Source organism: Exiguobacterium sp. s133 (assembly GCF_018618595.1).
Classification (GTDB): Bacteria; Bacillota; Bacilli; order Exiguobacteriales; family Exiguobacteriaceae; genus Exiguobacterium_A; species Exiguobacterium_A oxidotolerans.
This window is the reverse complement of the sequence record NZ_JACSMK010000001.1, coordinates 57,672-115,342: the sequence shown is the minus strand read 5'-3', so window position 1 is coordinate 115,342 and position 57,671 is coordinate 57,672. Positions and strand designations below refer to the sequence as shown.

At 46.8% G+C, this 57,671-nt stretch carries 61 protein-coding genes (1 of these 61 only partly in view); 56 read left to right on the top strand and 5 right to left on the bottom strand.

Going from position 1 to position 57,671, the window contains the following annotated elements; genetic code table 11:
- Positions 1 to 55: 55 nt before the first annotated feature.
- The 3 genes from KNP96_RS00570 to KNP96_RS00560 are packed head-to-tail and all read left to right on the top strand — an operon-like array spanning position 56 to position 3,614.
- Positions 56 to 1,585, top strand: coding sequence for an ABC transporter ATP-binding protein (locus tag KNP96_RS00570; RefSeq protein ID WP_088837336.1), 1,530 nt, complete (start codon positions 56 to 58; stop codon positions 1,583 to 1,585).
- Positions 1,582 to 2,655, top strand: a complete 1,074-nt coding sequence (locus KNP96_RS00565; protein ID WP_088837335.1) for an ABC transporter permease — start codon at positions 1,582 to 1,584, stop codon at positions 2,653 to 2,655. The genes KNP96_RS00570 and KNP96_RS00565 overlap by 4 nt, the downstream gene beginning before the upstream one ends.
- Positions 2,655 to 3,614, top strand: a complete 960-nt coding sequence (locus KNP96_RS00560; RefSeq protein ID WP_029330703.1) for an ABC transporter permease — start codon at positions 2,655 to 2,657, stop codon at positions 3,612 to 3,614. The genes KNP96_RS00565 and KNP96_RS00560 overlap by 1 nt, the downstream gene beginning before the upstream one ends.
- Positions 3,615 to 3,741: 127 nt before the next feature.
- Here the strand turns inward: KNP96_RS00560 and KNP96_RS00555 are convergent, their stop codons facing one another.
- A complete protein-coding gene (locus tag KNP96_RS00555; RefSeq protein ID WP_012370689.1) occupies positions 3,742 to 3,990 on the bottom strand; it encodes a ferredoxin in 249 nt (82 codons plus the stop codon).
- A 276-nt stretch (positions 3,991 to 4,266) separates the two neighbouring features.
- On the opposite strand from KNP96_RS00555, the gene KNP96_RS00550 reads away from it, so the two are divergent.
- The 8 genes from KNP96_RS00550 to KNP96_RS00515 all read left to right on the top strand — a co-directional run bounded on the left by KNP96_RS00550 (position 4,267) and on the right by KNP96_RS00515 (position 12,180).
- Positions 4,267 to 5,283 (top strand): YpbB family protein, encoded by a 1,017-nt coding sequence (locus KNP96_RS00550; RefSeq protein ID WP_214768572.1) that lies wholly within the window; start codon positions 4,267 to 4,269, stop codon positions 5,281 to 5,283.
- On the top strand, positions 5,283 to 6,713 hold the full coding sequence (locus KNP96_RS00545) for a RecQ family ATP-dependent DNA helicase (protein ID WP_251131905.1): 1,431 nt from the start codon (positions 5,283 to 5,285) through the stop codon (positions 6,711 to 6,713). The genes KNP96_RS00550 and KNP96_RS00545 overlap by 1 nt, the downstream gene beginning before the upstream one ends.
- A gap of 37 nt (positions 6,714 to 6,750) precedes the next feature.
- Complete coding sequence (locus tag KNP96_RS00540) at positions 6,751 to 6,945, top strand: hypothetical protein (RefSeq protein WP_029330697.1); 195 nt, start codon at positions 6,751 to 6,753, stop codon at positions 6,943 to 6,945.
- Positions 6,946 to 7,016: 71 nt separating this feature from the next.
- Positions 7,017 to 7,901, top strand: a complete 885-nt coding sequence (locus KNP96_RS00535; protein WP_088837332.1) for a MerR family transcriptional regulator — start codon at positions 7,017 to 7,019, stop codon at positions 7,899 to 7,901.
- Between the two features lie 59 nt (positions 7,902 to 7,960).
- The gene (locus KNP96_RS00530; RefSeq protein ID WP_088837331.1) at positions 7,961 to 8,551 is read left to right on the top strand and encodes an adaptor protein MecA; all 591 of its coding nucleotides are present in this window, start codon (positions 7,961 to 7,963) and stop codon (positions 8,549 to 8,551) included.
- A 175-nt stretch (positions 8,552 to 8,726) separates the two neighbouring features.
- Positions 8,727 to 9,671 carry a D-alanine--D-alanine ligase gene (locus tag KNP96_RS00525; RefSeq protein WP_214768570.1) on the top strand — a complete coding sequence of 315 codons (945 nt, stop codon included), beginning with the start codon at positions 8,727 to 8,729 and terminating at the stop codon, positions 9,669 to 9,671.
- Between the two features lie 134 nt (positions 9,672 to 9,805).
- Positions 9,806 to 11,071, top strand: coding sequence for a Glu/Leu/Phe/Val family dehydrogenase (locus KNP96_RS00520; protein WP_029330690.1), 1,266 nt, complete (start codon positions 9,806 to 9,808; stop codon positions 11,069 to 11,071).
- 116 nt (positions 11,072 to 11,187) lie between these two features.
- Complete coding sequence (locus KNP96_RS00515) at positions 11,188 to 12,180, top strand: YpdA family putative bacillithiol disulfide reductase (RefSeq protein ID WP_088837330.1); 993 nt, start codon at positions 11,188 to 11,190, stop codon at positions 12,178 to 12,180.
- Between the two features lie 68 nt (positions 12,181 to 12,248).
- On the opposite strand, the gene KNP96_RS00510 is transcribed toward KNP96_RS00515, so the two are convergent.
- Entirely contained in the window at positions 12,249 to 13,214 is a 966-nt protein-coding gene (locus KNP96_RS00510) for an asparaginase (RefSeq protein WP_088837329.1), read from the bottom strand.
- Between the two features lie 157 nt (positions 13,215 to 13,371).
- Between KNP96_RS00510 and prsW the strand changes: the two genes are divergently transcribed.
- From prsW to KNP96_RS00380, 26 genes are all read left to right on the top strand, one after another.
- Positions 13,372 to 14,031 (top strand): glutamic-type intramembrane protease PrsW, encoded by a 660-nt coding sequence (prsW, locus tag KNP96_RS00505; protein ID WP_088837328.1) that lies wholly within the window; start codon positions 13,372 to 13,374, stop codon positions 14,029 to 14,031.
- Positions 14,032 to 14,056: 25 nt separating this feature from the next.
- Entirely contained in the window at positions 14,057 to 14,713 is a 657-nt protein-coding gene (locus KNP96_RS00500; protein WP_088837327.1) for a flagellar brake protein, read from the top strand.
- 75 nt (positions 14,714 to 14,788) lie between these two features.
- Positions 14,789 to 15,460 (top strand): (d)CMP kinase, encoded by a 672-nt coding sequence (gene cmk / locus KNP96_RS00495; protein ID WP_214765110.1) that lies wholly within the window; start codon positions 14,789 to 14,791, stop codon positions 15,458 to 15,460.
- Positions 15,457 to 16,056 (top strand): lysophospholipid acyltransferase family protein, encoded by a 600-nt coding sequence (locus KNP96_RS00490; RefSeq protein WP_088837326.1) that lies wholly within the window; start codon positions 15,457 to 15,459, stop codon positions 16,054 to 16,056. Before cmk ends, KNP96_RS00490 begins: the two co-directional genes overlap by 4 nt.
- Before the next feature lie 95 nt (positions 16,057 to 16,151).
- Complete coding sequence (gene rpsA, locus KNP96_RS00485; protein ID WP_029330677.1) at positions 16,152 to 17,285, top strand: 30S ribosomal protein S1; 1,134 nt, start codon at positions 16,152 to 16,154, stop codon at positions 17,283 to 17,285.
- A 127-nt stretch (positions 17,286 to 17,412) separates the two neighbouring features.
- Positions 17,413 to 18,723: a ribosome biogenesis GTPase Der gene (gene der / locus KNP96_RS00480; RefSeq protein WP_029330675.1), complete on the top strand. Its 1,311-nt coding sequence runs from the start codon at positions 17,413 to 17,415 to the stop codon at positions 18,721 to 18,723.
- A gap of 18 nt (positions 18,724 to 18,741) precedes the next feature.
- Entirely contained in the window at positions 18,742 to 19,767 is a 1,026-nt protein-coding gene (locus KNP96_RS00475) for an NAD(P)H-dependent glycerol-3-phosphate dehydrogenase (protein WP_201302334.1), read from the top strand.
- A gap of 18 nt (positions 19,768 to 19,785) precedes the next feature.
- The gene (locus tag KNP96_RS00470) at positions 19,786 to 19,983 is read left to right on the top strand and encodes a DUF2768 domain-containing protein (RefSeq protein ID WP_029330666.1); all 198 of its coding nucleotides are present in this window, start codon (positions 19,786 to 19,788) and stop codon (positions 19,981 to 19,983) included.
- Positions 19,980 to 20,714, top strand: a complete 735-nt coding sequence (locus tag KNP96_RS00465; protein ID WP_029330664.1) for a hypothetical protein — start codon at positions 19,980 to 19,982, stop codon at positions 20,712 to 20,714. The genes KNP96_RS00470 and KNP96_RS00465 overlap by 4 nt, the downstream gene beginning before the upstream one ends.
- Before the next feature lie 85 nt (positions 20,715 to 20,799).
- Entirely contained in the window at positions 20,800 to 21,072 is a 273-nt protein-coding gene (locus tag KNP96_RS00460) for an HU family DNA-binding protein (RefSeq protein ID WP_012370671.1), read from the top strand.
- Positions 21,073 to 21,214: 142 nt separating this feature from the next.
- The gene (locus KNP96_RS00455) at positions 21,215 to 21,793 is read left to right on the top strand and encodes a heptaprenyl diphosphate synthase component 1 (RefSeq protein ID WP_029330662.1); all 579 of its coding nucleotides are present in this window, start codon (positions 21,215 to 21,217) and stop codon (positions 21,791 to 21,793) included.
- Positions 21,794 to 21,815: 22 nt separating this feature from the next.
- The gene (locus KNP96_RS00450) at positions 21,816 to 22,523 is read left to right on the top strand and encodes a demethylmenaquinone methyltransferase (RefSeq protein ID WP_029330660.1); all 708 of its coding nucleotides are present in this window, start codon (positions 21,816 to 21,818) and stop codon (positions 22,521 to 22,523) included.
- 1 nt (position 22,524) lies between these two features.
- Positions 22,525 to 23,487 carry a polyprenyl synthetase family protein gene (locus KNP96_RS00445; RefSeq protein ID WP_088837324.1) on the top strand — a complete coding sequence of 321 codons (963 nt, stop codon included), beginning with the start codon at positions 22,525 to 22,527 and terminating at the stop codon, positions 23,485 to 23,487.
- A 94-nt stretch (positions 23,488 to 23,581) separates the two neighbouring features.
- Positions 23,582 to 23,998, top strand: coding sequence for a nucleoside-diphosphate kinase (ndk, locus tag KNP96_RS00440; protein WP_088837323.1), 417 nt, complete (start codon positions 23,582 to 23,584; stop codon positions 23,996 to 23,998).
- Positions 23,999 to 24,147: 149 nt separating this feature from the next.
- The gene (locus KNP96_RS00435) at positions 24,148 to 24,921 is read left to right on the top strand and encodes a CheR family methyltransferase (RefSeq protein ID WP_214768568.1); all 774 of its coding nucleotides are present in this window, start codon (positions 24,148 to 24,150) and stop codon (positions 24,919 to 24,921) included.
- Between the two features lie 21 nt (positions 24,922 to 24,942).
- Positions 24,943 to 26,097 (top strand): chorismate synthase, encoded by a 1,155-nt coding sequence (gene aroC, locus KNP96_RS00430; RefSeq protein WP_088837321.1) that lies wholly within the window; start codon positions 24,943 to 24,945, stop codon positions 26,095 to 26,097.
- On the top strand, positions 26,094 to 27,152 hold the full coding sequence (gene aroB, locus KNP96_RS00425; RefSeq protein WP_214768566.1) for a 3-dehydroquinate synthase: 1,059 nt from the start codon (positions 26,094 to 26,096) through the stop codon (positions 27,150 to 27,152). Before aroC ends, aroB begins: the two co-directional genes overlap by 4 nt.
- Complete coding sequence (gene aroA / locus KNP96_RS00420) at positions 27,143 to 28,399, top strand: 3-phosphoshikimate 1-carboxyvinyltransferase (protein ID WP_088837319.1); 1,257 nt, start codon at positions 27,143 to 27,145, stop codon at positions 28,397 to 28,399. The genes aroB and aroA overlap by 10 nt, the downstream gene beginning before the upstream one ends.
- A gap of 35 nt (positions 28,400 to 28,434) precedes the next feature.
- A complete protein-coding gene (locus KNP96_RS00415) occupies positions 28,435 to 29,697 on the top strand; it encodes a tetratricopeptide repeat protein (RefSeq protein ID WP_029330640.1) in 1,263 nt (420 codons plus the stop codon).
- Between the two features lie 28 nt (positions 29,698 to 29,725).
- Positions 29,726 to 30,256 carry a ReoY family proteolytic degradation factor gene (locus KNP96_RS00410; RefSeq protein WP_029330637.1) on the top strand — a complete coding sequence of 177 codons (531 nt, stop codon included), beginning with the start codon at positions 29,726 to 29,728 and terminating at the stop codon, positions 30,254 to 30,256.
- Positions 30,257 to 30,472: 216 nt separating this feature from the next.
- Positions 30,473 to 30,913, top strand: a complete 441-nt coding sequence (locus KNP96_RS00405) for a DUF2487 family protein (RefSeq protein ID WP_029330635.1) — start codon at positions 30,473 to 30,475, stop codon at positions 30,911 to 30,913.
- 104 nt (positions 30,914 to 31,017) lie between these two features.
- Entirely contained in the window at positions 31,018 to 31,524 is a 507-nt protein-coding gene (locus tag KNP96_RS00400; RefSeq protein WP_029330633.1) for a ubiquinol-cytochrome c reductase iron-sulfur subunit, read from the top strand.
- A 3-nt stretch (positions 31,525 to 31,527) separates the two neighbouring features.
- Entirely contained in the window at positions 31,528 to 32,199 is a 672-nt protein-coding gene (qcrB, locus tag KNP96_RS00395) for a menaquinol-cytochrome c reductase cytochrome b subunit (RefSeq protein WP_012370658.1), read from the top strand.
- A gap of 41 nt (positions 32,200 to 32,240) precedes the next feature.
- Positions 32,241 to 33,032 (top strand): menaquinol-cytochrome c reductase cytochrome b/c subunit, encoded by a 792-nt coding sequence (locus KNP96_RS00390; protein ID WP_029330628.1) that lies wholly within the window; start codon positions 32,241 to 32,243, stop codon positions 33,030 to 33,032.
- Between the two features lie 50 nt (positions 33,033 to 33,082).
- The gene (locus KNP96_RS00385) at positions 33,083 to 33,688 is read left to right on the top strand and encodes a DUF1405 domain-containing protein (protein ID WP_239456729.1); all 606 of its coding nucleotides are present in this window, start codon (positions 33,083 to 33,085) and stop codon (positions 33,686 to 33,688) included.
- A gap of 44 nt (positions 33,689 to 33,732) precedes the next feature.
- Positions 33,733 to 34,410, top strand: a complete 678-nt coding sequence (locus KNP96_RS00380) for a zinc metallopeptidase (RefSeq protein ID WP_088837317.1) — start codon at positions 33,733 to 33,735, stop codon at positions 34,408 to 34,410.
- A gap of 94 nt (positions 34,411 to 34,504) precedes the next feature.
- Here the strand turns inward: KNP96_RS00380 and KNP96_RS00375 are convergent, their stop codons facing one another.
- Entirely contained in the window at positions 34,505 to 35,392 is an 888-nt protein-coding gene (locus KNP96_RS00375; protein WP_029330623.1) for a YitT family protein, read from the bottom strand.
- A gap of 178 nt (positions 35,393 to 35,570) precedes the next feature.
- Between KNP96_RS00375 and bshA the strand changes: the two genes are divergently transcribed.
- The 13 genes from bshA to nth all read left to right on the top strand — a co-directional run bounded on the left by bshA (position 35,571) and on the right by nth (position 48,512).
- Positions 35,571 to 36,713, top strand: coding sequence for an N-acetyl-alpha-D-glucosaminyl L-malate synthase BshA (gene bshA / locus KNP96_RS00370; RefSeq protein ID WP_088837316.1), 1,143 nt, complete (start codon positions 35,571 to 35,573; stop codon positions 36,711 to 36,713).
- Positions 36,700 to 37,830: a CCA tRNA nucleotidyltransferase gene (locus KNP96_RS00365; protein WP_239456728.1), complete on the top strand. Its 1,131-nt coding sequence runs from the start codon at positions 36,700 to 36,702 to the stop codon at positions 37,828 to 37,830. Before bshA ends, KNP96_RS00365 begins: the two co-directional genes overlap by 14 nt.
- The gene (locus KNP96_RS00360; protein ID WP_088837315.1) at positions 37,806 to 38,777 is read left to right on the top strand and encodes a biotin--[acetyl-CoA-carboxylase] ligase; all 972 of its coding nucleotides are present in this window, start codon (positions 37,806 to 37,808) and stop codon (positions 38,775 to 38,777) included. The genes KNP96_RS00365 and KNP96_RS00360 overlap by 25 nt, the downstream gene beginning before the upstream one ends.
- Positions 38,778 to 39,016: 239 nt before the next feature.
- Entirely contained in the window at positions 39,017 to 39,856 is an 840-nt protein-coding gene (gene panB / locus KNP96_RS00355) for a 3-methyl-2-oxobutanoate hydroxymethyltransferase (RefSeq protein ID WP_029330615.1), read from the top strand.
- Entirely contained in the window at positions 39,853 to 40,683 is an 831-nt protein-coding gene (panC, locus tag KNP96_RS00350; protein ID WP_214768564.1) for a pantoate--beta-alanine ligase, read from the top strand. Before panB ends, panC begins: the two co-directional genes overlap by 4 nt.
- A gap of 3 nt (positions 40,684 to 40,686) precedes the next feature.
- On the top strand, positions 40,687 to 41,070 hold the full coding sequence (gene panD, locus KNP96_RS00345; protein WP_029330611.1) for an aspartate 1-decarboxylase: 384 nt from the start codon (positions 40,687 to 40,689) through the stop codon (positions 41,068 to 41,070).
- 101 nt (positions 41,071 to 41,171) lie between these two features.
- The gene (dinG, locus tag KNP96_RS00340; RefSeq protein WP_214768562.1) at positions 41,172 to 43,985 is read left to right on the top strand and encodes an ATP-dependent DNA helicase DinG; all 2,814 of its coding nucleotides are present in this window, start codon (positions 41,172 to 41,174) and stop codon (positions 43,983 to 43,985) included.
- A 61-nt stretch (positions 43,986 to 44,046) separates the two neighbouring features.
- Positions 44,047 to 44,217 carry a YpmA family protein gene (locus KNP96_RS00335; protein ID WP_012370646.1) on the top strand — a complete coding sequence of 57 codons (171 nt, stop codon included), beginning with the start codon at positions 44,047 to 44,049 and terminating at the stop codon, positions 44,215 to 44,217.
- A complete protein-coding gene (locus KNP96_RS00330; RefSeq protein ID WP_214765099.1) occupies positions 44,214 to 44,681 on the top strand; it encodes a hypothetical protein in 468 nt (155 codons plus the stop codon). Before KNP96_RS00335 ends, KNP96_RS00330 begins: the two co-directional genes overlap by 4 nt.
- A 14-nt stretch (positions 44,682 to 44,695) precedes the next feature.
- Positions 44,696 to 45,877 carry a pyridoxal phosphate-dependent aminotransferase gene (locus KNP96_RS00325; RefSeq protein ID WP_029330605.1) on the top strand — a complete coding sequence of 394 codons (1,182 nt, stop codon included), beginning with the start codon at positions 44,696 to 44,698 and terminating at the stop codon, positions 45,875 to 45,877.
- A gap of 29 nt (positions 45,878 to 45,906) precedes the next feature.
- Positions 45,907 to 47,196 carry an asparagine--tRNA ligase gene (asnS, locus tag KNP96_RS00320; protein ID WP_152638933.1) on the top strand — a complete coding sequence of 430 codons (1,290 nt, stop codon included), beginning with the start codon at positions 45,907 to 45,909 and terminating at the stop codon, positions 47,194 to 47,196.
- 71 nt (positions 47,197 to 47,267) lie between these two features.
- Positions 47,268 to 47,846, top strand: coding sequence for a DnaD domain-containing protein (locus KNP96_RS00315; RefSeq protein ID WP_029330601.1), 579 nt, complete (start codon positions 47,268 to 47,270; stop codon positions 47,844 to 47,846).
- 3 nt (positions 47,847 to 47,849) lie between these two features.
- Complete coding sequence (gene nth / locus KNP96_RS00310; protein ID WP_088837310.1) at positions 47,850 to 48,512, top strand: endonuclease III; 663 nt, start codon at positions 47,850 to 47,852, stop codon at positions 48,510 to 48,512.
- 128 nt (positions 48,513 to 48,640) lie between these two features.
- Here the strand turns inward: nth and KNP96_RS00305 are convergent, their stop codons facing one another.
- Together KNP96_RS00305 and KNP96_RS00300 are read right to left on the bottom strand one after the other, a co-directional pair.
- A complete protein-coding gene (locus KNP96_RS00305; RefSeq protein WP_239456727.1) occupies positions 48,641 to 49,549 on the bottom strand; it encodes a DUF3800 domain-containing protein in 909 nt (302 codons plus the stop codon).
- Positions 49,550 to 49,668: 119 nt separating this feature from the next.
- On the bottom strand, positions 49,669 to 49,962 hold the full coding sequence (locus KNP96_RS00300) for a DUF1798 family protein (RefSeq protein ID WP_088837309.1): 294 nt from the start codon (positions 49,960 to 49,962) through the stop codon (positions 49,669 to 49,671).
- A gap of 74 nt (positions 49,963 to 50,036) precedes the next feature.
- Here KNP96_RS00300 and recU point away from each other — a divergent pair, with 74 nt between their 5' ends.
- The 6 genes from recU to gpsB form a co-directional block, all read left to right on the top strand.
- Positions 50,037 to 50,651, top strand: a complete 615-nt coding sequence (recU, locus tag KNP96_RS00295) for a Holliday junction resolvase RecU (RefSeq protein ID WP_204251435.1) — start codon at positions 50,037 to 50,039, stop codon at positions 50,649 to 50,651.
- A 32-nt stretch (positions 50,652 to 50,683) separates the two neighbouring features.
- Positions 50,684 to 53,323 (top strand): transglycosylase domain-containing protein, encoded by a 2,640-nt coding sequence (locus KNP96_RS00290; RefSeq protein ID WP_214768561.1) that lies wholly within the window; start codon positions 50,684 to 50,686, stop codon positions 53,321 to 53,323.
- 106 nt (positions 53,324 to 53,429) lie between these two features.
- Entirely contained in the window at positions 53,430 to 55,694 is a 2,265-nt protein-coding gene (locus tag KNP96_RS00285) for a DEAD/DEAH box helicase (protein WP_214768560.1), read from the top strand.
- Positions 55,691 to 56,890, top strand: coding sequence for a ribonuclease H-like domain-containing protein (locus KNP96_RS00280; RefSeq protein WP_088837305.1), 1,200 nt, complete (start codon positions 55,691 to 55,693; stop codon positions 56,888 to 56,890). Before KNP96_RS00285 ends, KNP96_RS00280 begins: the two co-directional genes overlap by 4 nt.
- Positions 56,887 to 57,447: an SLOG family protein gene (locus tag KNP96_RS00275; RefSeq protein ID WP_088837304.1), complete on the top strand. Its 561-nt coding sequence runs from the start codon at positions 56,887 to 56,889 to the stop codon at positions 57,445 to 57,447. The genes KNP96_RS00280 and KNP96_RS00275 overlap by 4 nt, the downstream gene beginning before the upstream one ends.
- Before the next feature lie 5 nt (positions 57,448 to 57,452).
- Positions 57,453 to 57,671 carry the 5' portion of a cell division regulator GpsB gene (gene gpsB, locus KNP96_RS00270; protein WP_088837303.1) on the top strand. The gene runs 90 nt beyond the window's last position, so only the first 219 of its 309 coding nucleotides appear in the window; its start codon is at positions 57,453 to 57,455; its stop codon lies beyond the right edge, outside the window.

Genomic DNA, 57,671 nt, shown 5'->3' with positions numbered 1-57,671 from the left:
GGGGTCGCTAGCATTGCGGCCTCCCCTTTTAAACTAAACATGGGAGTGGATTTTCTTGGAATACGTCATTGAGATGCTAAACATACGAAAAGAGTTTGGCAGTTTCGTCGCAAATGATAATATCACGCTCCAGCTTCGGAAAGGTGAGATTCACGCTTTACTTGGTGAAAACGGTGCCGGAAAATCGACGCTGATGAACGTCTTATTTGGTTTGTATCAGCCTGAGGCTGGAGAAATTCGTGTACGCGGTGAAAAAGTTAATATTACAAGTCCGAACGTCGCGAATGATCTTGGAATCGGCATGGTGCATCAACACTTCATGCTCGTTCAAAATTTCACCGTCACGGAAAACATCATTTTAGGTGCAGAACCGAAATCTGGTCTCAAAATCGACCGCGCAACTGCCCGGGAGAAAGTACGCCAAATTTCGGAGCAGTATGGTCTTGCGGTAGATCCAGATGCAAAAATTGAAGATATTTCAGTCGGGATGCAACAACGTGTCGAGATTTTAAAGACACTGTATCGTGGAGCTGACATTCTCATCTTCGATGAACCATCGGCTGTATTGACGCCTCAGGAAATCAAAGAATTGATTCAAATCATGAATCGGTTGATTGCTGAAGGTAAGTCGATCATCTTGATCACACATAAATTGAAGGAAATCATGGAAGTGGCAGATCGCTGTACGACGATTCGTCGTGGTAAGTACATTGGTACAGTTGATATCGATGAAACGATGACACAGTCGAGACTCGCTGAAATGATGGTTGGCCGTGAAGTAAACTTTGATGCGGAGTATTCCAAGGCAAATCCACAAGAACTCGTTCTCGATGTAAAAAACCTCGTCGTTAAAGACGGTCGTGGGATTAAAGCAGTCGACGGACTGAACTTAGATGTTCGAGCCGGCGAAATCGTCGGGATTGCAGGGATTGATGGGAATGGTCAAACTGAATTGATTGAAGCAATCACAGGATTAAGAAGAGCCGAAAGCGGAGAAGTATTCTTAAACAACAAATCAATCAAAAACCTGAAGCCGCGGAAAGTGACGGAAGCGGGCATCGGTCATATTCCTCAAGACCGTCATAAACATGGACTCGTTCTTGATTATTCAATCGGTCATAACATGGTCTTACAAACGTACTATCAAAAACCGTATTCAAAAGCAGGCATCATGAACTACAAGCAGGTCATGGAAAAAGCTCAAACGTTAATTGAGAAGTTCGACGTCCGAACTCCAAGTCCTGAAACATTTGCTCGCGCCTTATCAGGCGGGAACCAGCAAAAAGCCATCATCGCGCGTGAAGTCGATCGTTCACCTGACTTATTAATTGCTGCGCAACCAACACGTGGACTCGATGTCGGTGCAATTGAATTCATTCATGAGCAGTTAGTACTTGAACGGGAAAAAGGACGCGCTGTCCTCTTGATTTCGTTTGAACTCGAAGAAATTTTACAAGTCTCAGACCGCATTGCTGTTCTGTATGAAGGACGGACAGTAGCCTTTCTCGATCCTAAGGAAACGAATGAAATTGAACTCGGCTTCCTGATGGCTGGCGGTAAGAAAGAGGAGGTAGGTCGTTCATGAAACTCGAACGTTTTTATGGGATTTTGATTCCAATCTTGTCAATTATCCTCGGGATGGTAGTTGGTGCCATCGTCATGTTGATTGGTGGTTATGACCCAATCGCTGGATTTGATCAACTGTTTTACGGAATCTTTGGTGAACCGTATAGTATCGGAGAAACGTTGCGTGCAGCAGCACCATTGATTTTTGCGGGTCTCGCCGTCGCCTTTGCCTTTCGAACGGGATTATTTAACATCGGGGTTGAAGGTCAAGTTTTAGTCGGTTGGATGGTCGCGGTCTGGATCGGGATTTCTTTCGATCTCCCGACAGCAATCCACTTGCCACTCGCGTTAATCGGAGCGGGTTTAGCGGGGGCACTTTGGGCTGCGGTTCCAGGTATTTTAAAAGCGCGTTTCCATGTCCATGAAGTCATCACGTCAATCATGATGAACTACATCGCGTTGTATGTGACGAATGATATTTTACGTCACGTCATCGGAATCAAAAACGAGCGGACAGATTCAGTCAAAGAAACGGCTTCGTTGGCTTCACCATTCTTGCAAGAGTTAACGGATTTTTCGCGTTTGCACAATGGGATTTTCATTGCCATCGTCGCCGCACTCGTCTTCTGGTTCATTCTTTGGAAGACGACGCTCGGTTACGAGTTACGTGCAGTTGGATTTAATAAAAGTGCTGCAGAGTATGCCGGTATGGGTGTCAATAAGAACATCATTCTCTCATTCGTCATCTCTGGTGTATTCGCTGGATTTGCTGGTGCGATGGAAGGGTTAGGGACATTCCAAAACATGACGCTAAACGCATCCTTTACGGGTGTTGGATTTGACGGAATCGCCGTCGCCTTACTTGGTGCGAACAACCCGATCGGAGTCGTTCTGGCCGCGTTATTATTTGCCGGACTCAACATTGGCGGATTGTCGATGCAACAAATCGGGATTCCACCAGAACTGATTAAAATCATCATCGCCTTCATCATCATCTTCGTCGCTTCCGGTTACGCGATCCGTCTCGTCATCGAAAAGCTGACGGTTAAAAGAGCAGAAGGCAAAAAAGTGAAAGGAGCCGATAAATAATGGGCTTTCTAGATGTACTTTATATTATCGTACCGATCGCGCTTGCCTATTCGGCTCCATTGATCATTGCAGCGCTCGGTGGTATTTTCAGTGAACGTTCTGGTGTCGTCAACATCGCGCTTGAAGGCTTGATGGTCATGGGTGCATTCACGGGTGTTGTTTCAGCCCTGACATTATCGAAGATGGGATTCGGCGCTGCTAGTCCATGGATTGCGATGTTAATCGCTATCGTCATCGGAGCAATCTTCGCTTTATTCCTTGCAGTGCCTGCGATTTTGTTCCGTGCCGACCAAACGGTACTTGGTGTCGCAATCAATATCTTAGCAGTTGGCCTTGCGATTTTCTTAGTCCGTGCCTTCTATGGAAAAGGACAAACAGACTCGATTCCGAACCGGATTTCGAAAGAGAATGTGCCGTTCCTATCTGATATTCCTGTTTTAAAAATGTTTTTTGCAAACGTCTACTATACTTCGTACATTGCGATCATCTTAGCAGTTGTGGCATGGTTCGTCGTCTTTAAGACACCATTCGGTCTTCGTCTCCGTTCTGTCGGAGAACATCCGATGGCAGCAGATACGATGGGGATTAACGTCACGAAGATGCGCTTTATCGGAGTCATGATTTCAGGCGGATTCGGTGGTCTTGCGGGTGCAGTTTATGCAACTTCGATTTCATTGAACTTCAGCGTGACGACGATTCTCGGGCAAGGTTTCCTTGCGATCGCCGCGATGATTTTCGGAAAATGGAATCCGCTCGGTGCAATGGCAGCTGCCTTGTTCTTCGGTTTCGCTCAAGCGATTTCGATTATCGGACAACAGTTACCATTACTCGATCAAATTCCTCAAGTCTATCTTTTGATTGCGCCTTACGTCTTAACGATCCTTGCACTTGCTGGTGTCGTCGGTCGCGCCGATGCACCAAAAGCTGTTGGTGTACCGTACATCAAAGGGAAACGATAACGATCATTCAGGTATTCTTGTTAAAAAAAGCTGTACGGATCGACCGATTGGGTCGAGACGTACAGCTTTTTTGATGTATGGTCATAAAAAAAACAGCATGGCGTGAAGCTACCATACTGTCAAATACTTATTCGTATTTTAATGCGTCGCCTTCGAATGATTCGTCTGCCACTTTAATTGAATCAGTTGGGCAACCTTCGAATGCGTCAATCATGTCATCGAACAATGCTTCCGGGATTTCTGCTGTCCCTTTGTTATCGTCTAGAATGACGTATGCTAAGCCCTCGTCATCATAGTCATAGATATCAGGTGCTGCGGCACCACAAGCGCCACAAGCGATACACGTGTCTTTATCGACAATCGTAAATTTAGCCATTTTGTATTTCTCCTCTCTATTCGAAAACATGATTGATCTAGTATTGTTCTCATCTATATGTCATTGTATCGGACTCATGCGTTCTTTTCAATGAGGAAGCGGTAGAAGTATTCAAACAAAGTAACAGGATGCGATGGAAATAGTCGGGTAAGGCGCAGTAGGTGCGTTAATCTAAGAAAGAGGTTTGGAAAGGCCAAGCTAATTATGCTATACATATAAACGAATGAAGACGATACTTTAAATATAATCAAACCGATCGAAGGTGAGGGGGAGTGGATGAAATTGACTGTCATCAATCAAGTTTTGTTAGAAACCATTAGTCGTCTCCGGGGTGAACGGACAGATCGTAGCCTCTTTCATATCCTTCAAGGAAAGCGTTCGGCAACATCACTCCAGGATGCACATTTCTATGAATTAGAAACTGTCTTTGGGGTGCTGCCCTTTCGACGAGAAACATTCGATCGGCTACTGCTTGAGCTGGAACAGCAGGGTTTCATTGAACGAGCGGAAACGTTGCGCATCACGGAGCTTGGTGAATCCTCGATCAAAGTACCGTTTTTAATCGATGACATGGGCGGTGAATTGCGTGGATTTCCAATCATTTTATGGAAACGCTTAAGCCTTTTGATTCAAACCGTCGTTTGTCTCGAACAAAAACGATTTTTCGTACCGGTTCAGCAAGACGTCGCGATAAAGGACTGGGTCCGGCGATACGTCAAAGGGATGCCGCAGCGTACGCAGTGGATTGATCAGGTGTACCATGAATTACGAGAGGCGTTGCGTCAGCTGTCGGTAAAAGAAGCGACGCTCATCAGTTACCGCTTGTCGGGGTTGAAAACAGGTTTGTCTTACCCGCAACTTGAAGAGAAACTTGACAGTGACGTCTTGTCGCTCCGCTTGGAATTTATGATGGCTTGGCGAAAATGTCTGCGTCACTTGGATGAAGCAGGACTGATTTTACGTCTTGGTGAAGATATTGATCAATCGAAGATGACACAATCAGCACAGAAAACGTGGGATATGTTACGTAACGGATTTGCTTTGAATGAAATCTCCGAGCGGCGCCGCCTGAAGAAGAGCACGATGGAAGATCACCTCGTCGAAATTGCGATGTACAGTGACGTATTCCCGCGGAGCCAATTCTTATCGGATGCACAATTTAAAGAAGTGATTGAAGTAGCAAATCGAAACGAGACATTTTCGTTGAAACGAATTAAAGGTGAATTGAAGCTTGAGACCGATTATTTTCAAATTCGTATCGCGTTAGCGCGAAAAAGATGGGAGGAGAGATGATGGAGACTGTCTTAAAACGTTATTTTAAGCATGACCGCTTTCGAGCCGGTCAAAAAGACATCATTGCATCCGTTTTAGCAGGCCGCGATACGGTCGCCATCTTGCCGACCGGGGGAGGGAAGTCGATCTGTTATCAACTTCCGTCCTATTTGTTGCCAGAAGGGTTGACCGTCATCCTTTCGCCGCTCTTATCGTTGATTGAAGACCAAGTCATGCAAATCAAAAGTCGCGGTGAACGTTCCGTCGCTAAATTGACGTCGCACGAAACAAGAGACCAAAAAGAGCAGATTTTACGTCATCTGAGTCAACTTCGGTATTTGTATTTGTCACCGGAACAATTGGCGATGCCGAACGTCAAACAACGGCTTCAGCAAACAAACATTAATTTATTCGTCGTGGATGAAGCGCATTGTATTTCACAATGGGGTCATGAGTTTCGCCCCGAGTACGCGAAGCTTGGAATCGTAAAGAAACAACTCGGAAACCCGACTTGTTTAGCTTTGACGGCAACAGCAACGAAACAAGTGGAACAGGATATGTTAAGAGGCTTAGAGCTGTCGGACCCGACGATTATCCGGCATTCCGTCAATCGACCGGAAATTCAATTTATCGTCGAAGACGTTGAGCCTGATCAAAAAGATCATGTGCTGGTAAACTGGTTAACGAAGGTAGAACGTCCGTGTGTCATCTATACGACGACAAGAAACGAAGCAGAGCGTGTCGCACGTCTAATCACGAAGGCGACATACTACCATGCAGGACTCGAAGCAGAGGATCGTCAATTGATTCAACAACAATTCTTACACGATGAGATTGAGTGTCTCGTCTGTACAAGCGCATTTGGTATGGGGGTCAATAAAGGGAATGTCCGGACCGTCATCCATTACTCGATGCCGGCGACGATTGAAGCCTATATGCAGGAAGTCGGTCGGGCAGGGCGAGACGGAGAGCCGTCGACAGCGCTACTGCTCTATGCAAAGGGGGATCACCGTCTACAGCAGTTTTTAGTCGAAAAGCAGTATGCCCCTGTGCTTTGGATTGATCAATTGTTAGCGGGCATGGCACGTCAGGAACCGCTTGAAACGATGGAACGGCGTTTAGGGTTAGATGTCGAAGATCCGGCGTATCGGTTATTAAAATCGCAACTAAGTGATCGCTGGTCGCGTGAGAACATCATCGCTTGGCAAGAAGAGCGAAAAAAGATACGTTTACGTGAACTTATGCAAATGATAAATTATATTCAAAGTATAACGTGTCGACGAACGTTCATCTTGAATCATTTTGATGAGCAACCGATCGTCCAGGACCGGTGCTGTGATATTTGCGGTAATACGACAACGCAATCACCGCAAAAAAGGCATACGATTGAAATTTTGGATTGGGAACAACGATTAGAAGAGGTCTTTTTTTCATCAGCCGATTCAGTGTAAACTAGTACTATCCTTATTTTTAGAAAAGGTGATGAAATTGAGTAAATACGATCAACGAAAGAACCGACAAGAAGAACCAAAATCAAGCTTACCACCACGTTCTTCACGAATTGAACATGTGCGGAATGAACGGTTAAAGCAACCCTTTGTCAAAAATCCGTTAGCCATTACGCTGACGATTCTTATGATTACAATCATTATCGCCTTCGTTTCCCTCGGTTTCATGATGTAAGGGCACATTGTGAACAGAGATTATTTTCCTTTACGGGTATACTGAAAAGGAGAAGGAAGGAGGCACGGTGCATGGATCGTGGGAAATATAATATCAAAGCAGTCGCTGCATTAGTAGGGCTCAACCCAACGACCATTCGTGCTTGGGAAAGGCGATATCAAGTGCTTGATCCGGATCGGAGTGAATCTGGGCATCGCATCTATAGTGATAGCGATGTCGCGAAGCTCCGCTGGATTGTAGACAAACAAAAAGAAGGACTATCTGTTTCGAAAGCGATTCAACTGTACGAAATGCCTGTCAGTCGCACGGAGCTTCCACTTGATTATGGTGTTGAACTACGTGAACAGCTGTTTGAGGCATTAACGACATTTGAGGAACGACATGCCCATGACATCATGAATAAGGCATTCTCAATGTTTAGTTTCGATAAGGTGATTCAAGATATCGTTGGACCGTTGCTGCACGAAATCGGCTCAAAGTGGGAAAATGGTGAAATTACGATTGCGCATGAACATTTTGCGACAGCCTTTTTACGGGCCCGCCTTTCAACATTGTCGTTGCAAATGCCGATCAATCCTTTTTTACCGCGCATTTTATGTGTATGTGCGCCAGAAGAAGAACATGAATTGGGATTGTTATTTTTTACGCTATACTTACGCCAATCCGGCTTCGATGTGATTTTTCTTGGGGCAGGAATTCCCGTGTCAGATCTTGTGACGGTGACGAAACAATTAGTACCACGTGCTGTCGTCCTTTCGTGTACGATTTCTGACCACCTCAGTCTTTTAGATGAAGCGCTTGCCGAACTACGACAGGCTGTACCGAACGTCGAGATTGGTCTAGGTGGTTATGCCGTCGAACAGCTCCCTGAAAAATACGCGGATCACCTCCTCGGGACGGACGATTCCTCCTGGAAAAGTTGGTTAAGTCGACTCACTCCGACAACTGGTGTATAGTGTGATTCATATTGAACGGAGAAGTTGTTTTTCTCCGGCATTGACTGGAGGAGTCTTAGATGAGATTTGAGACATTTAAACAAGGGCATTTACGTGTGTTTATTACGAAGCAGGAACTTTCCGTTCACGACGTTCGACCAGAAACACTGGCAGTTGGAAAAGGACAGGACCTATTACGTAACCTGTTAGAAGAAGCAGAATCAAATTTTGGATTTCATGCGGTCGGGACACTTGAATTTTTTGTGACATTCTTTCCGAATGACGGGATGTTGGTCGATGTACGACGAGAAGGTGAATTACCAGAAGAAACGTTTGATGAATTTGATCAAGTAGAAATTCGGATGACCGTCGATATCGTACACCATGTCCTGTATCAACTCGAAGAATTCGAGGACGTCATTCAAGCGAGCCACGGATTGCTTCGCCACGTTCTGATGACGGAAACGGGTGGTAGGCTGTACTACTTCGAAGGGCGGTATTACTTGTATTTCGAGGAACGGATGGCAGAGGCGCTTGAACGGACGATTACGACCGTACTGTCTGAATATGGCGTACCAAGTGCGAAAAGTCCGCTCGCGATGGCGGAATACGGAAAAACACTTCAGCGTTCAGATGCAATCAAAATGATTGCCGGAACATTTTCTGTGTAAATGATGATTTTTAACGAATCGGCACATACGACGATTCTTTTTAAGACCACTGACCGGTTTCTGACGGAAAGTGGTCTTTTTCATGAGGAATCATCAGTTAACACCATTTTGTATTTTTTCGTTGAAAGAGTGATGGTATGATAAACAGTGAACGTAAGATGAAGGAGTGAAGAGTATGAGAGTGGCAGTATTATATGGTGGGATTTCTGGAGAACGTGAGGTTTCGTTAAGTAGCGGGAAGTCCGTGATTCAAGCATTGGAGGGAAAAGGGCACGAAGTCGTTGCCATCGATTTCCATCCGGAACGTGCTGAAGAAATTTTCAATCTGGATGTTGAAGTCGCCGTCATTGCTCTTCATGGAAAATATGGAGAAGATGGTCGTGTTCAAGCATTACTAGAATTAGCGGATATTCCGTATACTGGATCAGGTGTGTTGGCTTCCGCTTTAGCGATGGACAAAGCACGGTCGAAGTTGCACTTTGAGAAGGCTGGCATTCGGATTGCGCGTGATGTCTTGATTGAACGCGGTGACGACATCGCAGATAAGGTCCGGCAGTGGGGCGGTGAATTCCCTTGTGTCGTCAAACCGGCTCAAGAAGGATCGTCAAATGGATTGACGATTGCGATGGACGACGCGATGTTACGAAGCGGAATCGAACTCGCTTTTCAGGCAGACGATGCGGTCTTGATTGAACAATTCATTAAAGGGCGAGAAGTAACCGTACCGGTGCTCGGCCAAAAAGGTGCTGAAAAAGCGTTGCCCATCATCGAAATCATTCCTAAAAATGAATTTTATGATTATGAATCAAAATATGCAGTCGGTGGATCAGAGCATATCTGTCCTGCTGATTTTGATGAGGTGACGACACAAAAATTACAAGAGTGGGCAGTCCTCGCCCATCAAGTCCTCGGATGTTCGGGCTATTCCCGTTCTGATTTCCTGGTGCCTGAAATCGGTCATCCCGTTATTTTAGAAACCAATACGCTACCTGGTATGACAGCGACAAGTCTATTCCCGGACGGGGCACGGGCAATCGGGATTGATTATCCAGAGCTAGTCGAATCGTTTATCAATCTAGCGATTACACGTCATCAAGCGACTTCGAACAACATAAAGTAAACAAAAAAGAGTAGATGATAGAAAGCGCTTACAAATATAGTAGGAATCCCTTTCATTACACGTCGGAACAAGGTATACTTTATCCGAACAAGGAAACGGCATAGGGGATGCCACTTATGGGGAGGAACGTTGGAATGATCACTGACCAACAACATGCGAATCATCGGAAAAACGTACTTGAAGCAACACAGGAAATCGTAAAAGAGGCACTTGAGAAGTTGGGTTACCCGGACGAAATGTATGAATTGTTAAAAGAACCGTTGCGGATGTTGACGGTTCGGATTCCAGTTCGGATGGACGATGGGTCAACAAAAATCTTTACCGGCTACCGGGCGCAACACAATGATGCTGTCGGTCCGACGAAAGGTGGAATCCGTTTCCACCCGAACGTAACGGAAGTCGAAGTCAAAGCGTTATCAGTCTGGATGAGCTTGAAGGCAGGAATCGTCGATTTACCATACGGTGGTGGTAAAGGTGGAATCATTTGCGATCCACGAGAGATGAGTTTCCGGGAAATCGAGCGTCTGAGTCGTGGCTATGTCCGTGCAATCAGTCAAATCGTTGGTCCGACAAAAGATATTCCAGCACCTGATGTCTTCACGAACTCACAAATCATGGCCTGGATGATGGATGAGTACAGCCGGATTGATGAATTCAATTCACCGGGCTTCATTACAGGAAAGCCGTTAGTACTCGGTGGTTCCCACGGGCGTGAGACTGCGACAGCTAAAGGGGTCGCCATCATGATTCGGGAAGCTGCTGCGAAGAAAGGGATTACATTAGAAGGAGCCCGCGTCGTCGTTCAAGGGTTTGGTAATGCAGGGAGCTTCTTATCGAAGTTCATGCATGATTTAGGGGCGAAAGTCATTGCGATCAGTGATGCATATGGCGCTCTCCATGATCCGAACGGACTGGATATCCCATATTTACTTGATCGTCGCGATTCGTTCGGGACGGTGACGACGCTTTTCAAAAATACAATTTCAAATAAAGAACTGCTCGAATTAGAGTGTGATATTCTTGTTCCGGCAGCGATTGAAAATCAAATCACGGAAGATAATGCGCATGACATTAAAGCGCGAATCGTCGTCGAAGCAGCCAACGGTCCGACGACGAATGAAGCGACGAAAATTCTCGCAGATCGTGAAATCTTGATTGTTCCCGATGTCTTGGCTTCGAGTGGTGGCGTAACGGTGTCCTACTTTGAATGGGTTCAAAACAACCAGGGGTATTACTGGACGGAAGAAGAAGTGCATGAAAAGCTTGAAAAAGTACTCGTGAACTCGTTTAATCAAGTGTATCAAACATCGCATACACGAAATGTTGATATGCGCCTCGCTGCCTACATGGTAGGCGTTCGTAAAATGGCGGAAGCCTCACGCTTCCGTGGATGGGTTTAATTTGAAAAAGTTCACTTCTTACAGGAGTGAACTTTTTTCATGTAACTTAAATTCTTTCTTCGTTTGCTCATGTTTGCTAAGATAAAAAAAAAGCACGTGGAAGAGGAGAAAAGATTATGCTGGATTGTCTCATCATTGGTGCAGGACCGTGTGGGTTATCGGCAGCGATCGAGATGCAAGATCGTGGATTAGCTGTCGAAGTCATCGAAAAAGGAAACATCGTCGAAGCGATTTATCAATATCCGACGCATCAAACATTTTTTTCGAGTAGCGAAAAATTAGAAATCGGTGGTGTTCCGTTTATCAACAAGGAACTTAAGCCGAAACGCCAAGATGCACTCGTCTATTACCGTGAAGTCGTTAAACGGAAAGAAATCACGATTCGTCCGTTTGAGACGGTGGAACGAATCAGTAAACGTGCGGATGGTGAAGGGTTCGAAGTCGTATCGTCGCGAATGGAGGAGACGGTGACGCGTCAGGCACGGGCACTCGTCTTAGCGACAGGCTATTACGGATTGCCAAATAAAATGGACGTACCAGGTGAGGAATTACCGCACGTTTCTCATTATTTTAAAGAAGGTCATCCTTTCTTCGGACAAGACGTTGTCGTCATTGGTGGAAAAAATTCGAGTGTCGATGCCGCAATTGAACTTGAGAAGGCAGGTGCACATGTCACGCTGTTATACCGTGGTGAAGCGTACAGTCCGTCAATCAAGCCATGGGTCCTCCCGAACTTCGAAGCGCTCGTACGGGCCGAGAAGGTCAAGATGGTGTTTAACGCAACGATCGATTCCATCACACCGACGCACGTCCATTATAAAGAACAAGGAGAAGCGACCTCAATTAAAGCAGATTTTGTTTTTGCGATGACAGGTTACACACCGGACGTTGGTTTGTTCGCGGATGCCGGTATCATGATTGATGGAGAAACGGGAATTCCGGATTTCAATGAGGAAACGATGGAGTCAAACGTTCCCGGCATTTATATTGCGGGTGTCGTCGCTGCAGGATATGACGCCAACAAAATATTTATCGAAAACGGTCGTTTTCATGGAGAATTGATTGCAACGAGTCTTGCAGATCGACTTGTTCGTGAAACGACGCGATAAGCGCTCTTTTCGATCGCTAAAAAAATAACCGTTTCCCTCCCCGGGAAGCGGTTATTTTTAGTGACAGATCATTCGACTTGAAATGAAGTCTCAAGTTCAGGGTGTGTAGCCTCAATTTCGAGCTCAATCATCAATTTCAAGCGAGCTTTTTGTGAGTTCAGACCATTCGAGAAAATCAGACCAAGTTCTTTTAATTGTTGTCCTCCGCCTGCATATCCGTAGACATCTTGGACGATGCCGTTAAAGCAACGACTGACGATGACGATTGGCATTTGTTCAGTCAGCTGACGAATCGCATCCATCAGACTTGGTGGCACATTTCCTTGCCCGAGTACTTCGAGGACTAGACCATCATAACCAAGTTCACCGACAGCAACTAAAAGGTCGGGGTCCATCCCGGCGTAAACTTTTAGGACGGAGACACGCTTTGTTAGTTTCGTCACCATGTGCGTTGGTTTTAAGACAGGTGTATTGAATAAATAGACATGATCTTTCGTGACCATCCCTAAGTTACCGAAATGAACAGATTTAAAAGTATCGACAGAAGAAGTATGCGTTTTCGTGACGTTAAAAGCAGAGTGGATTTCTCCGTTAAAGACAACGAGAACCCCTTTTCCTCTAGCTGCATCACTGACGGCTACACGCAATGCCGTAATCAAATTAAACTCACCGTCTGAACCGACTTCATTTGATGAACGCATCGCACCTGTCAAGACGATTGGAATTGGAGCACCAATCGTCAACTGTAAGAAATAAGCCGTTTCTTCTAACGTATCCGTTCCGTGCGTGATGACGACGCCATCATACCCTGCCTGCAGTTCTTCTTTGATGAAGTGTGCGAGACGGAGCATGATGTCCGGTGTGATGTGTGGTGAAGGAAGGTTCGCGAAGTGGCGTGTCGTGATGTCCGCGATGTCGGTCGCACGTGGCAATGAAGCATCAAGTGGGTTGATGTCATTCGGCAGAACGTGACCGGAATGATTTTGTGCCATCGCGATCGTGCCTCCGGTATGGACTAATAGTAATTTTTTCATAAAGAGCCTCCTGTCTATTCGTTCGATAGTCAGACACTAAAAGCTGACTATTCATTTTCATCCATAATTGTACCTTTTTTTTTCGGATATACAATGGACTCGGTTTTCTTTTCCAGGAGAAACCTTTATCCTTAAGGAATAGGAAGGGGGCAAAAACGTGTTATCGATCGTTTTCTCAGGAATTGCCCCGGGAATTGCACTACTTACTTATTTTTATCTCCGCCATGAACATGAAGCTGAACCCGTCGGTTATATTTTACGGAGTTTCATTTTTGGCATTTTACTTGTGTTTCCATTGATGTTCATCGACTACGTCGTTCAGACTGAATTTGGGGGAGATGAATCGATTCGTCTGTTTCGAACGGCAATTACGGAAGAATTTGCGAAATGGTTTATCGTTTTTTATACCGTATATATCCATCAACGTTTCAATGATTATTATGATGGTATCATTTACGCAGTCGCCTGTTCGCTCGGCTTTGCGACGCTTGAGAATATTTTATATTTAATGGTCAATGGGACGGTTGAACACATGATATTCAGAGCGTTGCTTCCTGTATCGGGTCATGCACTCTTTGCTGTTCTAATGGGCTTCTTTATGGGGCGTGCAAAATTTTCAATTTACCCGAATCGTTGGCTAAGTCTGTCCTTAATCGTTCCGATGATTGCGCACAGTATGTTTAATTTGTTAATATTGGAAAATGGTGGTATTTCCTTGCTGCCCATTATTTTTATGGTGATTTTATGGGGAGTCGGCCTTTACCAAGTTAAGAGTGCGAATCGCTTGAATCATCGATACAAAAAAAATAGTAATTGAATAGAATGGATTGGGAGAGAGTGACATGATGCAAACAGGTGATTTGATAATGGTACGCAACAGTGAAGATCGACAAGGTCGGACGAAGGTCACGGCTGTGACGAACCGTTTAATCTGGATGGAAGCGCCGAGTGAGGCGGACACGCTAAAAACATTTATTTTATCGGAAGATGAATCGATTCACGTTTACTTTTTTAAAGAAAAGGGACGGTTGTATGGCTTTGAATCGGAAATCGTCGAACGACAAAATGATCCGCTTCGTGGACAACGATATGCAATCAGACGCCCGACCGACCAACAGATTGAGCGTGTTCAACGTCGTCAGTTCGTACGTGTGCCGTTACTTTTGGACGTCGCACTTCATCCACATAAAACTAAATTCGAACCGTTCACGACGGTCTCGCTTGATTTATCAGCAGGTGGAATATTGATCTTAGCGAATCATTTACCGATTGAACTAAAAGACGAGGTTGAATTGACGTTTTTACTACCGGCCGAACATGGAGGAACCCATACACTTGATGTTTTAGGTGAGTTAGTTCGCGTCGATCGACGCGAAGAACGTTACGAACTCGCCTTTCAATTTACACAAATTCATGATCGAAGTCGTGAGCTCGTCTTACGGCACTGTTATCAGGCGCAAATGAAAAATTCGCGGAGTGGCACGAATTCATTCACCTAAGTCTATTTTTTTGCTATGATAACGGTCGATACTATGAACCGCTTAAAAATGGTTCAAACGGAAGGAACGAAAAACATGACTAAAATTCAAATCGCACTTGACGGACCAGCTGGTGCCGGAAAAAGTACAATTGCTAAACAATTAGCAGCACATCTTGACTACGTCTACATCGACACAGGGGCGATGTATCGGGCCGTAACGCTCGCAGCACTTGAGCAAGGAATCGATCTCGAGGATGGGCAACGGTTAGGTGAGTTAATGACATCACTTGATATTCGTTTAACACCAGGTGAAAACGGGCAACGTGTCTTTATTGGCGAGCGCGAAGTAACAGAGTCGATTCGGTCGAGCGAAGTGACGAACAATGTCTCATTCGTCGCAAAACATGCTCAAGTACGTTCGGCACTCGTCGAGATGCAGCGCCGCTTAGCAGAATCGGGCGGTATTGTTATGGATGGGCGTGACATCGGTACAGTCGTCTTACCAGATGCTGAACTGAAAGTCTTCATGACAGCAACAGTCGAAGAACGTGCGAGTCGCCGGCATCGTGAAAACGTGTCTCGGGGGATGGACAGTGACTTAGAAGCACTTCAAGCAGAAATCGCGTTGCGTGATAAACGTGATAGTGAACGGGAAGTGTCTCCGCTCAGACAAGCAGACGATGCCATTTATCTCGATACAACCGTCATGTCGATCGATCAAGTCGTCCTCCGTCTGACAGAGCTTGCGGAAGGGGTATTAAAATGAGTCGAACGGACTCCGTTTATCGACTAGCGCGATTCGTCGTGCTCGTCATCGCCAAAACTGTATTTCGTCTTCGCGTGACAGGGAGAGAAAATCTTCCGAAGGATGGATCCGTTCTTTTATGTGCGAATCATAGCTCGAACTGGGATCCCGTCTTTCTAGTTAGCGCGATTCCGACGAGTCGCTCGGTTCGTTATATGGCAAAAGAGGAACTGTTTAAAGTCCCTGGATTAAAACAATTGATGACGGCAGCGGGGACGTATCCCGTCGGACGCGGACAGGGCGATCGTCAAGCTTTAAAACGAACGATTGAATTATTGAAAACGGACGAAACCGTCGGAATTTTTCCAGAAGGAACACGGTCTGCTCCAGGTGAGTTCACGGCAGCGCAACCAGGTGTCGGTTTTTTTGCACTCCGATCTCCGGCGCAAATCGTTCCTGTCGCGATCATCGGCAACTATCGCCCGTTTAAGCCGATGCGGGTCGTAATCGGAAAACCAGTCGATATTGAAGATTTACGCGATCAACGCGGTGCCGCGAAAGCGATTTCAGAACGAATTCTCGAAGAAATCAAATCGGTCTACTACAATCATGTGTAAAACCTTGACAAATAGTCAGAATTGTAAGAAGTTAAAAGAAGGATAAACGTATTTTATTACGTTTCTTGTACTCATCGTGAGGAGGTTGTGTTGGAATGGTCGAAGAAATGAAAGATATGCCTGATTTTGAAATTCATCGGGACCAGGTAGTTACTGGGATGGTCGTGAAGATTGAAGACAAGCAAGCACTCATTGATATCGGATATAAGACAGAAGCAATCCTGCCGATTAGCGAAGTCTCAAGTCTCCATTTGGATGACATACGAGGTGTGCTAAAAGTCGGTGATGAATTACAAGTAAAGGTGAAGAAGATTACAGACGAAGAAGTCGTCGTCTCAAAACGTGAGATTGATGCCTTAAAAGCATGGGAAGAAGTCGAAGCGAAATATGAATCGGCTGAAATTTTTGAAGTTGTCGTCAAAGACATCGTCAAAGGGGGTCTCGTCGTCGACATCGGCGTACGTGGATTCATTCCAGCTTCACTTGTCGAACGTCACTATGTAGAAGATTTTTCTGACTACATCGGCCGGTCGATCGAAGTCAAGGTCGTTGAGCTCGACCAAGAAAAAAATCGTGTCATTCTTTCACATAAAGCGGTCGTCGAAGGCGAGCTTAATGCGAAGAAAAAAGAGACGCTTGAAAACTTGGAAGTGGGTCAAGTCCTTGAAGGAACTGTCCAACGCTTAACGGATTTTGGTGCATTTGTCGATATCGGTGGTGTTGACGGACTCGTCCACATTTCTGAAATGGCGCATCATCGTGTCGAACGACCGTCTGATATCGTAACGGAAGGGCAACAAGTCGAAGTGAAAGTACTTGGTGTCGACCGCGATACAGAAAAGGTCAAGCTATCAATTAAAGAGACGCAACCAGGTCCATGGCAACAGATGGAAGGGAAAATCGAAGCGGGTGACATCGTCAAAGGACGTGTCCGTCGTCTCGTTCAATTCGGAGCATTCGTCGAACTTGCACCGCAAGTCGAAGGTCTCCTCCATATCTCTCAAATCGCTAATCGCCATATTAGTTCGCCGTCGGAAGTGCTTGAAGAGGGACAAGAAATCGAAGCGAAAGTTCTTGAGGTTCACTTAGATGAACACAAGATTTCCCTTTCGACGCGTGTCTTAGAACAAGAAGAGACGGATGAAGATGACTATTCTCAATATACGGATCAAAATGAAGGGTTTTCGGTAGCGGACCTCGCTGATAAAGACTCGGACGCAAAAGAATAAATTTTGACAAAAAGTGGACACGATTCGTGTCTGCTTTTTTTATGTTTCGGTTAGATGTGGTATAAGCGCGCTTGATTTGATACAATAGAACGGCTATGAAGCGAGAGAAGAGAAAGAAGGTGTTGGGATGGCAATTCCAGTAGTGGCGATCGTAGGTCGCCCAAATATCGGAAAGTCGACGATTTTTAACCGGGTGATTGGAGATCGGGTTTCGATCGTAGAAGACAAGCCAGGTGTTACCCGCGACCGTATATACGGAACTGGAGAATGGCTCAATCGTCATTTTCATTTGATTGATACAGGTGGAATCGAAGTCGGGGATGAGCCCTTACTTCAAATGATGCGTCATCAGGCGGAGCTTGCAATCGATGAAGCGGACGTCATTATTTTCATGGTCAATGGACGCGAAGGGATTACGGCTGCCGATGAAGAAGTCGCCGGCATGTTGTTCCGTTCAAATAAACCAGTTGTTATCGCGGTCAATAAAGTCGATAACTTTGAAATGCGTGATTTAATGTATGAATTTTACTCATTAGGATTCGGCGATTTATATCCGATTTCCGGAACGCATGGTCTAGGACTCGGAGACATGCTTGATCGTGTCCTCGAACTAGCTCCAAACAAAGAAGACATCGAATACGACGAAAATACAATTAAGTTTGCCTTAGTTGGTCGTCCAAACGTCGGGAAGTCGAGTATGACGAACTCGATTCTCGGTGAAGAACGTGTCATCGTCTCAAGTGTCGCTGGTACAACCCGTGATGCAATCGATACACCGTTTACACGTGACGATCAAGAATACGTCATCATCGACACAGCAGGTATGCGTAAACGTGGGAAAGTCTACGAATCGACAGAACGCTTTAGTGTCATGCGTGCCCAAAAAGCCATTGAGCGAGCTGACGTCGTTTGTGTCGTCCTCGACGGTGAAGAAGGTATCATCGAACAAGATAAAAAAGTCGCCGGATATGCCCACGAAGCCGGACGTGCGATTGTCATCGTCGTCAATAAATGGGACGCGGTCGAAAAAGATGATAAAACGATGAAGAAAATGGAAGAAGAAATTCGTGAAGAATTCCGCTTCCTCGACTATGCGCCAATCGTTTTCGTCTCTGCGAAGACGAAACGTCGTCTTCAAACATTGCTCCCTGTCATCAATCAAGCGGCGAAAAGTCATGCCCAACGCATTCAGACAAGCGTCTTGAACGATGTTATCGTCGACGCAGTCGCGATGAATCCAGCGCCGACGGATAAGGGTGTTCGTCTACGGATTAACTATGCGACACAAGTGGCATCGCGTCCGCCTACATTCGTCTTGTTCGTCAACGATCCAGAGCTCTTGCATTTCTCATACAAACGGTATCTCGATAACCGAATCCGGGAAGCATTTGATTTTACTGGAACACCGATTCGGATTTTGGCACGTCAAAAACAATAAGGCAGGGTGAAAATCATGATGAAAAAAATTGCAGTCATTGGAGCTGGAAGCTGGGGAACTGCGCTTTCACTCGTTTTAGCAGATAATGGTCATGACGTCATTCTTTATGGCCGTGATCAAAAAAATGTTGATGCCATTAATGAAAATCATGAGAATACACAATTTCTGCCTGGTGTGGCATTGCCTTCTTCTTTACGGGCGACGACGAATTTAGATGATGCTGTAGCAGGTGCTTCGCATATTTTGATTGTGACGCCTTCGTCAGCGATTCGTGGCGTCGCACGCCAGTTAAATGAACGATTAACAGAACCCGTCGTCCTCATTCATGCGTCGAAAGGGATTGAACCGAAGACGCACTTACGATTGTCTCAGTTGATTGAAGAAGAAATCGATCCCGCAAAACGTTCGGCGGTCTGTGTTTTGACAGGACCGTCACACGCAGAAGAGGTTGCATTACGTAAACCGACGACGGTGACGATTGCTTCTGAAGATTTAGAAGAGGCCGGTCGTGTCCAAGAACTCTTCATGAATGAAAACTTCCGGGTGTACTTGAACGCGGATATCATCGGAGCGGAACTTGGTGGCGCCTTGAAGAACATCATTGCCTTAGCTGCAGGAATGACGGACGGTTTAGGGTATGGAGATAATGCGAAAGCAGCATTGATTACGCGTGGAATGGTAGAAATCGCGCGTCTCGGTACATTGCTTGGTGCTAAGCCGATGACGTTCACCGGTTTGACGGGGATGGGTGATTTGATCGTGACCTGTACATCAGTCCATAGTCGGAACTGGCGAGCCGGGAATGCCATCGGGCGTGGTGAAAAACTCGAAACCGTATTAGAAAACATGGGGATGGTCGTTGAGGGAGTTCGCGCGACTCAAGCTGCTTACGATTTGGCAGAAACGAAACAGTGCGAGCTTCCAATCACGACGGCACTCTACCATGTCCTTTTCGATGGTCACACACCGGAAGAAGAAGTACGGAAGTTGATGCAACGCCCGCAAAAAAATGAAATTGAACATCTGTTTACGACGAAAGATTAACGGAGTGGGGTGGAAACCTTGAGTCCTGGATTATTAAAAATGTGGATTTCGTTTGGCGGGATCGGGTTATTTGCGATTAGCGTCCTATTCGTCACGATCAGTCGAACGAAATTGACAGGGGTTTGGCAGTTCCTGCTCTCGACCCTTGCCTTCCTATGTTTTATTGTAGCTTCCATTATTATGGTGTTCATCGTCATGGCAGGTCCGAGCGCATGAAGAAGCTAGTCGTTCTTTTCATGTTGGTGCCTGTCATGTTGTTATCGGGATGTCTCTTCCCGGATAGTCAAAAACCTTCGAACCGGATACCCTATCCGCAACAAATCGCAACGGTTCAAGATGCTGTCGACGCGTATCAAAAAGATACCGGTGTCTTACCAATCAAAACAAGAGACGCAGATACGCCTTTGATGGAGCGGTATCAAATTGAACTCGGACGCTTAATTCCTCGTTATATGAGTGATCCTCCACCGAATAGTTTCGAAGGTGGTGGAACGTTCATTTACTTGTTAGTCGATGTGGAAGAGAAACCGACTGTAAAGCTGATGGATTTACTCGTTGCAGAAGAACTCCAAAAGCTACAGGTGCGCATCGATACGTACCGAAAGAAAAATGAAAAATATCCATTTAAAGGTTCGATTGGTAAAAATCAATTCACACTCGACTATAAAAAGTTGTTCATTAAGGAAGAACCGAAGATTCCGAGTCCTTATTCCGATACGGAACTGGACATCTATGTCGACGGTCAAGGGCAGTTGTATGTCAACTATCTTCCTGAATTGAAGAAAGCCGTTGAAACTGCGAAGAAAAAACCAAAAGTCGGTCAAGATATTCGTCATTTACTGTATGATGATCAACCTTTTGTCCCGGCATACTCTCAAAGCTATACAATTAACGAAAAAGGCGAACCTACGTTTTCTGAGGAATCGATCGAAGAATCAGAAAATTGAGAGGGATTATGACGAAAATGTTGTAATAGCAACGTTTATAAGGTATGATTAGCCTCGAAGAAGCGATTGGGAGGGGGTGAAAGTAATGAACAAAACTGAACTCATTCAAGCGGTTGTCGAAAAATCAGGTCTTACAAAAAAAGACGTGACTAAAGTTGTTGAATCAACATTCGAATCAATCACTGAGACACTCCAATCTGGAGAAAAAGTCCAATTGATTGGTTTTGGTAACTTCGAAGTCCGTGAACGTGCCGCTCGTAAAGGTCGCAACCCACGTACGAAAGAAGATATCGAAATCCCAGCAAGCAAAGTGCCTGCCTTCAAACCGGGTAAAGCATTGAAAGATGCAGTCAAGTAATTTGGCTACATAGTCGTTCGAGGAATTCCTCGAACGGCTTTTTTTGTGGGTATTCAAAGGCGTGAAAAAGCGATGATTATGGTATATTAAAAAAGAAGAACATCCATCAACGAGATGGCACTGGAGATCGGGGGGTAAAAGCATGGACCAACGAGAGCTATTCATGACAGAAATCATTACTGCGCTCAACAACAAACAGACGACTCAACTAGCTCGACATGTGGATTTCCCTTCCATCGATCGTGAACAGATCAGTTGGTTGATTGATGTCGCTCAAAACGAGACATTGGATTGGCAGGCGCTCGTAAAGGGCGTACATTTTGCGAAGGTTGCACTTGTCTTACATGAACGAGTAGGTGAAACGAAACGAGGATCAAAAGAAAGACAATTGCTCGTATTGGCGGGAGATCTTTTTTCGACTTACTTTTTTGAAGAGTTAGCGTCGCTTCCCCAAACGGCACTCGTGACGTTAGGACGGACCGTACAGCGTGTGAATGAAGCAAAATGTTCGATCCATGAGCGAAATTATACGTCGACAGAAGATTACGTCTTACTCTGGCTGACGGCGGAATTTGGACTCGTTCAAGGTTTGGCGGCAATCAGCGGTCAAGATTGGTTAACACGAGAAGGGCAACGCATCATTCGGAAACAGGCCGAGTTGCTCGATCATGAAGCGCAACAACTACTATTATCACATTTAGAACAAATGGCAGTAGCGTAATATTCTTGAAAGGGTGAACTGCGTGCAGACACAAGAAAAAGAAAAGAAAGTTTATGAAGTGTTTCAATCAATTTCGACAAATTATGATCAGATGAATTCCATCATCAGTTTCCGCTTGCACAAATTATGGCGAAAAGAAACAATGCGCCGGATGGATGTATTTCCGGGGGCAAAATGTCTTGATTTATGTTGCGGAACGGCTGACTGGACAATTCAACTCGCGAAAGCGGCTGGTCCGACCGGTGTCATCAAAGGACTCGATTTCTCTGAAAACATGCTTAAAGTCGGAGTCGATAAAGTCGAGGCGTTAGGGATGAAAAACGTCGAATTGATTCATGGCAATGCGATGGATTTACCTTTTGGTGATCATTCCTTTGACTACGTGACAATTGGGTTTGGACTACGGAATGTTCCGGACTATCTCCAAGTCATCAAAGAGATGCATCGTGTCTTAAAACCAGGTGGAACAGTCGTATGTCTTGAGACGAGTCAACCGACGGCACCAATTTTCCGTGAGGCCTACTCGTTATACTTTGGTAAAATCATGCCACAAGTCGGTCGTTTGTTTGCAAAATCGTTTGATCAATATAACTGGCTTCAAGAATCGACGGAAGTGTTCCTCGATCGTGTTGAATTAAAGCAATTATTTGAGCAGGCTGGCTTCATGCAGGTCGAAGTAAAGGCGTTTGCAGGTGGGGCGGCTGCAATGCACCTCGGGAAGAAGTGGTGAGATGTCACTGCATTCAATTTATCGAGATGTAACGAAAGAAGTGAATTTAGTCGACCGATTCTTAACAAATCATATTGCGTCCGAAGAACCGACGATTGATGCTGCGGGACAACAACTCTTGAAAGCGGGGGGGAAGCGGATTCGTCCGGCTTTTGTTTTGCTCGCTTCGAAGTTTGGTCAAGCAGACCGGGATGAACTGGTCCGTGTCGCGGCAAGTCTTGAACTGGTCCACATGGCATCACTCGTGCATGATGATGTCATCGATGATGCCGAACTGAGACGTGGAAAGCCGACCGTCATGCAACGTTTTGATGAAGAAGTTGCATTATACTCGGGTAACTATTTGTTTGGTGAGGCAGTCAAATTGATTGGAGAAATCGGGAAACCGGAACTCGTCCAAGTCATGGTCCATGCGATGCGCGAAATTTGTGAGGGTGAAATCGAACAAATTTATGATCAATACGATTGGAATCAATCGATTAAACGATATATTAAACGAATCGAGCGGAAAACGGCGATCTTGATTGAGGCAAGTTGTCATCTAGGAGCCATCGTCGCGAACTGCTCGGAAGCGGATACGAAAGCATTGCGGCAATTTGGGCGTGACATCGGTCTTGCTTTTCAAATTGCGGATGACTTACTGGATTTCACAGCGAACCGGGTCGAGCTTGGTAAACCGGTCGCAGAAGATTTACGACATGGGCATAAGACGTTGCCAGTTTTCTACGCCTCAGAAAATCCAGCTTTTTTCAAGGAACTCGTCAAAATTCAGGAGATGCCCTCCCACGAAGAAGTCGCGCCACTTCTTGACCGTCTGCAAGCGTCTGACGCACTTGAACGGACACAACAGACCGTCGATCTTTACATTAAGCGAGCGATTCGTCGTTTAGAGCATTTACCGAAGTCTTCTGCAAAGCGTTCACTTGAAGAAGTCGCACGTTACGTTGGAAAGCGAAAAGGATAAAAAACTGTCAAAAATTTCTTGCCGCTCGATCCGTTTACGAGTAAACTTACTATGTAAGCGCTTTTCTAAAAGCATTTCATAGGGGGACTCAAAAATGGAACAAACATTTTTAATGGTAAAACCTGATGGTGTCGAACGCGGATTGATTGGGGAAATCATCGGCCGGATCGAACGAAAAGGATTTGTTGTACGTGAAATGAAAATGATGCAAGCGTCTGAAGAATTGGCGAAAGCACATTATGCAGAGCACGCAGAGAAGCCATTCTTTGGAGAGTTGGTCACTTTCTTAACGTCTGGTCCTGTCGTCGCACTTCGTGTCGAAGGAACGGATGTCGTATCTGTTTCACGTTTGATGATTGGAAAAACAAAACCGACAGAAGCACTACCTGGGACGATTCGGGGAGATTTCGCGAACACGATGAGCGAGAACGTCATCCATGGTTCAGACAGCGTCGAGAGTGCGGAGCGTGAACTTGGACTTTGGTTTCAAGGGCAACCGGTAAACGCATAATGAAACGAACGGCAAACAGACGATTGAGCAATTGCTCAATCGTCTGTTTTTGTATTTTGGAAAGGAAATGGCTTTATGCTACTATAGAGAATAAGATAGGGTCATAAAACGTGTATGACCGATGATAGAGAGGACCAGTGAGGTGTACTATGGACGATTACGAGCTTTTCATCCAACGTTTCTTAAAAAAGTCAAGAATTGATTTAGGACAATATAAAGAAGCACAAATGAAACGACGTTTGACGGCTTTGCGCGATAAAAAAGGACATGATACCTTCGCCTCGTATATGCAGGCAATGGAAAAAAGCGAGACCTTATATGAAGAGTTCTTGGACCGGATGACGATCAATGTTAGTGAATTCTTCAGAAATCCGATTCGCTGGCAACAGCTCGAACAAGATATTCTTCCGGTGCTGCAAGCACGTGCGCATGGTCGGATTCGGACATGGAGCGCGGCTTGTTCAACGGGGGAAGAGCCCTATTCGCTCGCGATGATTCTTAATGAGATGATGGACCCTGCCCAATTCACGATTCAAGCGACCGATTTAGATGAGATCGTTCTTGAAAAGGCGAAGCAAGGTCGATACGGCATTTCAGCCTTAAACGAAGTCGTCGAATCAAGGAAAAAACGATATTTCATCGAACAGGATCAACAATATGAGGTCGCTCCAGAAATTAAACGGCTCGTCCGTTTCAGTAAACATAATTTGTTAGGAGATCGCTATGACAGTGGATTTGATTTAATCATCTGTCGTAACGTACTTATTTACTTTACAGAAGAAGCAAAAGCGCACGTCTATCGCTCTTTTGTGGATGCGTTAAAACCGGGCGGCATTTTATTCGTCGGCGGAACGGAACAAATCTTTCAACCGGAACGATTTGGTCTAAAAATGAAGCAAAGCTTCTTTTATGAAAAAATTTAACGACGTGAAGGGATGAAGCGTATGCGCTACATGACAGCTGGAGAATCACACGGAAAAGGACTTTCCGTCATCATCGATGGTGTTCCTTCCGGACTAACAATCGATTTCGAAAAAATTCAATCTGAAATGACACGACGTCAAGGTGGTTATGGACGTGGACGGCGGATGCAAATCGAACAGGATGCGATTGATGTTCGGGGGGGAATTCGTCACGGTTACACGACGGGGGCGCCAATCAGTCTGTTTATTGAAAACAAAGACCATACGCACTGGAAACAAGTCATGCAGGCGGAACCGCTCGAGGAAGCGCTTGAACGTCCGCGGACATTGACACGCCCACGCCCAGGACATGCGGATCTTGTAGGTGGCTTGAAGTACGGTCATCGTGATCTCCGTGATGTCCTCGAACGTTCCTCTGCTCGAGAAACGGCGGCCCGAGTTGCAGTTGGGGCAATCGCGAAACAATTGTTGGCACAGCTCGATGTCGATTTGTTTTCCCATGTACGATCAATCGGTGGCGTTGATGCTGAAGCCGTTGATCCGACGACGCGGCGTGAGTTGATTGAAGCTTCTCCAGTCCGTTGTGCAGATGAAGCAGCGACTGAACAGATGATGCGTGCGATCGATCAAGCTAAAAAAGACGGCGACACACTTGGTGGTGAAGTCGAAGTCGTCGTCACGGGACTTGTTCCGGGGATTGGATCATTTACGCAAAATGACATGAAGTTAGACAGTCGGATCGCCCAAGCTGTCATCAGTGTCAATGCGATGAAAGCGGTTGGATTTGGTGATGGTTTTGATTTGGCGCGTCGTCCCGGTAGTACGGTCCAAGATGAAATCATTCATAGTGAAGCAGGTTACTCCCGCAGAACCAATCACCTAGGCGGAATTGAAGGTGGGATGTCGACAGGAATGCCGATTCGGGTTCAAGTTGCGATGAAGCCGATTCCGACATTGTATCAACCCCTGCAATCGGTCGATATTGAGACGAAAGAGCCGTTCACGGCCCAAATTGAACGCAGTGATGCTTGTGCTGTGCCCGCAGCAGCTGTCGTTCTCGAAGCTGTCGTCGCATTCGAAGTCGCAGCCGCGATTCTCGAAATGTTCGGGAGTTCAACGATGGATCGATTAAAACAAACGATAGCTGATTACAAGGAGGAGGTGCGTCTGTTTTGACGCATCTTTGCATCAAAGCGAGTCGCCCGTATCCGGTTCACATCGAGCCGGGTGCGTTGCGACACCTGGCGGAAGTCGAAGAAGCACAGGTAGCAGATCGCTTTTGGATTATCACCGATCAAACGGTCAGTTCCCTTCATTTAGAGACATTGATCAAACACGTCACGACTCTTTTTCCGAAAACAAACTGGATGACGAGTACTGTCGTACCAGGTGAGAGCAGTAAATCGCTCGAAACGTATGCAGACTTGCTTCAAGAAGGCATTGAACGAGGGGTGACCCGTCGTACGGTCATCCTGGCATTTGGTGGTGGAATGATTGGAGATCTCGCCGGTTTCGTTGCAGCAACGATTCTACGGGGCATTCCGTTCATCCAAATTCCGACGACGTTACTCGCGCATGACTCGAGCGTCGGCGGGAAAGTCGGGCTAAATCTATCGTTCGGTAAAAACCTCGTCGGGGCGTTCTATCAACCGAGTGCCGTTCTCTACGATGTATCTTTTCTGAAAACATTACCGGACCGCGAGTGGAGAAGCGGTTTTTTTGAATTGTTGAAACATGGTCTATTGGCAGCGGAACCGTTTGCTGATCAACTGATGGATTTAAAACTGTCCGATATGAAAGAGTTGCCACTCGAATCCTGGATTGCGAAAGGGATTTCCGTCAAACAACGAATCGTCGAACAAGATGAACAAGAACAAGGCATCCGTGCCTTTTTAAATTATGGGCATACATTTGGTCATGCCGTCGAGTATGCGAGTGAGCGTCTCGCGCATGGTGAGGCAGTCGGAATCGGTTTAGTCTTTGCCAAAATGTTAGAGGGACAAGTCGAAGAAGGAAATCAACTGGCTCAATTGTTGACGCGTTTAGGTGTCGAACTACCAAAAAGGCAATCGTTCGAGGTCTATTTCGACTATATGAAACGGGATAAAAAAAATAATCTGTCGATTCGATTCGTCTTAGCAGAAAACGGGAAATTTAACTTAGAGGAAATTCCGGTGGGACGATTGCTGTCCGCCTATGACATGACTGTGAGGTGCTTGAAATGGGATTAAAGGGAAAGGTAAGAGTACCCGGCGATAAATCAATGACACACCGTGCTTTTTTATTTGGTGGGATTGCAAACGGGACGACGACGATTTCGAATGCACTCGAAGGAGCGGATTGTCTCGCTTCACTGAAGGCGGTTGAGGCACTTGGTGCGAAAATCGAGCGTTCTGAAAAAACGATTCAGATTACAGGGACGACTGCATTAAACGAAGCAAAAATCGATTGTGGGAATTCCGGAACGACGATTCGACTACTAAGCGGTATTTTAGCTGGTAGCGAGGCGGCGTATGAATTGACAGGCGATGATTCGTTAAAAAAACGGCCGATGGATCGGGTGACGATTCCACTCAGTCAGCTTGGTGCGAAAATCGAAGGGAACTACGCTCCGTTACGGATTCAGGGGCAACCGCTCGTCGGAACGACGTATACCTTACCGGTCGCAAGTGCTCAGGTGAAAAGTGCGGTCTTACTAGCGGGGTTATTTGCGACAGGTGAGACAACGGTGATTGAGCCGATTTTATCACGCGATCATACGGAACGGATGTTGCCGCAATTCGGCGTCGATGTGACGATCGATGACTTTGAAGACGGACGGCATATTCGTGTCGAAGGTCCTGTTCAACTTACGGCGACGACGGTCGATATACCGGGCGATCCGTCCTCGGCTGCATTTTGGTGGACGGCGGCGGCGATTGGCGAGGACAGTGTCATCACGACGGAACGCGTACTCATGAACCCGACCCGGATCGGATTTTTACAAGTATTACGACAAATGGGTGCGAGCGTCAAAATTTCGAACCGGCAGGAAGTGGCAGGGGAGGAAGTCGCGGATGTGACGGTAGAATCGACTACCCTGCAGGCGATGACGATTGAAGGAGAACAAATCCCTTCATTGATCGACGAGATTCCGCTCCTCGCTTTACTCGCGACGCAAGCGGAAGGAAAGACGATTATCCGGGATGCAGCGGAGTTACGCGTCAAAGAAACGGACCGGATCGAGACGGTCGTCGCGTCACTACGACGACTCGGAGCGTCGATTGAAGCGACGGCAGACGGGATGACAATTGAAGGCCCGACGTCATTAAAAGGGGCGGAGGTCGACAGTGCCGGTGATCACCGTTTGGCGATGATGTTGACGATTGCTAAGACATTGAACGAAGAAATTCAAGTGAACGGGAATGAAGTAGTTGAAGTCAGCTACCCAACGTTCTATGATGATTTAAAGAAATTGCAAGATAACGGGAACGGATAAGTTCCGAATTGAATTTAGAAAGTGAGGCGTTTGCCTTGAACGAACAGGTATTAAAAGAAATCGTCGAAGGGCTAGAACACGGCCATACGTCGGAAGCGTTAGCTTCACTCGAACAACTTGAAAAGACAGGGACCGATGAGGATCGCTTAGCTGTCGCAGATCTTTACATCGAACTCGGACTCTCGGACCGGGCAGTCGATATCTTATCGCCTCTTTACGTCGATTATGCGGGGAATGCTGGCGTCGCTTTATTGCTTGCCGAATGTTATATCGATCTTGATAGAGAAGAAGAAGCAATCACCGTCCTTGAACAAGTCGATAAGACGGATAGCGAAAATGGACCTCGGACATTAGTGTTGTTAGCGGACCTTTATCAATCACAAGGACTCGACGAAGTAGCGCTCGCGAAATTAAAAGAGGCACGGTCACTTGCGCCGGATGAACCGTTGCTCGCTTACGGACTGGCTGAACTCTATATGACACTTGGAGCATTTGATCAAGCGGTCCCATTGTTCGCTGAAATTGCAGCTGTTCCGGCATTAAGAGAAGAATTGCCACTGGATGCCCTGTACGCCGAGTCGCTCGCAATGATCGGTGAATTCGAAGAAGCGATTCCCTTATATGAACGTGCAGTCGCGGAACGGTCTGACTTGCATACGCTGTTTGGACTTGCGATGACCGCCCACCGCGTCGGACTACACCAAAAAGCGGTCGAAACGTTCCAACAACTGATTGCCCAAGATCCAGATTATACGTCGGCTTACGTGCCTTACGCCGAGAGTCAAGCAGAACTCGGCTTGACGAAGGAAGCGTTGAATGTCATTAAGCAAGGGATGGAGCGAGACGATTATAATGATGAGCTCCGGACGATGGAAGCTTTATTCCTCTTGAAGTTAGGAGACCGCCAAGGGAGTGTCAACGCCTTACGTGAAGCCCTTGCCCTTAACCCGGAATCCTTGCTCGCTGCGGAACGTTTACTTGCGCTCCTCGCTGAAGATGAGGACCATGAGGCGACGATTGAAACGATTTCAGCAATCGAAGAACACGTCACGGCACCAATCTTGACGTGGTACCGTGCTCGATCACTCTATGCGCTGGAAGATTATACGAATGCAATGAAGCAGTATGCTCAAGTTGAATCTGCATTCGCGGATGATGCCCTCTTCTTGAAAGAATATGGTTTCGCATTGGTTGAAGAAGGACGACGTGAAGAGGGACAAGCATTGTTGCGTCGGGCAGCGATGTTCGCTCCAGAAGATGCTGATCTCGTCGATTATGTCGAACGGATGGATAGTTGATTCGATTGGAGAAGGGAGTAGGATTGAGATGACAGAGAGAAAACAGCGTTTCTTGCGCCGCATCTTGACCTATTACACGTTGAAGCGTCGGGAATCCAAATGGATCCTTGATTATTGGCTTCGTAATGATGCGAAACTGGATCAAGTTCATTTTGTTCAAAATGCGATGTTCGCGCCAAAAGCAATCATCATGACGACATACGGGTTTGACGCTGAACCGTTTCTCTTTAAAAAAGGTGAGGTTAAAACGACTGACCCGGAAAAGGCATATCACGACATCCGATTGACGGACGAACCGATTTATATCGAGTTAAATTTTCAAGGGATGATGATGGATGATGAATACTTGTCCCTACTTGAAGAGAACCCGTTTCGTCCGGAGGTCACTGTTGAACCACGATTAGCGGACGAAGCGATGAATTTCATCGCGGCGACGGTCAATCGGCAAGAGGAAGAGCGATTGATTCGTTTGATTGATGAAGCACTTGATGCACGCGATCGGAGTCGTTTTCAATCACTCTCGGAAGAATTACGGACGATTCGGAGCCAACTCCAATAACTAAAATACACTTTTCAATCTTCATACGCGTTCGTCTGCAGTCATCCTCTTCGGATAAAGAAGAGGATGATTTTATTTGAGTTTGAAAAAAACCTAAATATGAAGAAAAATAGAATGGAATTTCATAAAACGTTCACATTAAGCGAGCAGTAATAAAAGCGGATATGATACATTAAATGTGACGAAATGTAAGTGAACAGGAAAGGGGGAAATGATTTGCGTTTCAAACCATCCGATGTTCAAAGGACGAGAAACGAACAAGCGTATATCGATACGTTGGTCGTCCCATTGATACCGATCGGATTTGATGAATCGATGCATGCTTTTGCGGAATGTGCTGACATGACATTGACGGTTGCGTCAGAAGTCGAACGGCAACTGTCCGGTCGGGCGATGCTCCTTCCAGCAATGACGTATGTCGGTATACCGTCACTCGATCAATTGAACGGTTGGCGGGAAGCGGCATCTGCCGAGCAATTCCGTTTTGTCACGTTCATTACGGCAGATTTACGCTGGAAAGACACAGCGGTCGACGACATCGTCTATGTTCCACGATTATCGCTCGAGACGATGAGTCGCGACCAGCAAGGTCAGATGGTCGGGAATTTTGTAGGACAAGTTCTCGAACAGTTAGGAAACCGTTGGACCGCGCTATGAAGCGGTTGACGCGATGATTTTATTAAGATACTATTACCATGTGAGAAATTTGTGTGAAGTACAGTGGTCTTGGGGCACGGCGTACATCACAAGGGGGGATCGATATGGCTCAAAACGGGTCTAACGTAACACGTCGTCAATTCTTGACGTATACACTGACTGGAGTCGGTGGCTTTATGGCAGCGACGATGGTCATGCCGATGGTCAACTTCGCAGTTGATCCGGTCCTGAAGAAATCAGGATCAGGCGATAAAGTAAAAGTAATGAAGTTGTCGGACATCACAACAGAACCAAAACGGGTCGACTTCAAGAAGCAAACACAGGATGCTTGGTATGATTTCGAAGAAACATTATCAGCATGGGTCTTCAAAAATGATAAGGGCGAAATTCTCGCACTATCACCGATCTGTAAGCATTTAGGATGCCAAGTCAGTTTCGGAGCAGATCCGACGCACCCAGAGCAATTCTATTGCCCATGTCATTTCGGACGGTACACGAAAGATGGCGTCAACGTACCAGGAACGCCTCCGACGAAGCCGCTTGATGAATATGAAATGCAAGAGAAAGATGGTTTCCTCTACTTAGGTAAACCAGTCGAAAGAGGTGCGTAAGCGATGATGCAAAAAATCTATGATTGGATTGATGAGCGGGTTGATATCACTCCGCTTTGGCGAGATATCGCCGATCATGAAGTTCCAGAACACGTAAACCCTGCCCATAACTTTTCAGCATTCGTTTATTGTTTTGGCGGGTTGACGTTCTTTACAATCGTCATCCAGATTCTTTCAGGGATGTTCTTGACGATGTATTACGTACCAGATATCATCAATGCCCATGCGTCAGTGTACTATCTTCAAAACGAAGTCGCACACGGTCAAATCGTTCGTGGTATGCACCACTGGGGCGCATCAGTCGTCATCGTAATGTTGTTCTTACATACATTACGCGTCTTCTTCACAGGATCATACAAAAAGCCACGTGAATTGAACTGGGTCGTCGGTGTCCTCTTGTTCTTCGTTGTCTTAGCACTTGGTCTAACCGGATACTTGTTGCCTTGGGACATGAAAGCATTGTTCGCGACGAAAGTTACGATTCAAATCGCGGAAAGCATACCGGTCATCGGTGGCATCGCGAAGACGCTCCTCGCGGGTGGAGAAATCGTCGGTGCAAGTACGATTGCTCGATTCTTTGCGATTCACGTCTTCTTCCTTCCTGCGGCATTGTTCGTCTTGCTCGGGGCCCACTTCATGATGATCCGTAAACAAGGGATCTCTGGACCACTTTAAACCGACAATCAACTTAGGCAACCTAAAAGGGGGAGAACACGATGCATCGTGGTAAAGGAATGAAATTCGTCACCGATTCACGGGTGTCGATCAATAACCGGATGCCGAATAAGTCGAAAGACTATTCTGAGTATCCAGGTCGGACGGAAGCGTTCTGGCCAAACTTCTTACTTCGCGAATGGATGGTAGGAGCGGTCTTCTTGATCGGCTTCATGACGCTGACAATCGTTGAAGCAGCACCACTACAAAACATAGCTGACCCGACGAATACGTCGTACATTCCACTTCCGGACTGGTACTTCCTATTCCTCTATCAGCTCTTGAAATATCAATTTGCTGCCGGTCCGTACATTTTGATGGGAACTGTCATTCTTCCAGGTCTTGCTTTTACGGCGTTACTCGTAGCACCGTGGCTCGACCAAGGGATTGAACGTCGCCCGGCAAAACGTCCAGTCGCAGTCAGCATGATGTTACTCGGAATCGTCTCAATCATTTTCTTGACTTGGGAATCTGTTCAAACAACACACTGGGATACAATCCATAAACAAGGTGAGTTGACGATGAACGAAGGTCCTGAAATCGATACAGCGGCGAAAGGGTATGAAATTTACTCGAACCAGTCATGTGTCAACTGTCATGGTAAGAACCTCGAAGGTGGAGCAGCCGCTCCTGCCCTCGTCGGGACACAAAAGACAGAAGATGAAATTTATGAAATCGCAGATAAAGGTGTCGGTGCGATGCCTGCTGGACAGTACAAAGGTTCAGATGCAGATCGTAAAGAACTCGCTAAATTCATCGCTTCTTACGGTGAAGGCGGAGAGAACAATAAATAAGAGAAGAGCCGGGGGAATGATTCCTCCGGCTTTTGTCTATCATGAGGTGAATGAATGTGCCGTTTTTGCAGATTTTAAAACATAAAGCCCTCCTTTGGCCGCTCGGATTAATCAATCTAGCGGGAACGTTATACGGCTATTATTGGTATCAACCGCAACTCGAGACGGCGAAATGGTACTATTATCCGTTCATCCCGGACAGTCCGACGGCGTCGCTATTTTTTACGATTATCGTGTTTTTATGGATCTTCAATCGTCGTTCCCGACTGTTTGAAGCGCTCGCGTTCGTCACGTTGATTAAATATGGTGTTTGGGCCGTCGTCATGAATGCCTTGATGCTTCAAGAACTCGGGACAGGTAACAGTTATTTGACGGCAATGGCACTGATGTTGATGGTCTCGCACGGCGCGATGGCATTCCAGGCACTGCTTTATGTTCCATTCATGACGTTTCGCGTCAAGGAACTTGTCCTTGTCTCGATTTGGGTCATCCATAACGATGTCGTCGACTACGTGCTCGGTCAGTGGCCACGCTATCCGGCGCTCGCGGAGTACATCCAGTGGATTGGCTATGGTTCGTTCTGGTTGACGGGATTATGTATTTTGATGGGATATTTCTTTGTCGCACGCGATTCGATTGACAATAAGGTCGCTTGAACGTAAAATAAGGATATAATCTTTTAGGAAAGGACAGATGTTACATGGCTAACTATCTGATTTACCTCGCCATCATCATCATTGTTCCCATCTGGGCACAAATGCGAGTCCGAAAAACGTATAAAAAATACCAAGAAGTTCCGATTCATAGTGGGGTGACAGGCGCTCAAGTCGCTGACTTCATCATGAAACAGAATGGGATTACGGATGTCCGTCTCGAAGCAATCGGCGGAACGATGTCCGATCATTACGATCCGACGAATAAAGTCGTTCGTCTTTCGGAAGATGTGTATCATGGTTCAACGGTTTCTGCCGTTTCGATTGCAGCGCACGAAATCGGGCACGTCATCCAAGATGCGACGGACTATAACATGATGCGTGTCCGTCACCGGATTGCACCGGTTGCGTCAATTACGTCGAATCTGTCATTCCCGTTATTACTCGTTGGTTTCTTCGCTGGGATGACTGGTCTTGCGATGCTTGGTGTCATCTTGATGCTCGGTGCCGTCGTCTTCCAGCTCGTGACGTTGCCGGTTGAGTTCGATGCGTCGAAACGGGCGATGGCTCAGTTAACGGAACACGGGATCATCGATGCGGAAGAAGAGCGTGGCTCACGCCGTGTCTTGAACGCCGCCGCCTGGACTTACGTCGCTGCGACACTCGTCGCTGTCGCCGAATTCCTCCGCCTCGCTTTGATGGTCTTTGCACCGTCTGACGAGTAATTCAAGAGTAACGCGTACAAATTAATAAAAAATAAACACCCGGCTGGTTCGATCTTCTTCTTCAGAATCGAATCAACCGGGTGTTTTTTTGTTTTTACGTTTCCTTGATCGGAACACGATTTTCATCGAACGTAAATCCTTCGCCGGTTACTTCATACACATCATGGAGTGTGATGAAAGCATGTTGGTCAACTGTTTTGACGAGCGTCTTCAACCGGGTGATTTCATTGCGGGCGACGACGACATACAAGACTTCAAGGTCGCGACCGGAGAATCCACCTTTCGCGAGTAACCGCGTCGTTCCGCGGTTCATCGTCGCGTGAATCCCGTCGGCGATCTCCGTCCGGTGATCACTGATGATCATCGCGGCTTTACCAGCATACGTTCCTTCCTGCATCCAGTCGATGACACGGGCCCCGACGTAGACGGCAAGCAACGTATACATCGCCTGTTTGTAGTCGAGATATGTCAATGAAGCGACGATGACGAAAAAATCAAAAATCATGAACGTCCGACCGATCGACCATCCGAAATACCGCTTCGTCAGTCGGGCGATGATATCGACCCCGCCCGTCGTCCCGCCGTTGTTGAAGATGATGCCGAGGCCGACACCGATGAAGACACCGGCGAACAACGAAGCGAGCACCATATCGTCTTTCAACATGATTTCAAGCGGTGAATATTTGGCGATTAGGCCGTACCAAAGAGAAAAGCTGAACGTGCCGATCAAGGTATAGATGAACGTCGTCCGCCCGAGCATTTTATAGCTGACGAAAAATAACGGGACGTTTAAGACGAGGTTCGTAATCGACGGGGATAAACCGAACAAGCCCTTTAAAATAAGGGTGATTCCCGTGAATCCACCCTCAGCTAACTCATTTTGAACATTAAAATGATAAATGCCGAACGCAAAGATAAATGATCCGATTAAAATCCAAAAAATATTTCGGAAGCGAATCGGAAATTGAAATGGGGGTGCCATAACAGGTTGCTCCTCTCTAACAAGACTCTTTCTCTAGGGTAACGGTAGACGTTGAAAAAGACTAGCTTTTCTACGGAAATCTCCTTGGAAAGTGGTCGATGTAGTTTTTAAGAGGCGTTTTGTTTACAATTGAATCGAGAAGACAAGGTTAACCTAATTAAAGAGAGAGTGATCTTATATGAAAAAATCGATTGGAATCCTTTGTTACCCGTCCGTAGGCGGAAGTGGTGTCGTCGCGACGGAACTCGGGATGAAACTTGCAGACCGTGGGCATGATGTCCACTTCATTACATCAAGCATGCCGTTTCGCTTGACGGAATATCGTCCGAATATCACGGTTCACCTCGTAGAAGTCAACCAATATTCTGTATTTAAATATCCGCCTTATGATATTACATTGGCTTCGAAAGTCGCAGAAGTCATCGATGTGTTCGATCTCGACATCATCCATGCCCACTACGCCGTCCCGCATGCCGTCTGTGCAGAGCTCGGACGCAATATGGCGAAGAAGAAAGGCGTCGCTGTCGTGACGACTTTACATGGAACGGACATCACGGTCATCGGTCAAGACTTAGAGATGCAGCCAGCCATCCGTTACGGAATCGAAAGTTCGGATGCTGTGACGGCCGTCTCGGAAAGTCTTGCTCTTGAGACGAACATGACGTTGCATGCCGAGTACGATATTGACGTCATTGCGAACTCGATTGATGAGAGTGTGTATTATCCGATGCGCGACGAACGTCTAAAACGACATTATGGGATTGAGCCGGGAGAAGTCGTCGTCATACATATTTCGAACTTCCGCCCCGTCAAACGCATCGATGATACGCTCGTCGCATTTGCAATTGCTGCAAATAATCGTGACATGCGGCTATTACTCGTCGGAGATGGTCCGGAGATGGGGCAGACGCGCCGCCGGGCAAAAGAACTCGGGGTCTATGAAAAAATCATCTTTGCCGGAAAACAAGAACATGTCGCCCAGTTGCTCGCAATCAGTGACATCCATTTATTGTTGTCGGAAAAAGAAGCGTTCGGACTCGTCGTCCTTGAAGCGATGGCGGTCGGAGTCCCAAGTGTCGTCTCGAATGCCGGTGGCTTACCAGAAGTGATCCAAGACGGACAAACCGGATTCATCGTTCCGACGTATGACGTCAAGGCAGCGGCGGAACGAATCGGCCAGTTAGCCGATACACCCGAGTTACGCGAACAGATGGCGGATGCCGGAATTCGCGATACACGGCAACGGTTCGATTCAAATGAAATCGTCCGGAAGTATGAACAGGTCTATGAACGGGTGTGTGCACGATATGAAAATGTCTGAGCTGGCGAATACGATCATTGAAACAATCGAACGTGCAGGTGGCGAAGCGTATGTCGTCGGTGGAGCTGTTCGCGACACGTTACTCGGACGCGTGCCTGGCGATTATGATTTAGCGACGTCACTCTTACCGGACGAGGTCATCCCGTTGTTTCCGGTCGTCATCCCGACCGGACTCGAGCACGGGACGGTGACGATCGTCTTAGAACACGTACCGTTCGAAGTGACGACGTTTCGTTCCGAGTCAACCTATAGCGACCGCCGTAGACCAGACCACGTGACACTTGGCGTCTCACTGGAAGAAGATTTGACACGACGTGATTTTACGATCAACGCGATGGCGTTAAAACCAACCGGGCTCGTCGATCTCTTTGGTGGACAATCCGACCTTGCGAGCAAAATCATTCGAACGGTCGGCCGGCCAGAAGAGCGCTTCGAAGAAGATGCCTTACGGATGATTCGTGCCTTTCGCTTCATGAGTCAGCTCGAGTTCTCGTTAGACGGTTTGACGGAGCGGGCCATCGCGAAGCAAGCGGAGATGATTCAACACGTCGCAATCGAACGTGTCGCGATTGAGTTCGAAAAACTGCTCCTTGGACCGGGGCGTGTTGCAGCGTTACAAGCGATGTTACGCACAGGACTCGCGACCTATCTTCCACACGTCACTTCAGAAGTGATGGGACGATTAGCACAATCATCATTACAGGGTGTCTCGACAGAAAATGTGTGGACGCTGCTGCTCGACGCCGGGTTTCCGCAAGAACGGTTACGTGTCTTTAAACGTTCGAAAAAACAGGAGCAGCGGGCAAAACGACTCGTAGCGCTTGTTCGACTGGAGCAACTAACGGACTGGCAACGGTATACATTGACGGACGAGGAACTGCTCGTCTTAAATCAAATGACAGGTCGGAGTCACGCAGACCGGACAACTTTAGCGATCCGCTCGTTAAAAGATTTACGAGTCGGCGGACGCGACATGATTGCTGCCGGGCTGAAAAAACAAGAAATCAAAGAAGCACTCCATTATTTGGAACAGCATGTCGTAAACGGACACCTTGAAAATCAACGGTCGATTCTGTTAGAGGAAGTGAGCAAATGGAAAAATCAACACGAGACGTAATCTTGCAACGATTGATGCAGACGGATTGGATTTCAGGTCAAGATTTAGCTGACCAGTTAAATATTTCACGTACCGCTATTTGGAAACAAATTGCGTCTTTAAAAGAAGCAGGGTACGCGATTGAATCGAATAAAAAAACCGGGTACCACCTCATCGATCGTGGTGATCATTTAACAGCACTTGCAATCGAACAGTACTTACAGACGAAATTTTTCGGACGTGATATTTTTCATGTCGAGGAGACGGAGACGACGCAACGGATTGCGCATGATTTAGCACAACAGCAGGTCAAAGAAGGGAAACTCGTCGTCTGTGACTACCAGACGAGTGGGCGCGGACAGCTCGGTCGTGTTTGGCACGAGACGAAAGGAAACGGAATTGCGATGAGTTTGATAGTAAGACCAGACGTCCCGCTCGATCAAGCAGGACAATTAACACTCGTGTCTGGCATTGCCCTAGCGACATCTTTACGTGAGTTCGACGTGCCAGTGACAATCAAATGGCCGAATGATTTATTGATTGATGGTCGAAAGGTCGCAGGGATTTTGACGGAAATGCAGACGGAAGCAAACCGGATCAGCTCGGTCATTATTGGAATTGGAATCAATGTTCACCATGACGTCTTTAGTACGGCAATCGCTGATCGGGCGACGTCCCTTAAACTCGCGACCAATCGAACGTTTCGGCGGGCAGAAATCGTTGCATCCTTCTTAAATCAGTTTGAGCAGATGTACGAACGGTGGTTGGTCGATGGATTCGGCTCTTTTGTCGAAGCGTGGGAACATCTTGCGGATAAGCTCAATCAACCCGTTACACTACGCTCGCGTCAACAAACCTTGTCTGGTTATTTGCGCGGAATTCGCGCCGATGGAACGCTGATGGTCGAAACGGACCAAGGAATGGAAGCATTCCATTCGGCGGAACTCGTCTACTGGACAGAAAACTAAAATCCCGACGTTTGCAGTTGCCAATTTGAATCATGTATAATAAAGCGAAGGATGATAGCCGTTAGGAGTCATACCGGTAGAAAACTTTTTTTATCGCTAGTACGACCTGCCTTGATCCTATTTCGGACAGGGACAGAAGGACGATGTTGCACTTATTCACGCCTTCTTTCCTATGGGTATTTTTAGGAAGGAAGGCGTTTCCTTTTGTCCTCTCTACACTAACGAAGGAGAGAACACACATGCACACAATGACACCTTTACTAAAAAAACAAGCAACGGGAGAAAAACTCGTTATGTTGACGGCGTATGATTATCCGTCAGCGAAATTAGCAGAAGCAGGAGCCGTCGATCTCTTACTCGTCGGTGATTCACTTGGAAACGTAATTTTAGGATATGATTCGACGATTGCCGTGACGGTTGAGGACATGATTCATCATGCACGGGCGGTCCGCCGTGGGGCACCGAAGACATTCATGGTCGTTGACATGCCATTCGCAAGTTACCACGGTTCGTTCGACCGGACGCTTGATGCTGCGGCACGTATTTTTCAAGAAAGTCAGGCCGATGCCTTAAAACTTGAAGGTGCTGGGGACATCTTGACGACGATTCGTCGCTTGACGGACGCAGGGATGCCTTGTGTCGCACATCTTGGATTGACACCCCAATCAGTTGGCGTACTCGAAGGTTTTAAAGTACAAGGAAAATCGCTTGCAGCAGCGGAACAGTTGATTGCAGACAGTTTAGCAGCGGAACAAGCCGGTGCGAAGATGCTCGTCCTGGAATGTGTCCCGCACCAACTTGCGAAACGAGTCAGCGAATTACTTCAGATTCCTGTCATCGGGATTGGTGCCGGCGTTGATGTCGATGGACAAGTCCTCGTCTACCATGACATCCTGACATATGGTGTCGGACGTCTACCGAAGTTTGTTAAAGCGTATACGGACTGGAATACGTCAGGGACAGCAGCGATTGCTAGCTACGTCGAAGAAGTAAAACAAGGTGTATTCCCATCTATTGAACATACGTTCACGATGGATGAAGAATTGATCGATTCGCTTTATGGAGGCGGTAAAGAATGAAAGTCATTCAAGACATCGACGAACTACGGCAAGAATTAGCAGCCTATGACTCGATTGGTTTTGTACCGACAATGGGGTTTTTGCATGAAGGTCATGGTTCGTTACTCGAACAAGCACGACGTGAAAATGAGATTGTCGTGTTGAGTATTTTTGTCAATCCGACGCAGTTCGGACCAAACGAAGATTTAGAACGGTATCCACGTGACGAACAACGCGATCAACAACTGGCGGGTGCGGCAGGCGTCGATTATGTATTTTATCCGACGAATGAAACGATGTATCCGCTCGATATGGCGCGCGTGACGGTCAGAACGGGCGACGACGTCCTTTGTGGTGCGTCACGACCAGGACATTTCGATGGCGTCTTGACGGTCGTCAGTAAATTGTTGAACATCGTCCACCCGACCCGTGCCTATTTCGGACTGAAAGATGCTCAGCAGTTAGCCTTGATTGAAGGATATGTTGCAGATTATTTCGTCCCGGTCGAGATTAAACGGTGTCCGATTATCCGGGAAGCGGACGGTCTCGCAAAGTCCTCACGAAATGTCTATCTGTCTGAGCAAGAACGCAGTCAAGCACCGCGTTTGCAACAAGCTCTCCAGCAAGCAAACGCGTTACTTGAAGCAGGCACAGCCGTCGAGGAAGTCGTCGAACGGACGAAAGATGCTTTGCATCTTGAAGGAACGGCGCTTGATTATGTCGAAGCGGTCGACTATCCGACGCTCGGACCGGTTACATCAGAAACGAAAACGATTTTATTAGCCGTCGCGGTTCAGTTTGAATCAGCGCGCTTGATTGATAATTTACTTTATACGAGAGGAGCATGATTTATGTTACGGACATTCATGCACGCTAAACTACACAAAGCTCGAGTGACGGAGGCGAACCTCCATTACGTCGGTTCCATCACGATTGATGAAGATTTGCTTGATGCGGTCGGAATCTTTGAAAATGAAAAAGTTCAAGTGACGAACAATCAAAACGGTGCCCGGATCGAAACATATGCGATCAAGGGTGAACGTGGCTCCGGTGTCATTTGTTTGAATGGTGCGGCAGCTCGCCATTTCCAAGTTGGAGACGAAGTCATCATCATGGCATATGCACAATTGACGAATGAAGAAATCCTCGTCCACGAGCCGAAGGTGGCTGTTCTCGATGAAACGAATAACATCAAACAGATGCTTTCTCAAGAAATCGCGCATACGATCTTATGAAATTCAGAGACCCGGAACACATTCGGGTCTCTATTTTTGTTAAGATGAAACATGAGAAGTTCGATACGTAACAGATGGATGGTTAAAGGTGGAGATAAGTCGTGGAGAAGAAGTATGTGGTGATCGACCTAGAGACGACAGGTCATTCGATTAAAGCTGGAGATGAGATGATTGAAATCGGCGTAGCGGTCGTCGAACAAGGGCACGTGACGGAACGTCTGTCGGCTTTCGTTCGACCGAAAAATCCGATTCCGCCGTTCATCTCGCAATTGACAGGAATATCCGATTTAGATGTAAGGGACGCAGACACATTTGATGTCATTGCACCGCGCGTCCTCTCGATGTTAGATGGTGGAGTGTTTGTCGCGCACAATGTCCAATTCGATTTAACATTTTTAAATGAAGCGCTTGAAGAAGAAGGTTACTTACCGTACACGGGTCCCGTCATCGATACGGTCGAACTGGCACGGATTCTATTACCAACGGCAGAGAGTCACTCCTTATCGCACCTGACGGAAAGTTTACAGTTGACGCATCAAGAAGCTCACCGGGCGGGCAGCGATGCAGAAGCGACGGCAGAATTATTACTCGAACTGTTAAGTCGACTTCGCGAGCTACCGCTTGATACATTAAAACAGTTGCGTCGCTTAGCCCCAAAATTATTCAGTGCGATGGAAGAAGAGATTGATTTTGCGATTCAAGCAGTCGGCATCGAGACAGACGATCGGTTCGATTCGTTCCGAAAGATTGCGCTGAAAAAACGTCTTGATCCGGAACTGATGCCGCACCGGTCGGAACTCCAGCCATTCGGACCGTTCGTTGATCACTTGAATCAAGAGATCTTTCCGAAGCTGTTCAGGGGTTATGAGCAACGAACCGGTCAACTTGAGATGATGCGTCATGTCTATCAATCACTTGATCAAGAAGTACCATTGCTCGTCGAAGCTGGGACGGGTACCGGAAAATCTCTTGGCTATCTTGTTCCGGCGACACATTATGCGATTGAACACGAGACGCCGATTATCGTCAGTACACATACGATTCAACTGCAAGAGCAACTGTTCGCCCGTGATTTACCGCTGTTGCGTCAACTGTTCGATGCCCCAGTCGACATTACATTGCTCAAAGGGCGGAACAATTATATTGATTTACGTAAATTCGAGTTTTTCCTGAATGAAACAGAAGAACCGTATAATTTTACGTTAGCGAAAGCAACATTGCTCGTTTGGTTGACTGAAACGACGACGGGAGACTTGGAAGAAGTCAGTCTTCCCGGTGGAGCAGCACAAGGGAACATCGCCATCAAACAGTTGATCCAGTCGGATAGCCAGTCGCAACTCGGGCGATTCGATCCATGGTTTAGCCGTGACTTTTTCCAACATGCCGTCCGTAGAGCGAAGGACGCGACGATCATCGTCACGAACCACGCCTTATTGTTTAGTGATATTCAGTATGAGGCGGGTGTCTTACCGAAAGGCTGTCCGTTGATTTTAGATGAGGCCCATCAAATCGAGGAAGTCGCGAGCCACCATTTCGGACTCGTCTTCGACGGGCATTCATTCGACCGGATTTTTAGACAACTCGGATTCTCCGCGGATAAAAAACTATTGACGCGTCTCGTCAGCCTCTCCGATCAGTTTGATTTGACGGAGATGGTCGAAGCGCATAGTGAAGTGATTGATGAGACGATGACGGAGCTAATCGAAGAGGCAGATAACCTGTTGATGATCATCCAAGCCTATGGACTTGATCTCTCTTCCCGGAAAGAGCGACGGGAAGGACGTGTCACAGTCCGCTTCAAACGACTCGATCATTCGATGCGGGCCGTTCAGGAAAGTGCGAAACGGGTCGAATTGGTCTTACGTCGATTACGACAAGCGATTCGGGCGATTCATAAATTATTCCACGATCAACGCGAACACATGAGTTACCGGGAACGGTCCGTCGTCGCGGATCTCAAATCCGTGATCGGTCAAATCGAGGATGTCGAGAATGCGATTTTTGAGACGATGCTCGCGCCTCATGATGAAACAGTATCCTGGATTGAGACGACTGCAAAAAATCGGAAGTTGACACGGATTTATACGCAACCAATCGATATTTCAGAACGCTTATACCGGGATGTCTTCTCGAAACGGACGAGCATTTTGACATCCGCGACGTTGACGGTCTCGAACAAGTTTCAATTCATTGAAAAGCGGCTTGGTTTAAGCGAACTCGAGACACGGCGGTTCATTGTCCCGTCACCATTCGGGTACGCGGAAAAAGTCCGGCTGATGGTTCCGACGGACTTGCCGTTACTGCAGGACGTCCCACCTGCGAAATATGCTGAAACGATAGCGGAAGCCATCATCGAAATCGCTGAAGTGACGGAAGGGCGGATGCTCGTTTTGTTCACATCCAATGACATGTTGCGACAAACGCATGATTCGACGAAGCAGGCACTTCCGGCACGATTTACGTTGCTGTCGCAAGGAATCACACAAGGATCCCGGCAGCGCTTGATGAAACAGTTTAAGCAACTCGATGCCTGCATTCTTTTTGGGGCTGCGAGTTTTTGGGAAGGGATCGATGTTCCGGGTGACGACTTAAGTTGTCTTGTCATCGTTCGTCTACCCTTCGCACCGCCTGACCAACCCATCGTTCAGGCACGATCGGAACAAATCGAACAACAAGGTAAATCTTCGTTTTTTGAATACAGCTTACCGCAAGCGATCATTCGTTTTAAACAAGGGTTCGGTCGTTTGATTCGAACGACGAATGACCGTGGTGTCGTGTTCGTGTTTGACCGTCGAATTGAGACGACACGTTACGGAAAACGTTTTGTTTCAAGTTTGCCAAATGTGCCTGTTTTATCAAAACCACTTCAAGAATTGACGGCAGAACTCGAATTGTTCTTGAATGATACGGATTGAGTCTATTAAAATAACCATTATCGCATTATAATAGGTTAAGAAAAATGAGGGAGGATATAAGATGGATTCGAAAATCGAGACACTCGCAACGGTCAAGGTCAATCGCCATGACGATACGTACAAAATCGTAGACTTATTGAATCGCACGTTAAAAACGGAGGACTTAATGTTTGGTTTAGCTCTAGATGAGAAAGACAAGGAGCAGATGGTCTTCACCATCTACCGCACATGAAGTGGAAAATCGCCATCGGTTTGATTTCGGTCGTTCTTTTGATTACGCTAATCGGTACAGGAATCTACCAGTTAACGGTTGGTGAAGCAAAGGGGCGAGAACAAGAAGTCGTCAAGCGGGCAGAAAAACGTTTAACACAAGAAATAGCCCCGGACGCCGTGACATTCGAAAATGTCTTTAACGGAAAAGACCAGTACACCGTCTTCTCGATTAAAAAAGAGGGAGAGGCGTTACGCGCTTTTGTCCCGTCAAAAGGTAAGATTGAGACACGCCCGGTTAAAGACGGCATTAAGGTAGATGAAGTCATTCGTCAAAGTGGAGATCAAGGAAAAATCGTTTCCACGAAATATGGTTTCGAAGATCGCGCCTTAATTGAGATCGTCGCGGAAACCGAGACGGGCTATGAATATTCGTACTATACGTATCAAGAGGGATCTTTCATCAAACGACTACGGATTAACTAAAAGGAGTGTGCGACATGTTATCAAAACGCGTACAACAATTGACGCCTTCTACAACGCTTGCCATCACGGCGAAAGCGAAGGAACTGCGGGCATCCGGTCAAGATATCATCGGTCTTGGGGCTGGTGAACCGGATTTCAACACGCCGGAGTTCATCATTCAAGCGGCATTTGCGGCAGCAGAAGCAGGCGATACAAAGTATACGCCTTCAGGCGGAACGGTTGCGTTGAAAGACGCGATTATCGAGAAGACACGTCGCGATTTATGGGTATCGTATGATCGCTCGGAAGTCATGGTTGCGTCTGGTGCGAAACATGCTTTATCGACACTCTTCCAAGCCATTCTCGACCCGGAAGATGAAGTCATCGTTCCTGCTCCGTACTGGGTCAGCTACCCTGAGCAAATCAAGTTGAGTGACGGCGTACCGGTCGTTTTAGAGACGACGGAAGCGTCACGTTTCAAGGTGACACGTGAGTTGCTCGAGCAACACATCACACCGAAAACGAAAGCAATCGTCTTGAACTCACCTTCGAACCCGACAGGTATGGTCTACACGAAAGAAGAGTTAGAGATGGTAGCAGAGATGGCGATTCAACATGACATTCTCGTCATCAGCGATGAAATTTATGAGAAATTACTGTATAACGGTGTGACGCACTTATCGATTGCGACACTTCCAGGAATGCGGGAACGGACAATCATCATCAATGGTGTCTCGAAATCGCATGCGATGACGGGCTGGCGGATTGGTTATGCGATCGGACCGAAAGCAATCATCGGCGCAATGACAAACCTTGCGAGCCATTCGACGTCGAACCCGACGTCAATCGCGCAAGCTGCTTCTGTCGCGGCCTACGAAGAAGGGGATGCCCCGGTCGAAGCGATGCGTGTCGTGTTCGAAGAACGACTCGAACAAATTTACGAACGCTTGATTCAAATACCTGGTTTGACGTGCTTGAAGCCGGAAGGTGCCTTCTACTTGTTCCCACATGCCTTAGAGGCAGCGAAGATGTGTGGTTATGCAAACGTCGATGACTGGTGTACAGCCGTCTTGTCAGAAGCAAAAGTAGCCTTGATTCCAGGTTCAGGATTTGGTGCGCCGGAATATGTACGTCTATCGTACGCAACAGACCCGAAGCGTGTCCTAGAAGCGCTCGATCGGATTGAAGGATTTATCGCGGCTCGTACAGCCGTTTAACTTAGAGAGGATGTTGACTTTTGAAAGCAATGATTCGAGATGTAGCAAAACATGTGGGAGAGGAAATCACGATTGGCTGTTGGTTAGCGAACAAACGTTCAAGCGGTAAAATCGCCTTCCTTCAGTTACGTGACGGTTCCGGCTTTATGCAAGGTGTCGTCGTCAAAGAAACGGTCGGAGAAGACTTATTCAAAACAGCGAAAGGTCTAACGCAAGAATCATCACTTTGGGTGACGGGAGTCATCAAATCAGATGGTGAGCGAACAGCACTTGGACATGAGATGGAGATCACTTCAATTGAAATCATCCATGAAGCAATCGACTACCCGATTACACCGAAAGCACACGGAACAGATTTCTTGATGGACAACCGTCACCTTTGGTTGCGGTCAAAACGCCAGCATGCCGTCATGGTCGTTCGAAATGAATTGATCCGTGCGACATATGAGTTCTTTAACCAAGAAGGGTTCATCAAAGTCGACCCACCAATCTTGACGGGCAGTGCACCGGAAGGAACAACCGAATTGTTCCAAACGAAATACTTCGATGAAGATGCGTACTTGTCACAATCGGGTCAACTCTACATGGAAGCGGCAGCGATGGCGCTCGGGAAAGTCTTTTCATTCGGTCCGACATTCCGTGCTGAAAAATCAAAAACACGTCGCCACTTGATTGAGTTTTGGATGATGGAGCCGGAGATGGCGTTCTACGACCACGAGATGAACCTCGAAGTCCAAGAAAACTATGTCTCGCATCTCGTTCAGTCCGCCTTGAAGAACTGTAAAGCGGAACTCGAGTTGCTCGGGCGTGACTTGACGGTTCTTGAAACGATTCAAGCACCATTCCCACGCGTCCGGTATACGGAAGCAATCGATATGTTGAAAGAGCAAGGATTCGATGACATCGAATTCGGAGATGATTTTGGTGCACCACATGAAACAGCAATCGCAAATAGTTTTGCCCGCCCGGTCTTCATCACGCACTGGCCGAAAGCCATCAAACCGTTCTACATGAAAGAAGATCCGGAAAACCCGGGATTCGTTCTGTGTGACGACTTGATTGCACCGGAAGGATACGGCGAAATCGTCGGTGGTTCGCAACGTGAAGAAGATTACGACAAACTGCTTGCTGATATGAAAGAACATAACTTGGATGAGACAGGCGCCTATAAATGGTATCTTGAAACACGCAAGTATGGTTCAGTACCGCACAGTGGCTTTGGTTTAGGACTTGAACGGACTGTCGCTTGGATCACGGGCGTCGAGCACGTTCGGGAGACGATTCCATTCCCACGTCTACTCAACCGGTTGTATCCGTAATTTAGACTGAAATCGACCCATCGTTTAGACGGGTCGATTTCTTGCTTAGACTAAAGAATCGAGGAAGTGTCATGAATCATAATTTAATCCAACTTTTCGAAGAAGGGACCGTCGTGCTTCCGAAACGATTGTTCACGGAAGCGAAGCGGCTTGGAATCAGCTTCGTCGAGTTTACGTTAATCGGTCAACTGTTCGCTTGCCGTGCGGAAGGGATGGAGATGCCTTCACCGGAAGAATTGAGCAATCGTCTCGGGCTGTCCGAGACGGAAACGATTGAGACGACGCTCGGTTTGTTACAGAAGGGGTTGCTGGCGATGGAAAACGTCGCCGGATCGGAACGCTATTCGTTAGTTCCACTCTATGAAAAATTAATGGCACCACCGGAACAAGAGGCGCCGAATTTCGATACGATCAATCCATCGGTCTTCCAACAATTTGAGCGGGAACTCGGAATGATGTCGCCGTTTCAAATGGAACAAATCATTCAGTGGCTGACGATTGAAAACATCGCGGAAGAGCTAGTCCTTGCTGCGCTTCGCGAAGCCGTCTACCATAACGTCCGGAAGATGACCTATATCAATCAAATTTTGCGGACGTGGGAACGCGAGGGTATTAAAACACTCGAAGATCTTGCGACGAGAGGAGGGTGAATCATGTTACGAGTAGCTGAAATCGACCGGATTGAATTGACCCTCGAAGAGATGTTTCCGGACGCTTTTTGTGAACTGATTCATAAAAATCCGTTTGAACTCGTCGTCGCCGTCGCCTTGAGTGCGCAAGCGACGGACGTGCTCGTCAATCAAGTCACGCCGGGATTGTTTGCCGCGTATCCGACGCCAAGCGACCTAGCCACTGCACCGGTCGCTGCCATCGAAGAGAAAATCAAACGACTCGGTCTCTATCGCAATAAAGCGAAAAATATCAAAGCACTCGCGGAACGCCTCATCACGTTGCATGAAGGCGAAGTACCAACGGACCGCGCCGGACTCGAAGCGTTACCCGGCGTCGGGCGAAAAACAGCGAACGTCGTGTTATCGGTTGCATTCGATGTCCCGGCATTCGCAGTCGATACGCATGTCGAACGGGTTTCGAAACGACTCGGTATCTGTCGCTGGAAAGATAATGTCACACAAGTCGAAGCGACGTTGATGAAACGATTCAAGCGGGAACGCTGGTCGAAGCTTCATCATCAATTCATTTTTTTCGGACGGTATCACTGCAAGGCGCAACGTCCGCACTGCCTTGAATGCCCATTACTCGACATGTGTCGGGAAGGAAAAAAACGGACGAAAGGGACAATCATCCCTGTCGATTAACGAAGAATTATTTAAATGATGCTTGAAAGCAAAAAAAGGATAGCGCGTTTCCGGAAGAAACCCCAGAAGCGTGCTATCCTTTATTCGTGTGAAATAAAATGTCTCTTGTCCATCATACGCGCGTATGTTTAACCATTCCAAGGCGTATCGGACCATTCCCGACGCTTTTTCGTGATCGGAACTTTTTTGAATCCCCAGTTTCGGAAATCTTGATCGGGACTATCGCGACGAATGTAAATTTTTTCTTTGATTGCTTTAAAGATTCGGTTTTCGTCCCCGTAATGGACAAACCGTGGTTTCACCTCAATCACGCCACGACGTACGCGTGAAAGGGGAAGACAGACGAGGTCAGCAATCTCAAGACCGGATTGGTAGAGGTCGCTATCCTTTTCAGCAAAGATGAAGCCTTTAATTTTTTGACGACTTTTTTCGACGTCAAGGTGGACCGTCCCCGAGTTAAAGATATCGAAGAACGCTTTTTGAATTAATAAGTTTTGATAATCATCACGACTTTCGAGGACGACACGAGCACTCGTCGCTTCCGTCTCCTCTAAAAAAGCGTAAAAAGATTTCATCAAGTGGGCAAAGGCGACGACGTAAGGATCTTTTGGTGTCGAATAAAAATCTTGCAGCTTCTGTTTATCGACTTCGACACTGACAATCGTACAGTCGATATCGACTAGGAAGTCAGGTAATGCGACCCAAAAATGACGTAACATATCAATCGTGATCCCGTCTTCTTTGCCGTAAGGATGCTCCGCCTTTAAAATTTCTTTTAAATGGAGTGGAATGTGTGGATCTTCAAACACACTCGACTTAAATTCCATCAAGCGTTTCCGTAAAGGGCTCGGTTCACCCGTTTCGTCCGAATCGATGGCATATTTGTATTCCATCAAGACACCTGTCAAATTAAATTGCGTATTCCCTTTAGGTGTCCCCGTCTCATCGACGAACATGACGTATTTTTTCGCAGTGTTGTTCGACGCTCTAGGAATCATTTTTGATTCATGGCGCGAATTCGATTTAGGTGTTGCCAATCAGATTCCTCCTCGCGCGGTTCTACAGGACCAGTTGTAACTGTCTCCCACACTATACTGTGTACGACAAGTATACCAAGATTTCCTGCTAAAAAAAGTAAAACCTTAAGTGAGAGAAATCACTGCATCAGTTGATCGATATAGCGAACAGACTTAATCGTTTCATTGAAACGTTTTAAACTTGTTTTTGGTTGGAACGCCTGGACTGATAGTTGTTTCAGTTGATCGACGGCACTCTCGACCATCGCCGGGCGTAAATAAGGGCTGTTCTGCGCATTATGTTGCCAATCGGCGATGAGCACATCTGCTTGTTCGACGAACGGAATGACATCCTCGTTGAAGTCATATTCTGTTCCGGCGCGACCTGCTTGATAAATTTTTTCGATTTCTTGAAGTAACGGTTCAATTGTCATTTGTTTTTAACTACTCCTCTCGGCCGATACGATACAATCACATATCATGGTACAATAAACGCGATAGGAGGGGAATCGTTTTGAATTATCCGAACGGTAAAAAATTTCAAAAGCCTCTCGAACCTCATGGAACGACGATAAAAAAAGCACGCTCACAAGCATCGACGTTTTCTAATCGGGGGATGAAGCTTGAAAAATTGATTAATGAAAGCAATACGTTTTACTTGACGCATAATCGGGCAATTATTCACAAGAAGCCAACCCCCCTTCAAATCGTTCAAGTCGATTACCCGAAACGTTCTGCGGCTGTCGTGAAAGAAGCCTATTTCAAACAACCGTCGACGACCGATTATAATGGTGTCTATCGGGGGAAATATATTGATTTTGAAGCGAAGGAAACGAATCATAAAACCTCTTTTCCACTCAAGAACTTCCACCCCCACCAAATCGAACACATGCGACAATGCGTAGCACATGGAGGAATTTGTTTTGTCATCATTCGGTTCAGTATGTATAATGTGCAATATGTGCTTTCAGTCGAGCACGTGTTCCCTTGGTGGGAGCAATTAGAAACGGGTCGTAAATCAATTCCGCTCGACCAAATCGAACAACATGGTATAAAAATCAAGACAGGTGCGTTCCCTGCGATCGATTATCTCGAAGCAGTAGACGAATTATATTTCACTTGAGAAACTTACGGATTGAAGGAGAAGGATAGCATATGGAAAGAAGTCGTGTCGCACGTCGTGAAGAAACGAAGACGTCAACTAAACAATCGAATCGGACGAAACGTCCGAAAAAAAAGAAGTCCGGTGGTTCAGGTGGATCTGGAAAAGGTCCACTTTTTAAAAAGCTATTAATGATTGCAACCGGCTTATTCATCATCATGATGCTTGTCGGAGGTGGGTTTGCTGCGTATGCGATTGCCACTGCTCCGGAACTCGATGAGACGAAACTACGGGATGCGCTCCCGCTGAAAATTTATGCGAGCAACAAAGAGGAAATCAAACAGGGTGGAACGAGTCGCGAGTACGTCTCGATTAAAGAAGTTCCTGAAGTCGTCAAAGACGCCTTCATCGCGATTGAAGATCGACGTTTTTACCAACACAAAGGGATTGACTTCCGTCGTCTCGGTGGAGCGATCATCGCGAACATCACCGATGGATTCGGCTCGGAAGGGGCATCAACAATCACGCAACAGGTCATCAAACAATCGTTTTTAAGTTCTGAAAAAACAATCACACGGAAAGTACAAGAACAGTGGTTAGCGATTCGTCTAGAACAAGACTACACGAAAGATCAAATTTTAGAAATGTACTTGAATAAAAACTACTATGGTCAGAATTCGTTCGGAATTCAGACGGCTTCAAAAGCCTATTTCAATAAGACAGTCGATAAATTAGATTATGCAGAAGCAGCGATGCTTGCCGGATTGCCACAGCGTCCGACAGCATATGACCCGATTAAAGGGGATCCGAAGTTAACGAAGGGGCGTCAAACACAAGTATTAGATGCGATGTTGACGACAGGCGTCATCACGCAAAAACAACGTGACCAAGGAGTCGATCAACCGATTTCTAAATTGATTGATCCCGCTCCAAAATCGACGACAGATGCTTCGTACGATAGCGTCATCTTTGATATGGTCTCAAAAGAATTAGAAGATGTCTTTGGTCTTGAAGGAAAAGACATCTATGGCCAAGGACTCAAAATTTATACATCGATTGATAAACCGATGCATGATTATATGAATGAAGCCATTAAAGAAGACAAAGTCGTACAATTACCAGATTATGCCGAAGCTGCGGCCTCTGCCGTCAACACAAAAACGGGTGAAGTCTTAGCCGTCGTCGATGGAAAAAATCCAGGGGAAGACACGGCACGCCGTAACTACGCGAATGAACCGCACCAACCGGGTTCTTCTGCGAAACCCTTCTTCGCGTATGGTCCAGCGATTGAAAATGAAAAATGGTCGACAGCAAAACAAATCACGGACCAAGAAACGAAGATTAACGGCAAGACGATTCAAAACTATTACGACGGTTACAAAGGAACAAACACGATTCGAAACTGGTTGAAGATTTCAGCCAATACGCCGGCAATCCAAACGTTCCAAGAGATTGGTGGCGATGCGGTCGAATCGTTTGCTGCTAAATCTGGTTTGGCATTAGAAAAAGATGAATCAATTTCTCCAGCGTACGCAATCGGTGGGATGAAACACGGATTCAACACGACTGAGATGGCGGGCGCTTATGCGACACTCGGAAACGGTGGCGATTATGTGGAGCCACACATCATCAAGTCAATTGAGTACAGTGATGGATCAAAAATCAAATCACCAATCAAATCGAAAAAAGCGATGGAAGACTATACAGCCTATATGTTGACGGACATGCTTCGTGACGTCCTGAAGCCGGGCGGTACGTTCCCGACGGCTGGACTTTCATTTGATGCAGCAGGAAAAACCGGAACGACGAATGCCTATAAGGATGTTTGGTTCGTTGGTTATACTTCTGATGTCTCCATTAGTGTTTGGACAGGAACGACGACATCTGGAAATAATAACGGGATCGGCCTCGAAGGGCAAACCGAGAGTAGAATGGCACAAAACCTATGGAAAGATTTTGTGACCAAAACACGTGACCGGACACCAGCGCCGTTCGAACAACCAAGCTCGGTCCTCAGTATCGGTGACGAACTGTATGTGAAAGGAACGAAGGAGCCGGTCGTCGAAAAAAAGGCCGTACCAGCTCCGACTGGATTGCAAGCTTCTTACGATGAAGAAGCGCAGTCAGGTGAGCTGACTTGGAATTACAACGATTCAGCGTTGCGGACGAACGGATACGATAGCGTAACATTTGAAGTATCGATGAAAGATCCGGATGGCAATACATCGGTTCTTGGGACGAGTTCGACGAATCGAATTGGTATCAACAGTCTAAAACCAGGACGAACAGAGTTCACACTCGTCGCGAAAGCATCAGGAGAAGAGTCAGGTCCTGTTGCGACGTCAGTCACAGTCGCTGAACCAGAGACTGAGGAACCAGTGACGGATGAACCGACGACCGATGAACCGGCAACAGATGAACCGGCAACAGATGAACCGGCAACGGATGAACCGACGACAGACGAACCGACGACCGATGAACCGGCAACGGACGAACCGACGACCGATGAACCGACAACGGACGAACCGGCAACGGACGAACCAGCGACGGATGAACCGGCAACGGACGAACCGGCAACGGATGAGTCAGTCTCTACACAATCAACGGATGAAAAAGCAAAAGAAAATGATAAGAAAAAACAATCCGATAAAGAAAAGACGGACAAAAAAGAGGATTCCCAAAGCACGGAATAAGAAACAGAGGAATGAATTGAAGGTCAAGACTGAAGTGGCGAACCTGTCGCTACAGTCTTACCTCTTTTTTTTTGTATAATGAGTGAAGAAGGAAGGAAGTGAGTCGATGGAACCGAGACAATCACTCGTTACTTATTTAGAGGAATTAAAAGCTGATCGCGCCTTTATGGAGCGCGTCACATATATGAAGACGATGGAAGCTACAGCAGGACGGTACTCACCTTTTCCGGAACAGATGCCAAAACGATTACAACAAGCTATCAAAGCACGTGGCATCGATGCCTTATACCGGCATCAAGCATTAGCATTTGATCAAGTCATGGCAGGGAAATCGACGGTCATCGTCACGCCGACGGCTTCCGGGAAAACATATTGCTTTAATTTACCGATTCTCTCGCATCTACTGGAGCATCCGAACGACCGGGCACTGTATCTCTATCCGACGAAAGCTCTCGCACAAGATCAAAACAGTGAACTGCTCGAGTTGATTGATGAGCTCGAAGCACCGATTCGTTGTTTTACGTATGACGGAGATACGTCACCGACGATTCGGACGAAAGTCCGCAAAGCGGGGAACATCGTCATTACAAATCCAGATATGCTTCACTCGGGCATTTTGCCGCATCATACGAAGTGGATTGAACTGTTCGAAAACCTGAAGTATATCGTCATCGATGAGTTGCATACGTACCGTGGCGTCTTCGGGAGTCACGTCGCGAATGTCATCCGACGGTTACGCCGGATTTGTCACTATTACGGGAGTGACCCTGTCTTCATCATGACGAGCGCGACGATTGCCAACCCACAAGAACTGGCGGAACGGCTGATTGAGAAGCAGGTCAGTCTGATCGATGACAACGGTGCTCCGACCGGGCGAAAACATTTCATCGTCTATCAACCACCAATCGTCAATGCCCAACTCGGAATTCGACGTTCGGCGACACTCGAAACCAAACAACTGGCATCCCGATTCATCAAAAAGAAGTTTCAGACGATCGTCTTTGCCCGTTCACGTGTCCGCGTCGAGGTGTTGCTGACGTATCTACGCAGTTTGATTCGCCATGAACTCGGTCCGAAATCGATTGAAGGATACCGTGGTGGTTATTTACCGACGGAGCGACGTGATATCGAACGGCGTCTAAGAAAAGGTGAAATCACCGGCATCGTCTCGACGAATGCGTTAGAACTGGGCGTCGATATCGGTCAATTGCAAGTCTGTATCATGAATGGTTATCCGGGAACGATTGCTTCGCTTTGGCAACAGGCCGGGCGTGCCGGAAGACGGCAAGATGATGCTTTAATCATCCTCGTCGCCTCGTCCGGGATGCTCGATCAATACGTGGCAGAACGACCGGAGTTATTTTTAAATCAATCACCAGAGGCGGCACGACTCGATCCCGATAATTTAATCATCGCCGTCGACCATATAAAATGTGCCGCATTCGAACTTCCGTTTCGGCAAAGTGAAAGATTCGGCACACTCGAGACGGAAGATATTCTCGAGTATTTAGTTGAAGAACGTGTCCTGCATCAGCGGGGAGAGCGTTTCTATTGGATGAATGATGCGTTTCCGGCACATGAGATCTCGTTACGCTCAAGTGATCAAGAAAACGTCGTCATCGTCGATCAGACGGAAGTCCCGAATCGGGTCATCGGTGAGATGGATACATTTAGTGCAATGACGTTACTTCACGATGAAGCGATTTACTTGCATGGGGCGGATCAATATCAAGTCGAGACACTCGATTTTGAGGAGAAAAAAGCGTTCGTCCGTGCCGTTGATGTCGATTATTATACCGATGCTAATTTTTCAGTCGATTTGTCTGTCCTTGAAGAAGATGAAAGCTATTCGAATGATCTGTTTAGTGTGGCCCGTGGTGATGTCAGTGTTCGTGGGATGGCGACGATGTTCAAAAAAATTAAGTTCGGTACCCACGAAAACATCGGGTCTGGTCCGATTCATTTACCTGAACGGGAAATCCATACGACAGGCGTCTGGTTTACGTTGCCTGCTACATCTGCTTCCAGTACGGAGCTCGAACAAGTACTGGAAGGGGTCGCGAACAGCCTACGGCGTGTGGCACCTCTTTATTTAATGTGTGACGCGAGTGATGTTTTCGTCGTGCCGCAAGTCAAGGCGACACACACGCAGAAACCGACCATCTATTTGTATGACCGGTATCCTGGAGGGGTCGGCTTAGCTTCTTCAATCTATAAACAACGGAGCATCATGTTACGGGCAGCACGCGACTCGATTGAGACATGTCCCTGCCTTGACGGTTGCCCGGCCTGTATCGGCATGGTCGGTCTCGCAGACGAAAAGGAGCGGACGATTCAGATGTTGACTGAGATGGAAAGGGAGTTAACATGAAAAATAAATTAAGACGAATGTTAAAACCGACGAATCAGGAGAGTGGACAACGGCAAACGATAGAAAAGACTTCGACGCACGCCGTCGATCCGAAGATTGCGAACGAACAAGCCGCCTGGGTGGAGAAGGGGGCGGAAATTTTAACGTTCGAAGATGAGTGGATCGTTCGAATCGATCAGCGCTATCCACTGACAGAAAGCCATGGACACCGGACGTTTGGTGCCGGGTACGAATCACTCCAACTACCGCATCCACCACTCGCGCTCGATGTCCCGCTCGAACAGATCATCTTTTTCGATACGGAAACGACCGGTTTACGTGGAACGGGGACAACGATTTTTTTGATGGGGTTCGCCCGTTTTGAACAAGGCGAGCTATTGATGCGGCAATACTTCCTGCCGCATCCGCACTATGAAGCAGCTTTTTATCATCACTTTTTGACTGATATCGGAGAAGACGTCCGATTCGTCACCTATAACGGAAAAAGCTTTGATTGGCCGCAAATCAAGACGCGACATGTCTTCGTCCGTGAACGTGTACCGCGTCTGCCGAAAGTCGGTCACCTGGATTTACTCCATGTCTGTCGGCGGATTTTTAAAGGGTTATCCGATTCGTACCGTCTGACAGCGATGGAAGAGCAAATCGGATTTGAACGAGCGGGTGATTTGCCAGGATTTTTAGCCCCGATGCATTACTTTCAATACGTCGAACATCAAAATCCGTCCATCATGGATGGCGTCCTTGAACATCACCTGCATGACTGTCTGACACTTGTCAGTCTGTACGATGAATGCAATCATCTCGTGACCCATCGAAAAGAGGTATCACCTCGAATTGGGGAAAACATTGCCGTCTGGTTAGCCGATTTAGGCATCAATGAGCAATCGGTCGAGCATTTTCATCAGGCAAACGATCTATCGGCAGAAGGTTGGTTACGGCAAGGACTTCTGCACAAAAAAATGAAACGGCATCAGGAAGCAGTCAACTGCTTTGAAAAGAGTGAGACATTCCGCGGATACATCGAGTTGGCGAAATGGGCGGAGCACATTGCAAAAGAGCCACAGCTTGCTTATGATTATACTGAGCAAGCAAAACAACTGTTAGAAGGACAGGTGTTACTAACAACACGGCGGGAACGTTTGACCGCTGAACTTACACATCGGAGCAATCGGTTACAAAGGAAGTGTCAAGAATGAAAGTCGTTGCCATCACGGGTTATAAGCCAACTGAACTAGGAATTTTTGATCAAAAACATCCTGGTATTCCGGTTATCAAAGCGGCGTACCGCGAACGCTTGATTCGACTCATTGAAGACATGGGGACGACATGGTTCGTAACAAGCGCGACTCCAGGCTGTGAACTGTGGGCCTGTGAAGTCATCTTAGAACTAAAAGCAGACTATCCGGACATTCGTCTCGGGATTTTATTGCCCTTTTTAGAGCAAGAGGCTAAATGGAAGGAACCTGTACAAGCTCAGTATTTAGCGGTACTGAACCAGGCGGACTTCGTCGATGCAATCAGCCAAAAGCCTTATGAGAATCCGAGTCAGCTTCGTAACAAAACGGAATTCATGATTGAAAAAAGCCAAGGTCTGTTATCCGTTTTTGATGAAGAACACGGTGGCTCAGCGAAGTATCTCGTCGAGCGTGCTAGAATAGAGATGGAACGGACCGATTATCAACTGTTCTTAATCACACAAGATGATTTATCGATGATGGAACAGGAACTGAACTATAATGATCAGTGGGAGTGAAGACGATGTATAAACCCTTATTGACAGCAGATGATATTTACAAAAAAGAATTTAAGACGGGCCTACGCGGTTACGTGATTGAAGAAGTGGATGGATATTTGGATCAAGTCATCAAAGATTACGAAGGATTCGAGCGCGAAATCGAGCGTTTGAAGAAAGAACTAGAAGCAGCAAAAGCGACGGCGCCGAAACCCGAAGAGCGAATCGTTGAGGCGGAAGCCCCA

What these genes read in the sequence shown, in the direction of transcription:
- KNP96_RS00565 (WP_088837335.1), top strand. Translation starts at nt 1,582, where the DNA reads ATGAAACTCGAACGTTTTTATGGGATTTTGATTCCAATCTTGTCAATT.
- KNP96_RS00560 (WP_029330703.1), top strand. Translation starts at nt 2,655, where the DNA reads ATGGGCTTTCTAGATGTACTTTATATTATCGTACCGATCGCGCTTGCC.
- KNP96_RS00555 (WP_012370689.1), bottom strand. Translation starts at nt 3,990, where the DNA reads ATGGCTAAATTTACGATTGTCGATAAAGACACGTGTATCGCTTGTGGC.
- KNP96_RS00550 (WP_214768572.1), top strand. Translation starts at nt 4,267, where the DNA reads ATGAAATTGACTGTCATCAATCAAGTTTTGTTAGAAACCATTAGTCGT.
- KNP96_RS00545 (WP_251131905.1), top strand. Translation starts at nt 5,283, where the DNA reads ATGGAGACTGTCTTAAAACGTTATTTTAAGCATGACCGCTTTCGAGCC.
- KNP96_RS00535 (WP_088837332.1), top strand. Translation starts at nt 7,017, where the DNA reads ATGGATCGTGGGAAATATAATATCAAAGCAGTCGCTGCATTAGTAGGG.
- KNP96_RS00530 (WP_088837331.1), top strand. Translation starts at nt 7,961, where the DNA reads ATGAGATTTGAGACATTTAAACAAGGGCATTTACGTGTGTTTATTACG.
- KNP96_RS00525 (WP_214768570.1), top strand. Translation starts at nt 8,727, where the DNA reads ATGAGAGTGGCAGTATTATATGGTGGGATTTCTGGAGAACGTGAGGTT.
- KNP96_RS00520 (WP_029330690.1), top strand. Translation starts at nt 9,806, where the DNA reads ATGATCACTGACCAACAACATGCGAATCATCGGAAAAACGTACTTGAA.
- KNP96_RS00515 (WP_088837330.1), top strand. Translation starts at nt 11,188, where the DNA reads ATGCTGGATTGTCTCATCATTGGTGCAGGACCGTGTGGGTTATCGGCA.
- KNP96_RS00510 (WP_088837329.1), bottom strand. Translation starts at nt 13,214, where the DNA reads ATGAAAAAATTACTATTAGTCCATACCGGAGGCACGATCGCGATGGCA.
- KNP96_RS00500 (WP_088837327.1), top strand. Translation starts at nt 14,057, where the DNA reads ATGATGCAAACAGGTGATTTGATAATGGTACGCAACAGTGAAGATCGA.
- cmk (WP_214765110.1), top strand. Translation starts at nt 14,789, where the DNA reads ATGACTAAAATTCAAATCGCACTTGACGGACCAGCTGGTGCCGGAAAA.
- KNP96_RS00490 (WP_088837326.1), top strand. Translation starts at nt 15,457, where the DNA reads ATGAGTCGAACGGACTCCGTTTATCGACTAGCGCGATTCGTCGTGCTC.
- rpsA (WP_029330677.1), top strand. Translation starts at nt 16,152, where the DNA reads ATGGTCGAAGAAATGAAAGATATGCCTGATTTTGAAATTCATCGGGAC.
- der (WP_029330675.1), top strand. Translation starts at nt 17,413, where the DNA reads ATGGCAATTCCAGTAGTGGCGATCGTAGGTCGCCCAAATATCGGAAAG.
- KNP96_RS00475 (WP_201302334.1), top strand. Translation starts at nt 18,742, where the DNA reads ATGAAAAAAATTGCAGTCATTGGAGCTGGAAGCTGGGGAACTGCGCTT.
- KNP96_RS00465 (WP_029330664.1), top strand. Translation starts at nt 19,980, where the DNA reads ATGAAGAAGCTAGTCGTTCTTTTCATGTTGGTGCCTGTCATGTTGTTA.
- KNP96_RS00460 (WP_012370671.1), top strand. Translation starts at nt 20,800, where the DNA reads ATGAACAAAACTGAACTCATTCAAGCGGTTGTCGAAAAATCAGGTCTT.
- KNP96_RS00455 (WP_029330662.1), top strand. Translation starts at nt 21,215, where the DNA reads ATGGACCAACGAGAGCTATTCATGACAGAAATCATTACTGCGCTCAAC.
- KNP96_RS00445 (WP_088837324.1), top strand. Translation starts at nt 22,525, where the DNA reads ATGTCACTGCATTCAATTTATCGAGATGTAACGAAAGAAGTGAATTTA.
- ndk (WP_088837323.1), top strand. Translation starts at nt 23,582, where the DNA reads ATGGAACAAACATTTTTAATGGTAAAACCTGATGGTGTCGAACGCGGA.
- KNP96_RS00435 (WP_214768568.1), top strand. Translation starts at nt 24,148, where the DNA reads ATGGACGATTACGAGCTTTTCATCCAACGTTTCTTAAAAAAGTCAAGA.
- aroC (WP_088837321.1), top strand. Translation starts at nt 24,943, where the DNA reads ATGCGCTACATGACAGCTGGAGAATCACACGGAAAAGGACTTTCCGTC.
- aroA (WP_088837319.1), top strand. Translation starts at nt 27,143, where the DNA reads ATGGGATTAAAGGGAAAGGTAAGAGTACCCGGCGATAAATCAATGACA.
- KNP96_RS00410 (WP_029330637.1), top strand. Translation starts at nt 29,726, where the DNA reads ATGACAGAGAGAAAACAGCGTTTCTTGCGCCGCATCTTGACCTATTAC.
- KNP96_RS00400 (WP_029330633.1), top strand. Translation starts at nt 31,018, where the DNA reads ATGGCTCAAAACGGGTCTAACGTAACACGTCGTCAATTCTTGACGTAT.
- qcrB (WP_012370658.1), top strand. Translation starts at nt 31,528, where the DNA reads ATGATGCAAAAAATCTATGATTGGATTGATGAGCGGGTTGATATCACT.
- KNP96_RS00390 (WP_029330628.1), top strand. Translation starts at nt 32,241, where the DNA reads ATGCATCGTGGTAAAGGAATGAAATTCGTCACCGATTCACGGGTGTCG.
- KNP96_RS00385 (WP_239456729.1), top strand. Translation starts at nt 33,083, where the DNA reads ATGAATGTGCCGTTTTTGCAGATTTTAAAACATAAAGCCCTCCTTTGG.
- KNP96_RS00380 (WP_088837317.1), top strand. Translation starts at nt 33,733, where the DNA reads ATGGCTAACTATCTGATTTACCTCGCCATCATCATCATTGTTCCCATC.
- KNP96_RS00375 (WP_029330623.1), bottom strand. Translation starts at nt 35,392, where the DNA reads ATGGCACCCCCATTTCAATTTCCGATTCGCTTCCGAAATATTTTTTGG.
- bshA (WP_088837316.1), top strand. Translation starts at nt 35,571, where the DNA reads ATGAAAAAATCGATTGGAATCCTTTGTTACCCGTCCGTAGGCGGAAGT.
- KNP96_RS00365 (WP_239456728.1), top strand. Translation starts at nt 36,700, where the DNA reads ATGAAAATGTCTGAGCTGGCGAATACGATCATTGAAACAATCGAACGT.
- KNP96_RS00360 (WP_088837315.1), top strand. Translation starts at nt 37,806, where the DNA reads ATGGAAAAATCAACACGAGACGTAATCTTGCAACGATTGATGCAGACG.
- panB (WP_029330615.1), top strand. Translation starts at nt 39,017, where the DNA reads ATGCACACAATGACACCTTTACTAAAAAAACAAGCAACGGGAGAAAAA.
- panC (WP_214768564.1), top strand. Translation starts at nt 39,853, where the DNA reads ATGAAAGTCATTCAAGACATCGACGAACTACGGCAAGAATTAGCAGCC.
- panD (WP_029330611.1), top strand. Translation starts at nt 40,687, where the DNA reads ATGTTACGGACATTCATGCACGCTAAACTACACAAAGCTCGAGTGACG.
- KNP96_RS00335 (WP_012370646.1), top strand. Translation starts at nt 44,047, where the DNA reads ATGGATTCGAAAATCGAGACACTCGCAACGGTCAAGGTCAATCGCCAT.
- KNP96_RS00330 (WP_214765099.1), top strand. Translation starts at nt 44,214, where the DNA reads ATGAAGTGGAAAATCGCCATCGGTTTGATTTCGGTCGTTCTTTTGATT.
- KNP96_RS00325 (WP_029330605.1), top strand. Translation starts at nt 44,696, where the DNA reads ATGTTATCAAAACGCGTACAACAATTGACGCCTTCTACAACGCTTGCC.
- asnS (WP_152638933.1), top strand. Translation starts at nt 45,907, where the DNA reads ATGATTCGAGATGTAGCAAAACATGTGGGAGAGGAAATCACGATTGGC.
- KNP96_RS00315 (WP_029330601.1), top strand. Translation starts at nt 47,268, where the DNA reads ATGAATCATAATTTAATCCAACTTTTCGAAGAAGGGACCGTCGTGCTT.
- nth (WP_088837310.1), top strand. Translation starts at nt 47,850, where the DNA reads ATGTTACGAGTAGCTGAAATCGACCGGATTGAATTGACCCTCGAAGAG.
- KNP96_RS00300 (WP_088837309.1), bottom strand. Translation starts at nt 49,962, where the DNA reads ATGACAATTGAACCGTTACTTCAAGAAATCGAAAAAATTTATCAAGCA.
- KNP96_RS00290 (WP_214768561.1), top strand. Translation starts at nt 50,684, where the DNA reads ATGGAAAGAAGTCGTGTCGCACGTCGTGAAGAAACGAAGACGTCAACT.
- KNP96_RS00285 (WP_214768560.1), top strand. Translation starts at nt 53,430, where the DNA reads ATGGAACCGAGACAATCACTCGTTACTTATTTAGAGGAATTAAAAGCT.
- KNP96_RS00280 (WP_088837305.1), top strand. Translation starts at nt 55,691, where the DNA reads ATGAAAAATAAATTAAGACGAATGTTAAAACCGACGAATCAGGAGAGT.
- KNP96_RS00275 (WP_088837304.1), top strand. Translation starts at nt 56,887, where the DNA reads ATGAAAGTCGTTGCCATCACGGGTTATAAGCCAACTGAACTAGGAATT.